Source organism: Microbacterium sp. NPDC076768, from assembly GCF_040687205.1.
In the GTDB taxonomy this organism is placed as follows: Bacteria; Actinomycetota; Actinomycetes; order Actinomycetales; family Microbacteriaceae; genus Microbacterium.
Genome location: NZ_JBFBMU010000002.1, coordinates 1147153 through 1204823 on the forward strand (window position 1 = coordinate 1147153; position 57671 = coordinate 1204823).

Here is a 57671-nt window from a genome sequence, read left to right on the forward strand (position 1 = left end):
CTGGAGAATTGGTCGAAGGAAGCCGCAGCCGGGGCCAGCAGAACCGTACCCTCGTCGCCGACGATCCCCGTCGCAATCTCCACGACACGGTTCATGACGTGTCCAGTCTCACCAGCAACGGCTTCGAAGACGGGCACCGCTGGCGCGTGTCGCTGGAATGCTGCCATTACGGCACGACGATCGACTCCAATAACGACGGCAGCGCGTGCCGTCGCACCGACCTCTGCGACCAGCTCTGAGATGTCGACGCCCTTGAGATCGCCACCGACTACCCACACCGCGCCGGGGAATGCCCGGAGCGAAGATGCCGCCGCATGCGGGTTGGTTGCCTTCGAGTCATCCACCCAGGTGATGCCAGCGTGCTGGGCGATCACCTGAATCCGATGCGCATCCAGATGAAAAGACTGCAGTGCACTGTGGATGGCCTCAGGCTCCACGCCCAAAGACCGCGCAAGCGCGCTGGCAGCCAGAATGTTCTGAACAATGTGCGGGGCGGCCAGACCAGAAGCCTGGAGGTCAGCGATGGTCGTCAGCTCGAGAGCACTGCGTGCACGATCGTCAAGGAACGCTCTGTCTACGAGCAGCCCCTCCACCACGCCGATGTCGCTGGGGCCGGGGACACCAAGGTCGAAGCCAATGGCGCGGGCCCCCTCGACGACCTCTGCGTCTTCGACCATCAGGCGCGTAGCTTCATCGGCCTTGTTGTATACGCACGCGACGCGGGTGTTCCGATAGACCGTGGCCTTCGCGTCGCGGTAGGCCTCTGCACTCCCGTGCCAGACGAGATGGTCGTCTGCGAGGTTCAAGCAGACAGCGGCGTACGGGAACAGTTCGCCCTCTGGCTGTGACTGTCCCAGGTACCAAAGTTGATGACTGGAGAGTTCGACAACCAGCACATCGAACCCCGCGGGGTCGCGAACGGCATCGAGCACTGGCACGCCGATATTGCCGCACGGCGCTGCCCGAAGACCGCCTTCGACGAGCAACGTAGCCGTCAGCTGCGTGGTGGTTGTCTTTCCGTTTGTTCCTGTGATGAGAACCCAGTCCGCCGGGGTTCCATCTGCGCGGACGACCTTGTCACGAACTCGCCACGCGAGTTCGACGTCGCCCCACACGGCGATACCCGAGTCCTGCGCCCAGCGAATAAGCGGGTGCGACGGCGAAAAGCCGGGAGAGGCCACGACAACATCCGGGGCGAAGTCGATCAGTGCACTCGGAACCTCCGTGAGCGCACCAACCTCGAGCCTGGCTCCGATCACGGGGAGCAGCTGTTCGTACTCCTCCGCAGCCGACTCTGTCAGCACGAGAACGTCGGCATCGAGCTCGGTGAGAGTGTCAGCCACCGAGAAGCCGGTCATCGAAAGACCCAGCACGGCGACACGAAGACCGCTCCAGTCGGCGTGCCAACTTGTGAGTGTGGCGAGACGATCAGTGGACACGGGTAAGCCATTCAACGTAGAAGAACCCGACAGCAGTCACTGCAAGCAGACCGGCAATGATCCACATGCGCACGACGATCGTGACCTCAGACCATCCGCGCATCTCGAGGTGATGATGGAACGGACTCATCAGGAACAGACGCTTGCCTCGCGTGACCTTGAAGTAGGCGCGCTGCAGAATAACCGAGCCGGAGGAGAGCACGAAGACACCGGCAATGACGAGAAGCAGCAGCTCAGTGCGGGTCAGGATTGCCATCGCGGTGATGACGCCACCGATAGCCATCGAACCGACGTCGCCCATGAAGACCTTCGCCTTCGGCGCATTCCACCAGAGGAAACCGATAAGGCCTGCAGCGAACGATGCGGAGATGATCGCCAGGTTAAACGGATCTCTGACCTCGTAGCACCCGCCCAAGGCGTCAGGGTCGCCACCGATGCACGGCTGCTTGAACTGCCAGAAAGCGATCAGGCTGTACGCGCCAACGACGAGCACGCCGGCACCTGCGGCGAGTCCATCGAGCCCATCTGTCAGGTTCACGCTGTTCGAGGTCGCGACACCGATAACAGCGATCCAGGCAAGGTAGAGAATCCAGCCGAGGACCACTCCAAAGGCGAACAGATTCAGCCACGTGATGTCACGGAACAGCGAGATCGACGCGCTCGCGGGCGTTTGACCCCACCTGTTGGGGAAGTTGAGGGCAACAACGCCGAAGGGGATGATGACCAAAAGCTGTCCGATGACCTTGCGCCAACCGGAGAGCCCGAGGCTGCGCTGGCTCTTGACCTTCATGTAGTCGTCGATGAATCCGACCGCGCCAAAACCGACCATCAACCAAATCACGAGGAGTGCAGAAAGAGCTGGCACCTCACCGCTCACCAGCACGCCGGTGAAGTACCCGACAATCGAACCGACAATGAAGATGACGCCACCCATTGTGGGTGTGCCACGCTTCGCCTCATGGCTCGGATTGTGCACCGACTCGGGGGTACGGATGACCTGCCCCCAGCCCCACTTGCGGAAAAGCCGCAAGAAGACGGGAGTCAGGAACAGAGTGAAGGCAAGCGAAATCGCCGCCGCCATGATGAGTGACCTCACGAGAACAATTCTCCCAGACGATCGCCGAGATGCCGGAGGCCCACGGAATTGGATGACTTCACAAGCACGCGGTCGCCGTCGCGAAGCTCGGTGCGGAGATACTCAAAGGCGGCGTCCTGGTCTGGTAGATGCACAGCCTCGCTGTCCCAGGACCCCTCCCCAACCGCCGAAAGATAGAGCCGTCGCGCTTCTGGTCCGACAACGACGATGCGTTGAATGTTGAGACGCACGGCGAGCAGACCAATTCGGTCGTGCTCCTCCCCCGCGCTTTCGCCGAGTTCACTCATGGCCCCGAGGACGGCGACAGTGCGCTCCTCTGGCGAGGTGATCTGGGCGAGCGTGCGTAGAGCAGCGGCCATCGAATCGGGACTGGCGTTATAGGCATCGTTGATGATCCGTACGCGGTCGCTGCCCATCGGCTGCATGCGCCAGCGCTCAGCGATCTCTACAGTCTCCAGTCGGGCCACCGCGTCCGTCGTGGTGACTCCGAGCTCTCGTGCGGCGGCGATCGCCGCCAGGGCGTTGGAGACGTGGTGAGCCCCGAGCACGCGCAACCGCAGGGTCAGCTGTTCGCCAGCGACCTCCAGGTGACAGATAGTGCCGGAGGCGTGAACCTCCACGTCAAGTGCGCGCACATCTGCATCTTGGCCCTGGCCGAAACGCATGATTTTCAGCCCACGCGCCGTCGCGATCTCTCCCATCGCGGCGACCCGAGAGTCATCCAGATTGAGAACGGCTGTGCCTGGAACCCTGGCCGCTTCTACAAGTTCCGCCTTGGCCTTGGCCGTGGCCTCGATCCCTCCGAAGCCGCCGGCATGTGCCATTCCCACCATCAGCACGACAGCGATATCCGGCTCTACGAGGCCAGCAAGATGCGCGATACTCCCCGGCGCCGCGGCGCCAAATTCGCTCACAAGGAACCGGGTGTCCTCCGTCACTCGCAGCATGGTCACCGGAGCGCCGACCTCGTTGTTGAACGACTTCACCGGCGCGACGGTTTCGCCCTCAGCTTCGAGGATGCGGGCGAGGAAGTTCTTGGTCGTGGTCTTGCCATTCGAGCCGGTGATACCGACGATGCGCAGGGACCCGTTGGCTCTGACACGCGCCACCACCTCGCGAGCAAGCGCGCCGAGTGCTGCGACGGCATCCGGCACAATAATTTGGCTCACCGGGGCGTCGACAGTGTGCTCCACGATGGCGAGCACAGCGCCAGCGTCAACGGCGGAAGCGACGAAGCGGTGTCCGTCTGTCTCCGCTCCCGGCTTCGCGACGAAAATCGCACCGGGAACCATCTCACGAGAGTCCGTGTCTACGAGTCCATCGACGACGGTCTCTGCCGTGTCTTCTCCGGCAACACGCAGATCTCCGCCGATTGCGGCGGTAATCTCAGCGAGCGTCAGGGCGATCATGTCATCTCCATGCGCGGCTCTCGCCGACTATCCGAACTTGGGAAGCAACTCGTCCATCGGGACAGAGGAAGGCATCACGCGATAAGTCTTCATCACCTGCGTCATCGCTTTTTGGAAGGCGGGTGCGGTGGCCGCGGACGATACAACCTTAGTCGGCTCATCCAGCGTGACGACCACGACGTACTGCGGATCATCCGCTGGAGCGAAGCCAACCATGCTGGTGTAGTACACGCCAGCCTTGTACCCGCCGTTGCCGTCAGAGACCTGTGCGGTACCCGTTTTGCTGGTCACGCGGTAGCCAGGCACTTGGATGCGCTCGGCGTTGCCACCCTGCACTGCGACGTTCTCCAGCATCTCGGTGAGGTCGGCCGCTGTCTGCTCGGTAACGATTTGCTCGCGATCAGGATCAGCCGGAGTTGTGACAGTGCCATCGGCACTCGTGCAGGACTCCACGAGGGACAAATCGATCTTCTCGCCGCCATTGGCGATGGCTTGATACGCACCGGCGAGTTGCGCGGCGGTGACCGTAAAGTACTGCCCGAAGGTCGTCGTATAGAGCGACTGACTGTCCCACTCGCTCACCGGGTGCAGAATGCCGCCAACCTCAGAGGGGAAGCCAAGAGTCGTCTCACCAACCCCGAACCTCTCCAGATAGTCGTACCGGACCTCTGGAGAGACCATCGTTCCGAACTTCGATAGCGCGACGTTGGAAGAGTCGATCAGCCCACCGGCCAACGTGTAGTTGTACGCGGGGTGAGTGAACGCGTCGTTGACAACAGCACCGTTGGGGAAAGTCTCGCGAGACGACGCGGTGACGGTGCTGAGCGGGGTGGCCCCTGCCGCCTCCATCACGGCAGCCGCGGTGACAGCTTTGAAGGTCGAGCCCGGCTCAAAGTCACGATAGAAAATCTGGCTCGCTCTCGTACTCGGAGTCGAAGCCGCGAGATCGTTGGGATCAAAAGCTGGCCACTCGGCAGCGGCCCGGATCTTTCCTGTGCCGACCTCGACAACCGTGACGGTGCCGCCCTTGGCCCCCTGTGCCTGTGCTTCTTCAGCGATCATCTGCTGCAGGTACCAGTTGAGGTCGCTGTTCAGCGTCAGCTGCGTCGAGCCACCATCTACTGCCTGAACCGTGCGCTCGCTACCGGGAATGACAACGCCGTCCTTGCCGACTCGGTAGCTTTCCTCGCCGTCAACCGGAGCAAGACACTCATCTGTCAGCTTCTCTACACCTGCCTGCGCAGTGCCTGAGCTGTCCAAGAATCCCAAGATGTTTCCCGCGACCGCGCCGTTCGGATAGACCCGAGTTTCACGCGATGGCATGCTCAAATACGACCCAATGCCGAGGTCTCGAAGCGCGATGTACTGCTCCGTGTCGAGACCGCGCTTGAGTTCCACGTATTGACTGTCTGGGTTCTCGGCAAGTGCGCCATCCACCAGCGCCCGCACCTCGTCGCCCGTCTGCCCAGTAATCGCCGCGATTTTCTCGGAGGCTTCGGCCCATGGCAACGCCGGATCATCTTCTTCCAGGAGCATGATCACCTGCGGGCTCAACTGCGCGTCATACACGAGCACGCTCGACGCGAGCGGCGTGCCGCTGGAGTCGACGATGGTTCCGCGCTGCCCGGCGATGATGTCGCCTTCGCCGAGCTTGGTGAGCGACTGCGAGACATGCTCGTTAGCGCTAACCACCTGAATATCCACCAGGCGCACCACGAATGCGGCCAGCACAGAAAGGATGACCGCCAATGCCACGAAGGTGCGTCGCCGCGGCCCGCGGGTAGCTCGTGTGGTCATGGGGTTTCTCCGTGGATCGCAGTGATTAGCGTGTGGTCGGGCTGGGGAGTCCGTCGGTGATGGCCGGCGGAAGATCCTGCGTCGGTTCTTCTGTCGTAGCTGAAGCGTCTACTGCAGGAGTGGGCGGTTCGACGATGAGCGCATTCCCTACGGCTCCGACGCCGGTGGGGTCTACCGTCGATGTCCCGCCAGCGCCGGCGCCAGTGCCGAAAACGGCTCCGTCACTGAGCCGCAGATAGGAAGGCGATCCCGCCACGATCATCCCGAGGTCGGCTGCGCCGCTGGCGAGGACCTGCGGCGAGCTCAGCCCGGTGAGCTCTTCCTGCAGCGCGTCTGTCTTCAAGTCCAGTTCTCGCTGTTGCGACGAAAGTCCTGCAAGCGTGAAGGAATCTTGAGTGATCGCAAGCGACAACGCGATCTGTGCTGCTCCGATTGCGAGAGCGCCAGCGAGCGCGACAAGGGCGTAGGCGAATTTTGGCTTGCGGCGCGCGGCCGGTCGAGTAACCGGTTGCAGTTTGCGTTTCGGCGGTTGCTCCGGTGCGAGTGGCAGCGCGGGCTTGCGGACCGCAGCGTTGGCGCTCATGCGCGCTCCCTCAGCTTTTCTGCAGCGCGCAGGCGCACGGGGATCGCACGCGGATTGCGAGCGCGTTCAGCCTCGTCGGCGAGTTCCGCTCCCTTTGTCAGGACGCGGAAGCGTGGAGCGTGCTCCGGCAGCTCGACCGGCAGTCCAGCGGGTGCGGTCGAGGCAGAAGCCGCGGCAAACGCCTGCTTGACAAGGCGATCCTCCAACGACTGATACGACATGACTGCGATCCGGCCGCCGATCTGCAGGGCGTCCATCGCAGCAGGAATTGCATCAGCAAGCACGCTGAGTTCGGTGTTCACTTCGATGCGAAGGGCCTGGAAGACGCGCTTGGCCGGGTGCCCAGCGCGCTGTGCCGCCGCTGGCGTCGCAGCGATCAGGATCTCCACCAGTTCACCGGAGCGAGTGATAGGGCTCTTCTGGCGCGCATCGATGATGAAACGCGCATAGCGCCCTGCAAGCTTCTCTTCGCCGTAGCGTTCAAAGATGCGACGCAGGTTGCCTTCGTTGTAAGTAGCGATCACATCGGCGGCGGTGATGCCGCTCGTCTGATCCATCCGCATGTCCAGCGGCGCGTCTTTCGAGTACGCAAAGCCGCGCTCCGCCTCGTCCAGCTGCAACGACGAAACACCGAGATCAAAGAGGATGCCCGCTGCGCCTTGCGCATGAAGGCCGATCTCGTCATAGACCGAGTGCACGAGAGTTACGCGATCGCGGAAGCGGTTGAGCCGCTCCCCCGCGATGCGAAGCGCGTCGGTGTCTCGGTCGAGGCCGATCAGTCTGATGTTGGGGAATCGCTCCAGCAGGGCCTCGGAGTGGCCCCCCATACCGAGGGTGGCATCGACAAGCACCGCTCCGTCCGCCTGAAGGGCTGGAGCGAGGAGCTCGACACAGCGGTCGAGCAGAACTGGGGTGTGAATGTCTCGGAGGTTCATGATCTTTCTCGGGTTGACCTTCGGCTCTGATCCCCCTCCGCTTCTCGACCCGGCACCGGGGAAGTGTGTCGGGGCGCAAGCGGCGGGGCATCACAGCCGTGGTCAGAAGAGTCCCGGAATCACCTCCTGCTCAAGATCGGAGTAGGTCTCCTCACCTGCGGCGAGGTAGCTGTTCCAGCTCTCGGCATCCCAGATCTCGGCGTGAGCGCCGACACCCGTGACGATGAGCTCCTTTTGTAGACCCGCGTACTGACGAAGGTGAACGGGAATTGTGATGCGGTTCTGGCTGTCTGGCATCTCCGCGCTCGCACCGGAGAGGAACAGTCGCATGAAGTCACGCGCCTGTTTGTTGGCGAGCGGAGCCTGACGGATTCGCTCATGCATGGTCTCGAACTCGGCCGTGCTGAACACGTAAAGGCAACGCTCCTGGCCTCGAGTGACGACGATGCCGCCACCGAGGTCTTCGCGAAACTTCGCAGGAAGGATGACCCGTCCTTTGTCGTCAAGCTTCGGGGAATGCGTACCCAGCAACATCGGCCACCACCCCCTCTGCGTCCGGCCAACTCGAGGTGCGCCCCACTTTACTCCACTTTCCTCCACATACCTACGACCAATCCGTCGATTCTCGGCTGCCGACGTCACGCGCGCATGAAAAAGCCCCGTAATTACGGGGCTAAATTGCGTGGAGCAAAGTGGAGCACGAGTGGAGGATCCTGACTCAAATGCTCCTTAACGCACAGAAGCCCGGATGCTGAGCATCCGGGCTTCTCGTGAAAATCGAGAGAAAGTTAGCGGCCGTCCTGACGGCGGTCCCAACGATCGTTCATCCGATCCATAAAGGATGCGGACTCTTTCTGCTTCGGGGCCGAGCGCTCTCGCGGCTCGACAGGTGTTGTGCGCCGCACCGGCGTGACGGCCACCATGACACCGGCCAGCATTGCCACGAACCCGACGACGCCGACGGCAATCCCCCACGTACCGCCAAGAATGACTCCTGCGACAAGGCCTCCGACACCCACGAGCAACAGAAGTGCTCCGTAGACCAGGTTGCGATAGCTCAACGCACGGTCGCCAGATGGCGCGGTTACTACATCGGCGTCATTGTGAAGGAGATGGCGTTCCATCTCATCGAGCAGACGCTGCTCCTGTTCGGAGAGTGGCATTTCGTCCCCCTCGGGTGTCGTGTTTTCTATCTTACGCGCGCTGAAGCCTCCGGTGCCAGCAGTTCGCCGCGTGCTTGCTTTACGTATGCTGGGAGTCGTGCCGTCATCCTCTCTCGTTCCCGACGCCGTCGTCGCACAGCTCGACCGTTTCTTCGCGCAGATGCGTGCGGAGAATTCGGAGTACGGGCAAGACGCCGAAGCTTTTCTCAATGCGGCCGCCGACACGCTTCATGGCGGCAAGCGGCTCCGCGCCCGGTTCTGTCATGCCGGCTGGCGGGCGGTGGCGCGGTTCAACGACCGCAACGCATCGGAGACCGACGCTCTCTGGGCTGTATGCACCGCACTGGAAATCTTCCAGTCGGCGGCTCTCGTTCACGACGACCTGATCGACAACTCTGACACCCGGCGTGGTCGCCCAGCCGCGCACCGCGCCCTGGAGGCATCACATCGCGCCGCAGGGTGGTCCGGAGACCCGGAGAGCTTCGGACGCGCCTCTGCGATCCTTCTCGGCGACCTCCTGGTGGCATGGAGTGACGATCTCTTGGAATCGGGCTTGGACGGCCAGCCGCATGCCAGAGCGGTGCGCGCGGAGTACGCGAAGATGCGCCGCGGTGTCACCACCGGACAGTTTCTCGATATTGCAGAGGAATCCGCCTGGAGTGTGAACGACGCGCAATCGCACGTCGAGCGTGCGCTCCGCGTCGCTTCGCTGAAGTCAGCGAAATACAGCATTGAGCAGCCGCTAGCTCTCGGTGGAGCTCTCTATGGAGCCGACGCAGATCAGATGTCAGCACTTCGCAGTTTCGGGCATCCGATCGGCATGGCGTTTCAGTTACGCGACGATGTCCTCGGCGTTTTTGGTGATGCCTCCGTCACGGGCAAGCCAGCAGGCGACGACCTCCGCGAAGGCAAGCGGACTGTGCTCATCGCGCTCACCAGGCAGACACTCGACCCGTCAGCCAGAAACCTCATGGACGAGATGCTGGGAGACGCGAGTCTCACACCGCAGCAAGTTTCTTTCCTGCAGGCGACGATTGCTGAATCGGGTGCGCTGGATCAGGTCGAGAAGATGATTGCCAATTACGCTCGCGATGCAGATCGTGCACTCAGCGGCGCCCGTCTGGAGAATGCGGCGGTTGGCGAGCTACGCGATCTCGCCAGAGCAGCAACTGTTCGCTCTTCGTGAGCGCTCTGCCTTAGGCCAGCGTGAGGGCGAGGCGACGAACGGCACTCTTGTGCCCCGCCAGAAGCGCGGCGATCGGCGAGCGTCCGAGCGTTTCGTCCTCTTCGAGCAACCAGTCGATGAGCTCATCATCCGAGAAGCCTGCATCCTGTAGCACGATCACAGTGCCGCGCAAGGAAGTCAGCGGCCGACCATCAACGATAAACACCGCAGGTACGGCGAAAGCGCCGTTGCGACGCGACCCCACCAGGTAGTGGTCGTCGATCATGCGGCGCACGCGACCGAGACCCTCATCGAGGACCTCGACGAGTTCGGGCATCGTCAGCCACTCGGTAGCGGTGGAGGCAGGTGTTCCAGCAACGTTCTCAGACACGTTGCAACTATCTCATTTCCGCACCCTGGGCGCATATCGACGCGCGAGTCACATTAGTCACATCCGTCACTCCTGTTGACTTCTGTTTACATCCGTGTCAGCGTGAAGTGCTCGAAAAGGGGGCCTACTTTGAGTACTGAAACAGCCGCGCATCGCACGCGACCCGTACCGTTCGGGGTGCCCGTCGCGGTGCTCGGCGTGTTTGCTGCCACCCTTTGCGCGCCGCCAGCGACGGCAACCGCATCCACCACAGATATTGCTCCGGTGGAGCGCCAACGCAGCGCTCCCGTGGGAGGTGCCTCAGCGGCAACCACCCCTTCGTCGTATGTTGTCCAGCCCGGCGACACTATCTCCGCTGTTGCGGCGCGGTTCAATCTACGCACAGAGGATGTTCTCGCATGGAACGGACTCTCCTGGCGTTCGGTGATCTATCCTGGGCACACTCTCAAGCTGCAGCCCTCATCCGCTCCAGCCAACCCTTCACCTGCGGTGGCTCCATCCGCACAAACGACTCACACTGTGGTGGCCGGGGACACTGTCTACGCCGTTGCTCAGAAATACTCAAGCTCTGTCGACAGCATCTTCGCGGCGAACGGTCTCACATCGTCGTCGGTGATTTTTCCTGGCCAGCGACTTGCTATCCCTGCCGAAACGGGATCCCAGGTGGTCGCCACCAGCGCTCCATCGGTTGCTGCACCGCAGACAACGACGGCAAGCACGGCGACTTCTCACACCGTGGTTGCCGGTGAAACCGTGTTCGGTATTGCCGAGCAATACGGCAGCACCCCACAGACGCTGTTGGGGCTCAATGGCCTGACCTCTTCGTCAATCATCTATCCAGGACAAAGCCTTGTTGTAAAGGGTTCCGAAGCGGCATCGTCCACCAGTAGCCAGAAGAGCGCATCGCTCACCGCGGAGCAAGCGGAAAACGCGTCACTCATCATTCGGGTGGGCCGCGAAGTCGGGGCCACCGACCGCGCTATCGCTCTCGCGCTCGCCACGGGCATGGTGGAGTCAGAACTGCGAAACCTCAGTTGGGGTGACCGCGACTCCCTCGGCATCTTCCAACAGCGCCCGAGCGCTGGTTGGGGATCCCCTGCCCAGATCATGGACGCCGAGCGCAGCACACAGGTCTTTTATGGTGGGCACCACGATCCAAACGGCCAGAGCACGCGCGGCCTCATGGATATCCCAGGGTGGGAAGATCTGCCGTTCACCGAAGCCGCACAGGCCGTTCAAATCTCCGCGTACCCGGATCGATATGGCCAATGGGAGACGCAAGCCTATAGCTGGCTCGCACTCTACGGCTGACATGATTCGCAAACGCAACGGGGCAGAGTGGCGAGCCGCTCCCCTGTCTCTCAGCCAATTCTCCATAGACTTCTGACGTGACGACCAATCAGCAGGCCGACCCCCTCATCGGGCGGCTTGTCGACGGCAGATACCGTGTGCGCGCCAGGATCGCCCGCGGTGGGATGGCTACCGTCTATGTCGCCACAGACCTGCGTCTTGAGCGACGCATCGCACTCAAGGTGATGCACGCGCATCTCAGCGATGATTCGTCGTTCCAGAGCCGCTTCATTCAGGAAGCTCGCTCCGCGGCACGGTTGGCAGATCCGCACGTGGTCAATGTGTTCGACCAGGGCCAGGACGGCGAGCTTGGTTACCTGGTGATGGAGTACCTGCCCGGCATCACCCTCCGCGAGCTCATCAAGGAACAAAAGCGCCTCACGCTCCCCCAGACCATCACAATCATGGATGCGATCCTGGCTGGGCTCTCCGCCGCGCACCGCGCTGGTATCGTCCATCGCGATGTGAAACCAGAAAATGTCTTGCTCGCCGAAGACGGTCGAATCAAGATTGGCGACTTCGGGCTGGCTCGCGCCACAACAGCGAACACCGCCACGGGCCAGCAGCTGCTCGGCACAATCGCCTATCTAGCCCCCGAGCTTGTCACCCGCGGCACCGCAGACGCCCGTAGTGACATCTACGCGCTCGGCATCATGCTTTACGAAATGCTGGTCGGCGAACAGCCGTATAAAGGCGAGCAACCGATGCAAATTGCTTTCCAGCACGCCACCGAGTCTGTGCCACGCCCCAGCGTGCGAAACCCCTCAGTACCGGAGCAGCTCGACGAACTCGTGTTGTGGGCCACCGAAAAGTCTCCGGACGAGCGGCCAGACGATGCGCAACAGATGCTTGAACGGTTGCGCGAAATCGAGCGGGACCTGGGGATCACCCCGACCGCCGCCAGGGCCACCGCATCGCAAAGCAGCAATGGCGACTCCGGCGACCTCACAAAAGTGATGCCCAGCACGATGGTGATCGCTGACCCGACCGCCCCTGTGCCCACAGCAGTAGACAACGCGACGCTGCTGCGCCGCCGAGCGTCGAAGAGACGAGCGCGCGGTGCCTTCCTCCTTTCGCTGGTGCTCTTACTCGCTGTCCTTGCCGGTGGAGCAGGCTGGTGGTTCGGATCTGGACCGGGCTCCCTTGTTGCCGTGCCCTCCGTCGCAGGAAGCACGTACGACGAAGCCGCTTCCGTCTTGACAGAAGCTGGCTTCACGCCGAGCCAAAAAGACAAGTTCTCTGTCGATATCGATAAGGGAACGGTCATTGAGACAGACCCAGGCGAAGGAACCCGACTGGACAAGGGCGATGCTGTCGCCGTGATCGTCTCCGCTGGACCGGAGAATCACGATATCGAAGCGCTGAACGGGCGAGCGGAGCAAGACGCTCGCGACTATCTCGACCAGCTCAACGTCAACGTGCAGGAAGACACCCTCCTCCTCTTTTCCGACGCAGCCGAAGGCATCGTCATCAACGCATACGTCACTCCCAGGGCAGGCGGAGACGCCTACGCGTGCGGCGATGGCTGCGAAGTTTTTGAAGATGACACCGTAAACCTCTACATTTCCGCCGGCGCGTTCCCCGATGTCGCCGGAATGTCGGTGGACGCGGCGAACACCACCCTCTCCGACAAGGGCCTCGTTCCCGCGAACGAGCCCCAGTACGTGTTCAGCGAAAGCGTGCAGAAGGACACCGTGATTGGCGTGGCTGACCGTGCAGAGAGCGGCAACTGGCGCCCCGGCGACACTGTGCAACTTATTGTCTCCAAAGGCCCAGAGCTCTTCCCGGTTCCCGACGTTTCAGGCAAAACCCTGAGCCAGGCAAAGCAAGCGCTCGCCGACCAGGGTTTTGAGGCCACATACGCCGCCTGGGGCGATCTGCCAGGCTTCTCTGAACTTGCCACCGTTACCGGCCAAGATCCAGGCTCTGACGCCTCTCTGCCGCGTGGTGGCACTGTGAAGCTGTCTATTCAGCTGACCGGCTAATCGCAGCAGAATCACAAAGAAGAAGCCGCCCTCCCGATCTGATCGGGAGGGCGGCTTCTTCTTTGCTCTGAAAGAGGTCAGCGCTTCTCGAGCTCCTCTGCCACCAAGAACGCAAGTTCCAGCGACTGCATGTGGTTCAGGCGAGGATCACACAGGCTCTCGTACCGAGTGGCCAGGGCCGCTTCATCGATGTGCTCTGATCCGCCGAGGCACTCGGTAACGTCGTCACCGGTGAGCTCCACGTGAATTCCGCCAGGGAACGTGCCGACTGCGCGATGCGCTTCGAAGAATCCGCGTACCTCGTCGACCACGTCATCGAAGCGACGCGTCTTGTATCCGGTCGGCGTCGTGATTCCGTTGCCGTGCATGGGGTCAGTGACCCACAGCGGCTGCGCACCTGAATCTTTGACTGCTTCGAGGAGCGGAGGCAACGCGTCGCGAATCTTGCCCGCACCCATGCGCGTGATGAACGTAAGCCGACCAGGCTCGCGCTCCGGATCAAGCTTGTCGATCAGCTCAAGCGCCGTCTCCGGGGTCGTCGTCGGCCCCAGCTTCACTCCGATGGGGTTACGAATCTTGGAGAAGTAGTCCACGTGCGCCCCATCAAGGTCGCGCGTGCGCTCGCCGATCCAGAGGAAGTGCGCCGAGGTGTTGTACGGAGTGTCGGTGCGGGAATCGATGCGCGTCATCGGACGCTCGTAATCCATCAGCAGACCCTCATGGCCCGTGAAGAACTCGACGCGCTTGAGCTCATCGAAGTCCGCGCCTGCGGCCTCCATGAAGTTGATTGCACGATCGATCTCGGCTGCCATGCGCTCGTAACGCTGGTTGGCAGGGTTTTGCGCGAATCCCTTGTTCCATGAGTGCACCTCGCGGAGGTCGGCAAAACCACCCTGGGTGAAGGCACGGATCAGGTTCAGCGTCGAAGCGGCCGTGTGGTATCCCTGCAACAGGCGGCCGGGGTCAGCGGTACGAGAACCTTCGGTGAAGTCGTAACCGTTGACGATATCGCCGCGGTAGGCGGGAAGAGTGACGTCGCCTCTGGTCTCGGAATCACTGGAGCGGGGCTTTGCAAATTGGCCAGCCATCCGCCCCATCTTCACGATAGGCATGGATGCGCCATAGGTGAGCACGACTGCCATCTGCAACACCGTCTTGATGCGGTTGCGGATCTGTTCGGCCGTAGCGCCAGCAAAGGTCTCAGCGCAATCGCCTCCCTGAAGAAGGAAGGCCTGGCCAGAAGCGGCACGAGCAAGACGATCGCGAAGATTATCGACTTCACCGGCAAAGACCAGCGGCGGAAGAGCTGCGATCTGCTGGGAGACGTCGGCGACGCGGTCCGCGTCAGGCCACTGTGGCTGCTGCTTAATGGGAAGCGAGCGCCATGCATCAAGGGCTTCGATGTGGTGCGGGAGCATGCGTTCCAGCCTAGTGGTCGCGGCTGTCTCTCAAATCCGCTCCAGGCTTATGTGACGCGGGGAGGGATCCGGTCTTTGGCGCTCGATGCGTAGATGTCTTCGTACTTCTGCTCGCCGAGCCGCTGCAGCGCAACCATGATCTCGTCTGTAACGGAACGCAGGATGTAGCGGTCGTTTTCCATCCCCGCGTAGCGAGAGAAGTCGAGAGGCTCGCCGATCACGATTCCCACTCGCACGACACGGGGCAACCGTCGACCAATCGGCATGGCCGTGTCCGTATCGACCATGATTACCGGCACCACAGGGACCTTCGCCTCAAGCGCCATCCTGGCGATGCCGGTGCGGCCTCGGTAGAGCTTGCCGTCAGGGCTTCTGGTTCCCTCAGGGTAGATCCCCAGCAGGTCTCCACCGCCGAGTACCTGCAACCCGGTGTTCAGCGAAGCCTCGGAGGCCTTGCCGCCTGATCTGTCGATCGGGATTTGCCCTGTCGCCTTCATGAAGAACTTTGTGGCCCAGCCTTTAAGTCCGCGGCCAGTGAAATAGTCACTCTTCGCGAGAAACGACATCGATCTGTCGATTACCAGGGGAAGAAAGATGGAGTCGGCGAAAGAGAGGTGATTGCTGGCCAAGATCGCCGCGCCGCTTGCGGGCACGTTCTTGCGCCCCACGATCCACGGACGAAAGACCGCTTTGACCACGGGGCCGATCACCACGTACTTCATCAGCCAGTAGAACATCGATGTGAAGTCTAGCCCGAGCTGGACGTTCGTCTCGGTCGACTTCTTGGACTCGGGGCGGTCGCGACTGAGTTTCACTTAGATCGCGACCCGGTTCCATGCCCTAGACTCGAACCAAATCCGTGCCCGACCGGTACCGAAGGAGCTGCCGTGGTCCAGTTTGAAGCCCCCGCGATCGTACCCGCCGATCCCGACGCAAACGTCGCCGACCTTCTGGTGAAGCGCGTAGAAGCGACGCCAGATCGTGCGCTTTTCTCCGTTCCGGAGGGCGACGGTTGGCGTGATATTTCCGCCGCCGACTTCGAAACAGCTGTCATCGCTCTGGCGAAGGGGCTGGCAGCTGCCGGTATCCGGCCAGGCGAGAAGGTGGGCTTCCTCGCCCGCACCACCTATGAGTGGACCCTCGTTGACTTTGCACTCTTCTATGCCGGCGCGGTGATGGTCCCGATCTACGAGACCAGCTCGCCGTCACAGATCCAGTGGATTCTCGAAGATTCCGGCGCGATCGCGCTCATCGTCGAGTCGCCGGAGCATTTCGCTCGCGTGGATGAGGTGCGTGGCGACCTCCCCCTCCTCCGCGAGGTGTGGCAGCTGCACCTGGGAGCGATTGACTCCCTGACCGCTCAGGGTTCCTCCGTGACGGATGCGGAAATTGAGCGTCGTCGCAACCTCGCCGTCGGGTCAGATATCGCGACTCTGATCTACACTTCCGGCTCCACAGGACGCCCCAAGGGATGCGTGCTGACGCACAGCAACTTCGTTGAGCTCTGCCGCAATTCTGCGAAGGCTCTCGATGAAGTGGTGCAGACGCCTGGTGCCTCCACTTTGCTGTTCATCACGACCGCACACGTGTTCGCGCGCTTTATCTCGATCCTGGATATCCACGCAGGCGTTCGTACCGGACATCAGCCGGATACTCGTCAGCTACTTCCTGCACTCGGGTCGTTTAAGCCCACCTTCCTTCTCGCGGTACCCCGCGTTTTCGAGAAGGTCTATAACTCAGCCGAGCAGAAGGCAGAAGCCGGCGGCAAGGGCAAGATCTTCCGCGCTGCAGCTGAGGTGGCGATCGAGCACTCCAAGCTCGTAGAAGCGGGCAAGAAGATTCCCGTCGGGATGAAGCTGAAGTTCGCTCTGTTCAACAAACTCGTCTACGGCAAGCTCCGCGACGCCATGGGTGGCAACGTGGTCTATGCCGTATCGGGTTCCGCCCCGCTCGGATCACGCCTCGGACACTTCTTCCACAGCCTTGGTGTCGTCATCCTTGAGGGATATGGCCTCACCGAGACGACGGCACCTGCCACGGTCAACCTGGCTGACAAGTCGAAGATCGGCACCGTTGGTCCTGCTCTTCCCGGTGTCGACGTTCGCCTCGGCGATGACGGCGAGATCCATGTGCGCGGCGTCAACGTGTTCAAGGAGTACTGGAACAACCCCGAAGCGACTGCCGAGGCTTTCAGCGACGGCGGATGGTTCCACACCGGCGACATCGGCAGCTTCGATGCCGAGGGTTTCCTCACAATCACCGGACGCAAGAAAGAGATCCTCGTCACCGCTGGCGGCAAGAACGTCGCCCCCGCTGCTCTCGAAGATCCGATCCGCGCGAACCCGATCATTGGGCAGGTCGTGGCGGTCGGCGATCAGCGCCCGTTCATTTCAGCTCTCGTGACGCTTGACCCTGAAATGCTGCCGACCTGGCTCACCAACAACGGGCTGGAGCCGACGATGTCACTCGCTGACGCGTCGAAGAACGAAGCCGTGCGCGCCGAGGTGCAGCGCGCGGTGGACACTGCGAACTCGCATGTTTCGCGTGCCGAGTCGATTCGTAAGTTCACAATTCTCGACTCCGAGTGGACGGAGGCCTCCGGCCACCTGACGCCGAAGCTCTCGATCAAGCGAAACGTCATCATGAATGACTTCGCTGACGAGATCGCGGCGATCTACGACGAGCCGGTCGCCACGACAAACGTCTCCATCGGAGGCTAAGTTTCCCCAAAATGAGGAAGGGCCCCGCTTTCGCGGGGCCCTTCCTCATTTTCTATCTATTCACACTCAGCGTTTCTTCGTGCGGATCACCGGGATCGCCTGCGTCTTCCAGTCTTCGTAGGCCGGATCACCCGCCATGAAGCGGTCAACTTCGGCTTTGCTTGCCCGCAGTTTGGGGTCGTTATCAAGGTACTTCTTGGTTTCTCGTGCAACCAAGCCAGACAACATGAGCAAACCGATGAGGTTTGGTAGCGCCATGAGGCCGTTCATGATGTCAGAGAACGCCCACACCAAGCTGAGTTGCACAGTGCATCCGACAAACACCACCAGCGAGAAGATCACCCGGAACGGCATCACCGCACGGCGTCCGAGCAGGCGTTCCACGTTGCGTTCGCCGTAATAAGACCAGCCGAGGATTGTCGAACCGGCGAAGAGCACCAGACCAATCGTGACGATGTAGTGGCCCCAATCACCTGGCAACCCCGTCGAGAACGCCTCTCCTGTCATGAGACCTGCGTTGAGCTGTTCGCCGGTCTCGGGATCGACAGCCTTCCACACTCCGGTAGAGATGATCACAAGTCCTGTGCAGGTCACCACGATGATCGTGTCGATAAAGGTCTGCGTCATTGACACAAGACCCTGACGCACAGGGTGACTCGTCTTCGCTGCGGCTGCCGCGATGGCTGCCGAGCCCATTCCCGACTCGTTCGAGAAAATCCCTCGGGCAACACCGAACTGTACGGCGATGATGATCACAGATCCGGCGAAACCGCCGACCGCACTCGTACCGGTAAAGGCCTGCGAAAAGATCTGCGCAAACGCGTCGGGCAGAGCCCCGACATTAGCGATCAAAATGTACAACGCACCGAGCACATAGAGGATGATCATTACGGGCACGAGACCTGCGGTCACCCGTCCGATCGACTTGATGCCCCCGATGAGAACAATGATCGTGAAAACAGTGAGCACGATTCCGGTCGTCCAGGTGGGAACAGCGAAACTCGCTTCAAGGTTCTGCGCAATGGCGTTGCCCTGGGTCATGTTGCCGATACCAAAGCATGCAATCACCGCGAACACGGCGAAGGAGAGGGCCAGCAGCTTTCCGAGCGGGCCTTTGATACCGCGCTCAAGGTAGTACTGAGGTCCACCAGACTTCTCGCCGGCTTCATCGGTTTTACGGAAGCGCACACCGAGGAATGACTCAGAGTACTTCGAGGCCATACCGAGCAGACCCGTGACCCACATCCAGAACAGCGCACCAGGACCACCGATTCCGATAGCCGTCGCAACACCGACAATGTTTCCTGTTCCTACGGTGGCTGCGAGTGCTGTTGTCAGAGCCTGAAACTGCGAGATATCACCATCAGAGCCCGGGTCTTTACGAGTAAAGAGCCCCAGACGAAGCGCGGCACCTAATCTGACAAACTGCAGACCGCCCAATCGAATGGTGAGGTACAAGCCCGTCCCCAGCAGCAAAGGGATGAGCAAGAACGGTCCCCAGATAAAGCTACTTATTGTGTCGAGCACCCCTTGTAAACCAGAAAGATCCATACTGATCGCTCCACTTCTTCATTGAATGTTTACGGCGTTCCGCCATAGAGCTATCTACGTCACACTTGCTCGTACCCTGGTCGCTCGCACTTCACACTACGCCGGTACAATCACTCCCACCGGTATTCTGCGTCGCAGCAACAGTCGTCGAGGCGAGAGGTCAGAACCAGGAGCTTTCCCGCACTTCGCGCATCGCGGTCTTGCGCGTTTCCGGATCAAGGCGCGTCAAGAAGAGGTTGCCGTCAAGGTGATCCGTTTCGTGCTGCAACGCCTGCGCCAGCAGCCCGCTACCTTCAAGCACCACGGCACGACCATCCAGGTCAATGCCTTCGACGCGAGCCCACGGATGCCTGCGTGCATCATGCCAAAGCCCAGGGACCGAAAGGCACCCCTCCCCTGTCAGTTCCGCTTCTCCGCGCACTTCTGCGAGGACGGGGTTGAGCACGTACCCGATGGAGCCATCGATGTTGTAGCTGAAAGCACGTAGAGCCACACCGATCTGGGGCGCGGCAACGCCAGCGCGCCCGGGGAGCTTTACGGTATCGATCAAGTCGTCAACCAGCGCTCGCACCCCGTCATCGATGTTCTCGATAGGAGCGCAGGTGGTGCGCAGTACGGGGTCGCCAAAGATCCGGATCTCACGAACTGCCATCATGCCGCCTTTGTGCGCAGGCCTTCGACCAGAAGCGCAGCCAACTCACGCGCGGCGACTCTTGTCTCAGGGCGGAGGTTTGCGAACACGATAGTTCCGCCACCTGCAATCTGCGGGTCGTATGGCACACGCACGACGCTGCGTACGCGAGTGGCAAAGTGGTTTTGCAATTCGTTCAAGCGCACGAGGGGGGCGCCTGGCGTGGACTGGTTGAGCACGACAATCGCGTCTCGCGCTTGCTCGGTGTAGCCATTGCTCTCGAGCCAGGTCAGCGTCTCGGATGCCAACCGCGCCTCATCGACGCTCAGCCCAGACACAATGACGATCTGGTCGGCAAGATCAAGCGTCGCTCCCATCACCGAGTGCACAATCCCCGTACCTGTGTCGGTGAGAACAAGCGAGTAGAAGTGCGCAGCGACCTCGGCGACATCGCGATAGTCGTTGCCACTGAAGGCTTCGGCGATGCGAGGATCAGAATCTGAAGAAAGCACATCGAGCCGGGTCGCATCACGCGCCACGATGGCGGAGATGTCGTGGTATCCCTTGACGTCATCGTGAATACGGACGAGATCACGCACCGATTTGCTGTGGTTCGGGCGCACGATGCGTTCGGCAAGCGTTCCCCTATCGGGGTTTGCGTCCACAGCGATCACACGATCTTCCCGTGCGTCAGCAAGAGCCATCCCGAGCAGCGCTGTGATCGTCGTCTTACCGACGCCACCCTTGCGCGAAAGCACAGGCACGAAGCGCGCACCCCCGGCAATTGGCGCGGAGATTCTTGCGGAGAGGGCCTTGCGATCGCGGGCACGCTTTCCGTCGCCGATGTTGATACGGCGACCCGAAATTGTGTAGAGGAAGTGGCTCCAGGCGCCTTCAGGCTCTGGCTTTACCAGTTGGTGCGGGTCGAGCAACCGGTCAGCGGTGAGGAGGTCGGCTGACTCACGTGCCGACTCGCCGATCTCACCGAGCCGCTTGGACGTCAAAGCGACCTCATCACGCGATGTTGCCCGCGTGGGCTTTGAAACAGCGGACCTTTGCTGCGGCGTAGACACAATACTGATCTCCTTCTCGGCGGACGCGCGCAAGGCAGAGGCGGGCGCCGGCTGGTCCGTTTTGATCTCGGCATGAGCTCTCGCAAGGAACTGCGCAGCTGCTTCTTCTTCGGCTTTGGCAGCTTTCGCTGCCGCGGCCGCTTCTTCCGCAGCTGCTTCTTCCGCTTGCGCGGCTGCTGCTGCTTCTTCTGCTTCTCTCGCTGCTGCTTCCCTCGCTGCCTCTGCCTTTGCTTCGGCTTCGGCTTTCGCTTCTGCTTCTGCCTTTGCTTCGGCTTCTGCTTCTGCCTTTGCTGCGGCTGCGGCTGCGGCTGCGGCTGCGCGCTGATCTTCGGCAGGCTCTTCGAGTTCGGCAACCTCGATGACGATGGCGTCGAGCGGTTCATCGTGCGGAATCTCTTCGATCACGCCCGTGATGACAGGAAGGTCGTCAAAGAGTTCCGACTCCGAGACCTCACCGTCCACAACACCGTCATCGGCGAAGTCATCGTCTTCGTCTTTAGGTAGCGTCACACTCACCTGGGCGGTCCTGCCAAGGATGCCGATGCCTGCCGTGTCGAGAGACGCGGCTTCATCGAGCACCCCCAGCGGGTTCTCCTCAGGTTCTGCAGAGTTCTTCGGTGTCACAATGTCGCTCCAAGCTTGCGCGGGCCGCTGGCGCACAGATGCGTGGCCTCGCCCGCATAAGGCTAGTGCGCTGGACGGATCACGACCAAAAGATCGCCGGCGTCCACCTGCTGTGTCGCGGCTATTGCGTGCCGTTCGATGACCCCGTCAACGGGGGCGGTGATGGCTGCCTCCATCTTCATCGCTTCGATCGACGCCACAGGTTCCCCCGCGCGCACGGCCGCGCCGACGTCAGCTTTCAGCGTGACAACCCCGGAGAACGGGGCCGCGACCTGGCCTGGCACAGAGGTGTCGGCCTTCTCGACCTCGAGCGTGTTGACTTCGATCGATCGATCGCGGACGAACACAGGACGCAGCTGCCCGTTGAGGGTGGTCATGACGGTGCGCATGCCCTTGTCGTCAGCGTCGCCGATCGCTTCAAGCCCCACGTACAAGCGCACGCCTCGATCGATCTCGACTTGGTGCTCTTGCCCGACGACAAGTCCGTAAAGGTAGTCGCTCGTGTCAAGAACCGAGAGGTCACCGAATAGCTCGCGCCGCTCAGCGAACTCGGCGGTCGGCCCGGGGAACAACAGGGTGTTGAGCCGAGACCGACGCTCATCACTGGTCCCCGCAAGCGCCTTCTCGTCATCCGCCGTGATGTCTGCAAGCCCCATCTTTACCGAACGCCCTGCGAGTACTTTTGTTCTGAACGGTTCAGGCCATCCGCCGGGCAGATCCCCGAGTTCTCCTGCCATGAACCCCACAACAGAGTCCGGCACGTCGTACTTCTCCGGGTTCGCCTCGAAGTCAGCCGGATCGGCTTTGACCGCGGCAAGGTGAAGGGCGAGATCGCCAACAACCTTGGAGGAGGGCGTCACCTTGGGCACCCGTCCGAGAATGCGGTCAGCGGCCGCATACATGTTCTCGATGAGTTCGAAGTCATCGGCGAGCCCCAGCGCCTTCGCCTGCTGCCGGAGGTTGGAGAGCTGTCCGCCGGGGATCTCGTGATGGTAAACGCGACCCGTCGGCCCTGGTAGCCCTGATTCGAACGGACCGTACTGCCGGCGCACCGCTTCCCAGTAGGGCTCAAGGTCGGAGACGCTGTCCAGCGAGATGCCACTGTCTCGCTCGGTGTGGGCAAGGGCAGCGACCAACGATGAGAGTGAGGGCTGGCTTGTGGTCCCGGAGAGCGGCGCCGACGCCGCGTCTACCGCGTCTACTCCCGCTGCGCTGGCCGCGAGAAGGGTCGCGAGTTGACCGCCAGGCGTGTCGTGCGTGTGCAGATGCACCGGCAGGTCAAAGCGGTCACGAAGAGCCGTCACAAGCTTTGCTGCGGCGGCAGGCCGCAGCAGCCCAGCCATGTCTTTGATGGCGATGATGTGGGCGCCTGCCGCAACGATCTGATCCGCGAGACGTAGGTAGTAGTCAAGGGTGTAAAGATCTTCGGCAGGGTCGAGCAGATCGCCGGTGTAGCAGAGCGCTACCTCAGCGACAGCGGTGCCAGTCCGGCGCACTGCTTCGATCGCCGGTCGCATCTGCTCCACGTCGTTGAGCGCATCGAAAATACGGAAGATATCGACGCCACTCGCCGCGGCTTCAGCGACGAATGCATCAGTGACAGCCGTCGGGTACGGCGTGTATCCGACGGTATTTCGTCCTCTCAGCAGCATCTGGATCGCCACATTCGGCAACGCAGCGCGCAACTTATCGAGTCGCTCCCACGGGTCCTCCCCCAAGAAGCGCAGAGCGACGTCGTATGTCGCGCCGCCCCATGCCTCTACAGAGAGCAGGCCGGGCGTGAGACGCGCGAGGTAGGGGGCGGCAGCCGCGAGGTCTTTCGTCCGCACACGCGTCGCCAGCAGAGACTGGTGCGCGTCGCGGAAGGTCGTGTCAGTGATGGCGAGTGCGCTTTGCTCGCGCAGGTTGCGGGCGAATCCTTCTGGCCCGAGTTCGAGCAGTCGCTGCCGCGAACCAGGCAGAGGCTCAGCCGACATATCGATAGCAGGCAACTTCGTCACCGCGTCAACGACGCCGGGGTGCTCACCGTTGGGCTTGTTAACAGTGACGTCTACCAGCCAGTTCAGGAGCTTCGTGCCGCGGTCTTTCGACGGACGACCGCGAAGAAGCTCCGGTCGCTCATCGATGAAAGAGGTACTGACGTCGCCCGCTGTGAAGGACTCATCGTCGAGGAGCGCCTGAAGGAACGGAATGTTTGTCGAAACGCCGCGAATGCGGAACTCTGCCAGAGCACGACGAGCTCGTCCGACAGCGGCGGGAAAATCACGTCCGCGGCAGGTCAGCTTCGCAAGCATCGAATCGAAGTGCGGGCTGATCTGCGCCCCTTGGTGAACCGTGCCTCCGTCGAGCCGGATACCGGCACCTCCGGGCGAACGGTATGTGGTGATCTTTCCCGTGTCGGGGCGGAAACCTTGAGTCGGGTCCTCCGTCGTGATCCGGCACTGCAACGCGGCCCCACGAAGATGCAGATTCTGCTGTTGCAAGCCCAGCTCTTCCAGAGTCTGTCCGGCCGCGATTCGCATCTGGCTCTGCACCAGGTCCACATCTGTCACCTCTTCGGTCACAGTGTGTTCGACCTGGATGCGCGGGTTCATCTCGATAAAGACAACCTCACCGGTGCGCTCCCCTGCCGTCTCCAGGAGGAACTCGACAGTGCCGGCGTTTTCATAACCGATAGACCGCGCAAACGCGACCGCGTATCCGTGCAGCGCCGTGCGGACGCTGTCGTCGAGGTTGGGTGCGGGCGCGATCTCCACGACCTTCTGGTGGCGGCGCTGCACAGAGCAGTCACGCTCAAACAGATGCACCGTCTCGCCAGACTTGTCGGCGAGGATCTGTACTTCGATGTGTCGAGGACGAACGACAGCCTGCTCCAAAAACATACGAGCATCGCCGAAGGCGCTGGAGGCCTCCCGCATTGCCTCTGCTAACGCCGGGGCAAGATCGCCAGCGGTCTCGACCCGCCGCATTCCCCGACCGCCTCCGCCAGCGACCGCCTTGGCGAACAACGGAAAACCAATCTCTTCCGCCTGCGCCACCAGCGCGTCTACATCGTCGGAGGCTTGCGTGGAACGAAGGACGGGAACACCCGCCTCGATCGCATGGCGTTTTGCCTCGACCTTGTTGCCTGCCATTTCGAGCACATGAGAGGGCGGTCCAATAAAGACGATGCCGTTGTCTGCGGCCTTCTCCGCCAGCTCCGGGTTCTCAGAAAGGAACCCATATCCGGGGTAGATGGCGTCTGCACCAGACTCAAGGGCCACCCGAATGATCTCGTCGACATTCAGGTACGCGCGCACTGGATGACCGCGTTCGCCGATTTCGTAGGCTTCGTCGGCCTTCAGCCGATGGACAGAGCCCCGGTCTTCATGGGGGAAAACTGCGACAGTGCGCGCCCCCACCTCGACAGCAGCTCGAAATGCGCGGATCGCGATCTCGCCACGGTTCGCCACAAGAATCTTCTGAAACATGAACACCTCTGGGAGCTCGATGCGCAACATTTTCGATGCACATGGGGCGGGGCTGAGTGTGTCCCCAGCCTAGGGGAAGGTAACGTGGTGTTTGTGCACGTACTCAGCGTCAGCTCTCTCAAGGGAGGCGTCGGCAAGACGACCGTGACACTCGGGCTGGCCTCTGCGGCTTTTGCCCGAGGGGTCCGGACTCTCGTCGTCGACCTCGACCCCCAGTCCGATGTCTCTACCGGGATGGATATCCAAGTAGCAGGACGACTCAACATCGCCGATGTTCTGGCGAACCCGAAGGAGAAGGTCGTCCGTCAGGCGATCACTTCCAGCGGCTGGGCGAAGGTCCACCCAGGGACAATTGACGTTCTTATCGGTAGCCCGTCTGCGATCAACTTCGATGGTCCACACCCGAGTGTGCGCGATGTCTGGAAGTTGGAAGAGGCGCTCGCATCGGTAGAAGCCGACTACGACCTCGTTCTGGTGGACTGCGCCCCGTCGCTCAACGCCTTGACCCGCACGGCCTGGGCCGCAAGCGACCGCGTGATGGTCGTCACAGAACCAGGTCTCTTCTCCGTCGCCGCGGCTGACCGCGCACTGCGTGCAATCGAAGAGATCCGTCGCGGGCTCTCCCCACGACTGCAGCCGCTCGGCATTGTCGTCAACCGCGTGCGCCCTCAGTCCATTGAGCACCAGTTCCGCATTAAGGAACTCCGTGACATGTTCGGCCCCCTGGTACTTTCGCCCCAGTTGCCTGAGCGCACCTCGCTGCAGCAGGCTCAGGGAGCCGCGAAGCCACTACACATCTGGCCGGGAGACTCCGCACAGGAGCTCGCGGCTGACTTCGACCAGTTGCTCGATCGCATTATTCGTACGGGACGCATTGCCGTTCCCGAAAACGGTCAACAGAACTGATGCGTTAGACCGCAACACAGCAAAACGGCCATCCTCGTTGAGGATGGCCGTTTTGCGTAAAGTCTGCGCCGTTTGCGAGGCGAGTCAGTTCGCGACGCGAAATCAGGCGGAGCGCTTGGTGCGACGCGCAGAAAGCTCGTCAACAGGGTCTGGTGCCGCCGCGTCGAAGGCGATGAGCGTCGATTCGACCTCTCTCAGCACCTTGCCGACAGCGATGCCAAACACACCCTGGCCACGGCTCACGAGATCGATGACCTCGTCATTAGAGGTGCAGAGGTACACAGACGCTCCGTCGCTCATAAGAGTGGTGCCGGCGAGATCACGGATGCCGGCACGACGAAGCTCGTCAACCGCCGTGCGGATCTGCTGCAAGGAGATGCCTGTGTCGAGCAAGCTCTTGACGAGCTTCAGAACGAGAATGTCGCGGAAGCCGTACAGTCGCTGCGAACCGGAGCCGGTCGCGCTCCGCACAGTAGGTTCTACGAGCTCGGTCCGTGCCCAGTAGTCCAGCTGACGGTAGGTGATCCCTGCGGCTCGAGCAGCAACTGCCCCGCGGTACCCGACCTCATCGTCCATGGCCGGAAGGCCGTCCGTGAAGAGGAGTTCTGGCACAAACCGCGGTTCGCCTGTGAGCTCATCCGCATTCATCTGAATTCCTCCCTGGAACGGTTATCTTCCACGGTAGAGCAGTGCCAGGGCACCAGCAATGACATCCGTAGGACGGCGAAGGTGTGTCGCAATCAGTTCGTTACGAAAGCGCTCGTGTGAGTGCTTCCTTGACGAAGAGCGCACGCACTTCATCAATTTTTGAAGCAAGCTCTGGTGCCAGCTCACTCGCTTTTGCGCGCGATGCGGCGTCTGGCCGCCGAAGGAGTGCCGAAAGAGCAGACTCGATGAGCGCTACTTCACGCTCCGCTCCCTGACGCAATGAGCGAAGGTGCCGAGGCTCGATGCCGTGGCGATCCAGCGCAACAAGACCACGCAACAGCGTTACCGTGACCTCTTGATAGCTCTCCTGAGCGATGATGACGCCGGTGCTGATCGCGTCATTCAAAAGCTGAGGCCCCGCTCCCGCTGCCGCGAGGAGTTCATCGCGGCGGTAGCGACGGGGCGTTTGCGTAATGGAGGGCGGCGGCGCAAATGTGGAGGCTTCCCCTCCAGCCTCCGCTTCATCCAATTGCTCACGGATGACGCTCAAGGGCAAGTAGTGGTCTCTCTGCAGCGTGAGCCCGAGTCGCAGGCGCTCGATATCGGCTGCAGAAAACTTTCGGTAGCCCGAGTCCGTTCGAGAGGGGCTCACTATCCCCTGCACCTCAAGAAAACGGAGCTTGCTGGAGGTGAGGTCAGGAAACTCCGGCGTGAGCCGTGCGAGCACCTGACCGATACTCAACAGCCCCGCGGACGCTGAGCGCTCGCGGGCGGGGGACGCCGCCATCAGGCTTTCGCCGCCACCCGGTCACGCGGCGAGGAAAAGAAGTTCAGGCGGAACTTGCCTACGCGGATCTCAGACCCATCGACGAGGGCGCTACGGTCGACGCGCTCACCGTTGACGTATGTTCCGTTGAGGGAACGCTGATCGATGATCTCGAACGTTGGCCCTGTGCGGGTGATCTCCGCGTGCCGACGCGACACCGTCACGTCGTCAAAGAAAATACCTGCTTCAGGGTGGCGCCCCACGGTTGTCACGTCGGTGTCAAGAAGATAACGCGCACCGGCAAGAGCACCGGAACGAACCAGCAAAAGTGCTGATCCCGCTGGCAAAGCAGAAATCGCGCTCTGCTCTACGTCGGTAAGTTCCACTCCGAACGGTACGAAGGAGAGGTCGGAATCGTGCCCGAACGTCTGCGTCGCGTCATGTCTTTGCTCACCGGAACGGTGAATTGCGGCTTCTCCGGCCGGTCGGCTGTCGCTGTCAGTCACTGTGCCCTCCTGGTTGTCAAGACTAACGGATACAGAGCCGCCATCGGGAAGCTGCTTGCACACTCAGCGATCACATACTGGATCTTCATAGGATGAGTATGTGAAGACTCAAGCTCTGCGCCGCCCTGCCGCCCCGATTGCCCTCGCCGCCACGTTACTCGCCGCATTCCTGGTGCTCGTTGCCCCGCTGTCTGCCTCCGCGCACGACGCGCTCGTTTCGTCCTCCCCCGCTGCCGATGAGTCTGTCGATGTCGTGCCAACGGAATTGACTCTGACGTTCAGCGCCAAGCTGATCGACGGAGAGGGTGCTACCGAGGTCGTCGTGACGGATCCGGAGGGCAACTCCGTCACGGACGGCGAGCCGACTGTCGACGGTGCCATCGCTACGCAGCCACTCACCGGCTCTGGCCCCGCTGGCGTCTACAACGTGACCTGGAAGGTTGTCTCCAGCGACGGCCACCCCACCTCTGGCGAGTACGTCTTCACCGTCACGGTCGGCGACGATGGTGCTGCAACGGCCGAGCCCACCGCAGCGCCGACAGCAGCCCCCACCTCCGAGGAGAGCGTCGCGCCTTCTGCTTCGCCCGAGCCAAGCGTCACCGCTGTCCCGATCTCGCAGACGGACACCGATGTTCCGGCATGGGTTTGGGTACTCGCCGTTGTCGGTGTCATCGTGGTCGCCGGTCTCGTCGCTTGGATCGTCGCGAGACGCCGTAAGACACCGACGTCCACCGATTCCGAAGCCCCCTCAGAGCGATAGGCTTAAGGCATGCCACATTACGACGTCGTCATCCTTGGTGCAGGTCCTGGCGGATACGTCGCTGCGGTTCGCAGCGCGCAGCTCGGTCTTTCCACCGCCGTCATCGAAGAGAAGTACTGGGGCGGTGTCTGCCTCAACGTGGGCTGCATCCCCTCGAAGGCTCTTCTGAAGAACGCGGAGCTTGCACACACCCTGAACCACAAGGCCGATTTCTTTGGAATCTCCGGTGAGTTCACGATCGACTTCGGTAAAGCTTTCGATCGCAGCCGCGAGGTAGCGGCCGGCCGCGTCAAGGGCATCCACTTCTTGATGAAGAAGAACAAGGTGACCGAGTACGACGGCCGTGGAACCTTCACCGGCCCCAAGGCAATCTCTGTCGCTAAGGCAGACGGAACGACCGAGGAAGTCACGTTCGACAACGTCATCGTGGCCACCGGGTCGAAGGTACGTCTCCTGCCAGGTGTGACGCTCAGCGAGAACGTCGTCACGTACGAAGAGCAGATCATGAGCCGTGAGCTGCCGGAGTCGATTGTGATCGTCGGCGCCGGTGCCATCGGCATGGAGTTCGCCTATGTTCTGACGAACTATGGCGTCAAGGTCACCATCATCGAGTTCCTCGACCGCGCGCTTCCCAACGAAGACGCCGATGTGTCGAAGGAGATCACCAAGCAGTACAAGAACTACGGCGTCGACATTCTCACCTCCACCAAGGTGGAGACGATCGTCGACAACGGTTCTTCCGTGACGGTCACCTACACAGGCAAGGACGGTAAGCAGAGCTCGATCGACGCGGGCAAGGTGCTCATGTCTGTCGGATTCGCTCCGAACATTGAAGGCTTCGGTCTCGACAAGACCGGCGTAAAGCTCACCGAGCGCGGCGCAATCGAGATTGACGACCACATGCGCACGAACGTCGAAGGCATCTACGCCATCGGCGATGTGACCGCCAAGCTGCAGCTCGCTCACGTTGCCGAGGCACAGGGTGTCGTCGCAGCCGAAACGATCGGTGGCGCAGAGACCCAGACGCTGGGTGACTACCGGATGATGCCGCGCGCTACCTTCTGCTCTCCTCAGGTTGCCTCGTTCGGACTCACCGAGCAGCAGGCAAAAGACGAGGGTCGCGAGATCAAGGTGTCGACCTTCCCGTTCATGGCAAACGGCAAGGCGCACGGCCTCGGCGAGCCTGTCGGGTTCGTCAAGCTGATCGCCGACGCAGAGCACCTCGAGCTCATCGGGGCGCACATGATCGGCCCCGATGTCTCCGAACTTCTGCCTGAGCTGACACTCGCTCAGAAGTGGGATCTCACTGCTTTGGAGCTTGCACGCAACGTGCACACCCACCCGACATTGTCCGAAGCCCTGCAGGAGGGCTTCCACGGACTCGCTGGGCACATGATCAACTTCTAAGCCACAGTGCTCGTGAAGGCCCGGTCTCGCTTCGGCGGACCGGGCCTTCACTTGTTTGCGACGCTCGTCTCGCTCAGCCGATCGGCGCCGGATCGCCGTTCCACCTCAGCTCGAGGCGAGCGGGGATGCTTCCACGAACGCTCCATCCTGGCGGTGCGAACTCTTGCAGCTCGGCAACCGTGTAGGAACGTCTGACGCTCATGAGACCGTCTTCTCGGATGAAAGAGTCGGCGAGAGCGGTGCGAGCGAGGGGCCAGGTCACCCCGGCGTACAGCAGGTAGGCCGCTCTGCTCCTAGCGATGTCTTGATGGGATATCAGGCCACTGGCTGCGACCAGCCGACGGGAATCGCCGATGACTGTGCGCAGTTGCGCCCTGTCGAGGTGGTGCAGAACATGATTCGACAAAACGACATCGTACGTCTCCCCCGCTGCCACGAGTTCAGTGGTCATCGCACAGCGATAGGTGACGCCTGCCCCGCGGTCGTGCGCTTGCGCCCAGCGAATAGCGCGCTCATCCGCATCTAACGCCGTGATCTCAGCATCGAATCCGTCTCGTCGCAGCCGCCAAGCGAGGAAACGACAGAGGTCTGCTCCGCCAGCGCCGATATCGAGGATTCGCAGCCTCTGTGTGTGCGCTGCTCTCGGACGAATATCCCGGCGGTAGAGCCGCCCCGGGTGAGAGAGGAGTGCATTCAGTAGACCAAACCGGCCGTACGTGCGCGCCAGCATGCGCGCATCCGCATGTGGGTCGTCCATCAACTCGATGGCGTCAACATCCCGCTCTCGAAAATCGAATTTCATGACTCTGGCTGGAAGATAATCGTCAACAGCGCGCTCTCTGCCGTCAAACCGGGCCCGAAAGCCATCGCCGAGACCCGGTCTCCGTCGCGACTTGCCTGGTCTTCGAGAATTCGCTTGAGGACGAACAGAACCGTCGCACTCGACATGTTGCCGTTCTCGCGGAGTACTTCTCGCGCCGGGTGTAGCTGCGCGTCGCTGAGGTTCATGCGCTCCTGCACCCGATCCAAGATGCTGCGCCCACCCGGGTGGATCGCCCAGTGCTTGACCTTCTCCCCGACCTGGCCAGCTTCGTATGCTTCGGCCAGTTCACTCTCGTGTGCGTACAGGGGGCGGAGCGCCTCGATGATGGTCTTGCCGATGATCTGTGGCACCGCGGTGGAGAGCACCATCTCAAACCCGGTGTCGCCAATGGTCCAGGCCATGTCTTTCTCGCCCTCTGGGGCGATCGCCGTATGAAAGCGATCTAGCTGCAAACCTGCCACAGCGGAGGGGAGCTCCCGCGCCGTAACGATGCCGGCGGCCGCCCCATCAGCAAACAGCGAAGTAGCGACAATCGTGTCCGGATCCTCTGACGAGCGAAGGTGCAATGTGCACAGCTCCACACTCACCACCAAGACGACGGCATCCTCATCTGCAGCACAAAACTGGCTTGCCGCTCTGAGGGCAGGCATGGATGCGTAGCAGCCCATGAACCCCAGGTGGTAGCGCTGCACCGCTGGGGAGAGTCCCAGAGCGCGCACGATCTCGTAATCCGGCCCCGGTGCGTGAAATCCCGTGCAGGAGACTGTAATGATGTGTGTCACATCCGCAGGCTGCAGATCAGGGTCCACATCGATGGCCCGACGTGCGGCCTCTACGAAGAGTCGGCCCGCTTCTCTGGCATAGATGTCGTTGCGCGCTTGAGTTCCGGGTTCGTGCAGTTTTCTGGAGTGCGCGTCGAGAAAAATCGAATCGGTGACATCGCTCTCCGGTGAGAGCTCATCAATCACTGTGTGTCGTCTATCGATGCCGGAAACGTTGAAAGACGTGGTGACGATGCGCTGAGCCAGCCGTCCGAGACCGGGTTGTTGCGCGAACAGATCGCGCACCTGCTCTTGCAAAAGGACAGTGTCGGGAACGATCGTCTGCAACGATCGCAGCACAGGCTTTCGGGTCATATTCCCACTCCAGCATGCATTGAGGTCACGGGGAATGGGGTTGCGCTTGACCCCACGTTCTGCCTAGAAACCCAGCGCGCGCCCCAGCTTGGAATCGGAAGACGATTCAGTCCCCCCGACGGCCTGCACTGCTTGGGATACAGCGTGGAAAAAAGCCGCGCGCTCGTCTGCCCCCGTCGGCGCGGCAGGGCCGAGTTCCATCTCCCACTCACGCCACTGTCGCTGTACGTTGTGGCGCAGGTCGGTAGCGCGCACATGATCGTCGACGAACTCGGCGATCACGCCAGCCGGACCGGAGAGAAGGTATGCCGTGCGGTTGTTCTCAATACGAGCCAACGGCGTCAGCGGAGCGGTTGTCCATCGGGAGATTGCCTCTTCGACGGCCGCAGGAAGAGCGTTGCCTTCGCTGAGGGGCCAACCAAGTTCGACTCTGCCATCGCCCTGGCGAGGCCCTTTGATGTGCCACCCCTCATCGGGGCCGCCAGTGCGTCGACGCACTGCCACGCCAGCACGCGAGAGGGTTCCCTCTTGCGTATCGAAGTACTGGGCATCGAGGATGCGCACTTCACCCGAAGTGACAGCGTCTACGCCAGGCACCTCGTGCCAGGCAGGTATCGGCGTTTCGATACCGACATCATATTTACGCTCGACCTCGACTGTATTAGTCGGTGCGGTCATCATCGATGGTGGTGAGATCGTCGAGAGACTCCTCGAAGAAGAAGTCGATCTCGGTGGGTCCATCAGACGAGCCAGTGTTCGCCGGCTCGCCGCGACGGTTGTACACCACCTGTGTCTCGCTGTAAGGAACGATCAACTTGTCGTCCGCATCGCCGAGGGGAAGGATCTGCCCGTCCAGCGGGCCGCCGTGAAGTCGTGCAAGTGCCATAGCTTCAGCGTAATACCGTCGTCGGTGGACCGGGGCGAAGCGCACGAATTATCCGAGTACGACCCCCAGCACTGCCCCCGCGATCATCCACGGACCAAATGCAATGCGGGTGGCCCCGTTTGCCTTTCTCAAAAGAATCAACACCAGCGCGTAGAGCGCACCGAGTACGAATGCTGACGCTGCTCCGATCGCGAGTGCAGTCCACCCGTGCCACCCCAGAACAAGGCCGATAACGGCGGCGAGTTTTACATCACCACCCCCCATTCCCGCGCTACTGATCGCCCGCAGCACCGCGTAGAAGCCGCCCAGAATTAGCATGCCAAGAAGAGCTCGAACCAGCGCTTCGCTCTCCCCTGTGACGAGGGCATCGAACGCGGCGAGCGCCGTAAGGCCGACGAGGGTGGGCAGCACAATTCTGTTTGGAAGACGGTGCGTGCGCACATCGATCACGATCAGCCACCCTCCGATACCGAGCAGTACGACATGCACGAGAGAGACGAGCACGAATCGGATGTCCATCTCCGCAGGTTAGGAGATCGGCTGACTCCACGCAGACCGCCTGTGGACAACCTGAGGCGATGTCTGATGTACGAATTAGCATCATCAAAACGACTTGCTTTATTAGTACATATATTCGAGGATGGATTCATGGTGATCGGGCTCGATGCGGTGGCCTCGCTCTCTCCGGCCAACGACTCCCGCGCGGGAGAAGTGCTGCGGTTGCGCCGTGAAATCAGCAAAATGCAGCGGAGGCGCAGCGAGCATGCGTTGCTTCCCCTCGACGCGGCATTTGCTGCGCTTCTTCCGGAGGAGGGACTGCAGACCGGAACTTCTTACACTGTTTCCCCGTCGCCCAGCCTTGTACTTGCACTGATCAGCGCGGCATCACAGAAGGGGCTGTGGTGTGCAGTTGTTGGTATGCCTACTCTTGGCGCCGAAGCGGCGGCAGCGTTCGGCATCAATCTCGACCGCCTTCTGCTCATCCCCGATCCTGGTGACCGCTGGCTCTCTGCGACCTCTGCCCTTGCCGAAGTCGTTCCTTTGATCGTGGTGTCTCCTGGCGCGCAAACACGAGATGCCGATGTTTCTCGTCTGAGTGCGCGGTTACGCGATCGTGGATGCACGCTCCTCGTCACTGAATCGCCCGGTACGGCACGGTGGCCCCAGAGCGAGGGGACGATACGCCTGCATAATCCGCAGTGGCACGGCCTCGGCGCGGGGTGGGGGTTGCTTTCCGAATGCACCGTGACGGTGACGGCGCAGACGCGGCATAGCCCGCGACCGTCCAGCGTGCGCGTGCTGCTGCCAGGAACGCACGGCACCATTGACATCGTCACACCCGAACTCGCTGCATTGCCAACGGTCTCCCCCACGAAGGCTTCGTCAGGAAAGCCCGTTCCCGGAGAGCTTTTGCGCTGGGCGGAAGCAGGATGAGCGGCCCGCTGCGTGTTCTCGTGATGTGGTTTCCCGATTGGCCCATGCGCGCAGCGCTCGGTAGCGCGCCTCCGCATCCGCCCACCGCTCTGGTGCATGCTGGCAAGATTGTGGCCTGCACTGCGTCTGCCAGAGAACACGGTGTGCGCTCTGGCCAACGCCGCCGAGTCGCCCAGGGACACCTCGCAACTCTGCGGGTACTCCCCCACGACCCAGACAAAGACGAGCGTGCCTTTCTGCCGGTGCTACAACTGCTGGAAAAGCATGCACCAGGGGTGACCCTCCTGCGCCCTGGACTCGCGATTCTTCGGGCCAGGGGCATCGCTCGCTATCACGGCGGGGAAGCATCAGCGGCTCAGGCACTCACCGCCATCCTCGCCGAGGCCGGACTACCCGAGGTACGTATCGGCGTCGCCGACGGTCCGTTTACCGCCGAGATCGCCGCACGAGGGCCCGCGCCCTGCACCGTTGTGCCGCAGGGAGGGTCGCAAGAGTTTTTGGCACCGTACCCCGTGCAAGTACTCAGAGACGAGCGGATCACCGATCTACTCGTCAAGCTCGGGGTACGGACCCTGGGTGAGTTCACCGCGCTTACTCCCCTCGATGTGCGCGACCGCTTCGGCGAACACGGTGCACGCCTGCAGGCGCTTGCGGCCGGTGCCGATTCACAGCCGCTGACTCCTCGTCCCCCTGATCCTGAGCTGGTACGGAGCGTCGAATTTGAATCGCCGCTGAGCGGAACAGACCAAGTTGCTTTTGCTGTGCGGCAGACAGCGGATGCAGTCATGCTCACTCTCGGGAATGCCTCCCTCGTCTGCACGGAGGTACGGATCGACCTGACCGACGACAACGGGCTGGTCTTCTCGCGTTCTTGGTTGCACCCCACCTGTTTCGACGCCTCTGAGTTGGTCGACAGGGTGCGTTGGCAATTGGAGTCGTTGGCCGCGCAATCCGCGAAAGCTCCGGTCGATGAGGCGCGCGCCTTTGGTGGCATCGTGGTGGTGCGCATTGCTCCGGTCGCTGTCGACGACGCAGCGCATCACCAGCCTGGACTCTTCGGCGCCGCCACCGATGAGCGTCTGCACCATGCCGTTTCGCGGGTGCAGACCATGTTGGGTCATCAGGGAGTTGTTACCGCGGCCGTCGCTGGTGGTCGCTGGTTAGCGGATCGTCAGGTGCTTACGCCGTGGGGAGAGCGCACAGTGCCCCCACGCGACCCGAAGTCCCCCTGGCCTGGGGCTCTTCCCGACCCGCTTCCCGCTGAAGTTTTTGTTCCTCCACGGCCCATCGGGGTGCTCGCCGCTGATCAGAGCACAATCAGCATCGATGAGCGAGGAGCTCTCTCGCATACGCCGATGTGGATCGATGGCTCTGATGTGCAGGCGTGGGCAGGACCATGGCCGGTGCACGAGCGGCGCTGGTCCCCAGAGGGTGGGAAACGGGGGCACCGGCTTCAGATCATCGATAGTCGCGATCGGGCCTGGCTGGTCTTTCACACCGGCGACCGCTGGTGGGCTGAGGGAAGGTACCGCTGATGGGCTGGCACAACCCTCCGCAGACCTGGCGTGAGTTGGAGCGTACGCTCAGCGGGGAGGACTCGGCACCAAAACCGCAAAGTGCTGAGCCTCGCGGTATGCGGCCAGACCCTGGCCCTGTGAGTCGGCGCCGCAAGCGCACCCCGCCTTCCGTTGTGCGGCCAGAAGACGCCGTGCCGTATGCCGAGCTGCATGCACACTCGTCGTACTCCTTTCTTGACGGCGCGTCTTCCCCGGAAGACCTCGTCGCTGAGGCTGAGCGCCTCGGCTTGACGGCGCTGGCCCTTACCGACCACGACGGTTTCTATGGCGCTGCCCGTTTCGCTGAGGTCGCGGAATTGATGGAGGCAAAGCTGCAGACAGTCTTTGGGGCTGAGCTCTCTCTCGACCTGCCTGCGTCTCCCCGCGGCGGCCCTGATCCGGAGGGAGAACATCTACTGGTTCTCGCTCGCGGCATGGAGGGGTACCACCGGCTTTCTGGAGCTATCACTGCCGCCCAGCTGCGTGGAGGAGAAAAAGGACGTCCTGTATACGACATCGATGATCTTGCCGCTCGTGCGGGTGGTCATTGGACCATACTGACAGGCTGCCGCAAAGGCGCAGTGCGGCGAGGACTCGCCCAGGGGGATGCGGCGACACCGCTACGGCGTCTCGTTGACCTGTTCGGCAAAGACAACGTTGCGGTGGAGCTGTTTGATCACGGCGATCCGCAAGACACACGTCGCAACGACGCTCTCGCAGAGCGCGCTCGGCGGATGCGCCTTCCCGTCGTTGCCACCAACAACGTGCACTATGCGAGCCCAGCGCAGGCACCACTCGCCGAAGCAGTAGCCGCCGTACGCGCAGTGCGCAGTATGGATGAACTCGACGGCTGGCTCCCCTCACACGACGGGGCACATCTGCGCAGTGGAGCGGAAATGTCGGCGCGGTTTCAGCGCTATCCCGGCGCAATTTCGTACGGCCTCGATCTCGCGGCTGCCGCTGCTTTTCCTTTGCGAAACGCACGTCCTGCACTGCCGCGGCAGGACGTACCAGAGGGGCACACGCCAATGAGCTGGCTGCGTCTTTTGGTGTGGGAGGCGGTGCCTGCACGGTATCCGCATCTCGATGACGCGGGGCGTCACCGCATCTCACGCGAGCTGGATGTGATCGAAGAGAAAGACTTCCCCGGGTACTTTCTCATCGTGCACGGCATCGTCAGCGAAGCGATGCGGCGTGGAATCCTCTGTCAGGGACGCGGTTCGGCTGCGGCGAGCGCCGTCTGTTATCTCTTGGGGATCACGGCGGTGGACCCCATCCTTTACCGGCTGCCGTTTGAACGCTTCCTCGCCACAACGCGACAGGAAGAGCCAGACATCGATGTGGATTTCGACTCAGATCGCCGCGAGGAGATCATTCAGTGGGTCTATCAAAAGTACGGCAGGGAACGTGCAGCACAGGTGGCGAATGTCATCCAGTACCGCCCGAAGAACGCCGTGCGCGATATGGCCAGAGCGCTGGGATATTCTCCCGGTCAGCAAGATTCCTGGTCGCGTCAGGTCGATGGCTGGGGTGCCGGTTTAGAACCTGCTGAGGGGCATGACATTCCCGAGAATGTGCTCTCCTATGCCAGCGCCTTGATGAAGGCTCCTCGACATCTCGGTATCCATTCGGGCGGCATGGTGCTCACCGCACGCCCTGTCGGGGAGGTGGTCCCTGTGGAGCACGCGCGGATGGAAGATCGCACTGTCATTCAGTGGGACAAAGAAGACTCAGCGTTCATGGGCTTGGTGAAGTTCGATCTCTTGGGGCTCGGGATGCTTGCCGCCCTCCGACACAGCTTCGACATCATTCAGGAGACCACCGGCGAGGAGTGGAAGCTGGAGACGATTCCCAAAGAAGAGCCGGCGGTGTACGACATGCTCTGTCGTGCTGACTCTATTGGGGTGTTCCAGGTGGAATCCCGCGCGCAGATTGGTCTGCTCCCTCGTTTGCAGCCGCGGTGTTTCTACGACCTCACTATTCAGATTGCGCTTATTCGTCCAGGGCCCATTCAAGGTGGTGCCGTGCACCCGTTCGTCAGGCGCAAGATGGCGAAAGACCGTATCGACGAGCAGAACAGGCGTCGGGCAGCGCGAGGAGAGGAACGGTTGCCGTTTACGATCCCGTATCCGCATCAGGATCTCGAAGACATCCTCGAGCGCACACTGGGGATCCCCATTTTCCAAGAGCAGCTCATTCAGATGGCCACAGCCATCGGTGACTGCACGGCCGATGAGGCCGACCTGCTGCGGAGGGCCATGGGCTCCAAGCGGGGGTTAGAGAAGATTGAGAAGGTCAAAGAAAAGCTCTATGCCGGCATGACCAGGCGCGGACTCGATGCAGATGCGGCTGATCGCATCTACGCACAAATCCAAGCCTTTTCGAATTTCGGATTCGCTGAGTCCCATTCCCTCTCTTTCGCTCTGCTCGTCTATGCAAGCTCCTGGGTGAAGTTGCACTATCCCGGCGCCTTTCTTGCGGGGCTCCTGCGCTCACAGCCCATGGGCTTCTACTCCGCCGCCACCCTTACTTCCGATGCGCGGCGTCATGGGGTGGAGGTGCGTCGTCCTGATCTGCATGCTTCTGGTGCGATGGAGACGTTGGAACCACTCCGTGAGGGGGTGCGAAGAGAGCCGACGGGCCTGGACGAGTGTCTGGCTGACCCGCAACCGCCCACTCTCCGCTTCGCTCGCGAGGCGAAAGATGAATCAGCCGCGCACCGAAGGGACGGAGGGTTTGCCGTACGACTCGGGCTCAGCGGCATCCGCGGTATCGGTGTACCTCTGGCAGAGAAGATCGTGGCAGAGCGAGAGGCGAATGGCCCGTACCGCGATCTGCATGATTTGGTGCGACGCACAGATGCGACAGCGGCACATTTGGAAGCTCTCGCGACAGCCGGCGCCTTCGAATCTCTGGGATTTGCGCGCAGAGAGGCCACCTGGCTCGCGGGCGCTGCTGCAACGGACCGTGCCCATTTCTTGCCAGGCACTGCCGTCGCTGTGCAACCGCCGCTCTTTGCCGATCAAACCAGCTACGAACGACTCTCAGCCGATCTGTGGGCGACGGGCGTATCGACCGATGATCATCCCATGGGACATTTTCGCGCGGCGCTACAAGAGCGTGGCGTACTTACCTCGGAGGATTTGCGGACGCATGAAGAGGGCAGGCGTGTGGAAGTCGCCGGTCTTGTAACCCACAGGCAGCGTCCGGCGACAGCCGCTGGCGTCACCTTTGTGAATCTGGAGGACGAGAAGGGTTTGGTGAACGTCGTATGCTCGGCCGGCGTGTGGAACCGTTATCGTCGCGTTGCCAGGGACTCACCGGCGCTGATCATCCGTGGCATCCTGGAACGCTCACCGGAGGGCGTGATCAACGTGATCGCCGACGGCTTTGACGATCTGCGCACCGGTCTTACCCACCACTCACGAGACTTTCGGTGATGCGGAGCCCTCACTTCACCAAAAGCGCGGGGCTTCTTCCCTCGGCGGACGGTCGGAGCCACCCCATCGATCAGCCTCTGCCTTCGCCGCCTCAGCGGCGGCATCCGCATCACGCAGGGCAACGCGTGCCTCGGTGACAGCAGGGCCAATCGGGTCGACGAGCAGTGCGGTGCGCGGGCTTGGCCCATCGATCGTCACGGTACATTCCAGTACTCGCCCAATCCACCGAGACGCGCCACCTCCCGGCAGCTCTCCCCGGCGGTACCGGATCCCGGTGTCGAGATCGAGCAGGCTGACGACAACAGGTTCGGTAGTAAGCGGATCGACGCTCTCTGTCACCTCCACGCGATGGCCAACAGCGATGGCGACCTGAGCGGAAAACACGAGCAATCTGTCCATGCCCCCACCCTAAACACCCTGCCAGGAAGACAACAGGGAGTTCGCGTCTAGCTCCGCAACGGGACCTTGACGTCTCCACCCGCTTCTTCGGTAATTCGCTCGCCCATCTGCACGAAGGTCGGCTCAGAAATGAACCCGCCTGCAAACAGCGCTTGTCCCTGTGTGAAATCCGATGAACGCCGGATGGCTTCTTCAGGGGCGAATCCGAAGACATCGGCAAGCTCCGCCAGGTCGCGCGGAGAATTGACGCGCATCAGCGCAAGATTGTCGCACTGCGAAAGAACGTTGGGGTGGATCTTGGTCGGGCGCTGCGTGGAAAGCAACAGCCAAAGGCCAAACTTGCGTCCCTCGGCCGCGATCTGCACCAGCTGCTCGGTGAGAGCCCGCTCGACGGCTGTTTCCGGATGCGGTGAGCACAAATTGTGTGCTTCGTCGATGACGATCAGTATGGGCTTGCGCTCTTCGCGCCGTGCCCAGAGGTGCTCCAGTACCGCGAGCGCTGCCACCTTCGGCTCTGCGCGATGCTTGAATCCGCCGAGGTCGAGCACGGAGGCTCTTGGACGCTCATCGATGACGTCGACAACGGCAGCGCTGCCACGAGACCACACATCCCAATCGAGCACCTGCAGGTTCTCGATCCGCTTGGCCAGCTTGACCTTGGCTGGTTCCCCTGTCGCAAGCAGACCGCTCACCATTCCAGTGGTGTCCAGTTTTTCGCTGTCGTTTTCCAGGTGAATCAGGGCGTTGTACTCATCTGCGTCGGCAATGGGATCCATCTGCAACACGGCTGCCTTTGAGGCAGGGGAAAGATCAACGAAGCGCACATGCAGATTCTCTTCGTCACTCGCGCTCACTCCACCCGCGGCACGAAAGACCTTCAGATCTGCCTCGGCGAGCCGGGCAGCGTCTTTCTCGCTTGCGGTAAGCCGCGTCTCACGAACCCGCGTGAAATCTCCATTGGGGTCGAGCACGAGCATCGGCAGCTCCGTCTCCAACAGCAACTGCTCAAGGATGACGCCGAGAGCGTAGGTCTTGCCGCTACCGCTCTGGCCTACCCAGAAAGTGTGCCGATTAAAGCGTCGCGCATCGAGTTCTACCGTGGACTGTGGATCGCCGAGAACTGTCCCGATCGTCAGGTGCGTCATGTTTTATTGAGGCCTTTCGTGCGCGTTCTTACTCCCATCCAACCGGATAGTATGCGTCTTCGTGTAACGAGCCACAAGACAGCTCCCGCTCCTAGCAGACTGATCCCACCAGCTACTAGCCACGCTGACGATGTGCCTCCCGTAATTCCCAAGAACGATCCATCATTGAAAGAGCCCGTCTGCGATGTTCGACAGGTCACGCCTGCAAGGACCGTGATGCGTTTGGTCTCCCCCTCGCGCAACACAAACGTTGCATCTTCTGGGGCGAGTGGATAGTCCACTGCGCTCGTGCCCTCGTCATTTTCAAGCGGATACGTGCACACAGTTTCAAAGGAAGATGAGCCCGACCCAGTGGTCGAGACAACCACCTGCTCGGTTTCAAAGGTGTTCGTAACAGTGATGGAAAGCTGACCAGTCATCCCGCCTGCGCTCGCTGTTACTGCTGCGCCAGACTCAAAGGTGGCGGCATCGACTGCGGAGGCTGCGGCGCCCTGCATAACAAGCTCTTCTGCAAAGCAGCGCGCTCCCAACGGCAACAGAAGCGCTTCCTTTACTCCGTCCTCCCCCGCGGCGACCACCGAGGCGACTACAGGCGTGTTTGGCTGAAGATCGATCAGTCCGGAGTACAGCTCGACGCGTGTCCCTTCCCGATCGATCTGACAGGTGAGTTGCGTGCGGAAGGACATAGCTTCAACGAAGCTATCGTTCGCCGCAGCCCCGTCGAGCGCCTTGGATAGCCAGACATTCGCCGCCGAGAACTCGTTCAGAAATCCCGCGGTTTGAGTTGTCGTGTCATCCCCGTCGATCACCAAATTCACCGCAGCTGGTGTGGCATCTGCTCCGCCATTCTCCGTTTCGACAATCACGCAGATCGCACCAACGGGGATCCCCTCCACAGCATCTGATGTGTAGGACCCAGCGCCATCAACTTCGAGCCGAACCTGATCGACAAAAGCAGCCTCCACTCCGCTGAACGAGCACGTCACCGAAAATTCAAAGGTGCTACCCGAGAATTCTGCCCCGGCGCCTGCGACCTCCTTGCGGATGCTGAGTGCTCCCAGATCGAACGTATTCGTCACCGTGATCGAGTCATCGATGTCTGGATCGCTGCTGACCGTGACGGCACTCGCTGGATTCACCGCAACGCTCGTTGCCGACCCCGTTTGCGTCTCAGACGCAGAGCAGGAGGCTCCATCGGGTGCTGTCAGGATTCTGTCACCTGCGGCGGCGAAAGAGACCTCCTGCGGGTAGCCAGGCACAGCCTCACCACCGATCAGGCATGTCACTTCAACGATGAAGGGTCCCGTCGCGAAATCAGAACCGTCGCCATCGATCACCTTGGCAAGGGTGAATTCTGCGGGACCCACTAACGCCATATCCAGTGTGAGGTTCGTGAAGTCGTCGCCGGTCAATGGTGCTACGCGCACGCCCCCCACGTTTTCCCCGACCGGCTCCAGACCCGAAATAGGCTCAGCGTCGACCTCCGCATCGAGACTTAGTAGGTTCGAAGTGCGTACGCCGCCGTCTGCAGTAGCGACGGTGTGGTGATCAACGTCCTCATTGAGGTCGGTGTTCGGATCTGTCTCAGCGCCGGGTGCGGCAAAGGCACCTTCCAGCAGTCCGCCCGTCTCAAACTCACTCGCTGGGATCACCGCGTAGTAGCGACCTCGGGGAATGTCGTTCAGGACCCAACGTCCGTTCGCGTCCGTCTCGACTTCTCCCATCTTGACGTCGTCTTCGTCATAGACCTCAACGTGCACCCCCTCTGGTACCGGCGTGTCGACGTCTTGGGTGAAGGTCCCGTCGCGGTCCGCGTCAAACCAGATGAGGTCACCCACACTGAACCCGAGGACCCGAACGGAAACCTGATTGGAGGCAAGGAGCTGGAGGCGTCCGGCGTTGATGAGGCTTTCGCTGAACGCGGAGAAACGGTTGGCATAGAGATCCCCGGCAACGTTTCCGACCTGTTCCGTCTCCACGATGATCTTCAGCGCAGCCGCAGAGCCCGACCCGACGGTTGCAAGCGGGTTGTCCGCCACGAACTTGAAAGCTGTCGCCTGTGCGGTAAACGTCGTAGACCAAATGCTCGGATCCGTGTCATCTGAAGCGTGCTGAGGCACATTCGCCGCTTCGACTGTCGTGTAGAAAAACGTCCCTGGCGCCGTCGTCTCGCCGTCGAGCTCAAAAGCGGTCGGGGCTCCCGACAGCGTATTTGCGCCTGAATACTCCGATCCAGGCGTACGGTTGATGCCGGATTCGTCCGTCTGATCTCCGTTGTACGACAAAACATCGATGACCGTGAAGGGCTGAATTGCGAGTGACTCACTAAAGTTCTGCACCTGAAGAGTGAAGATCTGGCGACCATCCTCCAGATCGAGCGCACGATCAACAGACTTCTTCAACTGCACTTCCCCGGTCTGTTGCGAGACAACGGTGTGGCTGTCGCTGTGTGACGCGGCCTCAGGGACGAAATCCCCGCGGATGTTCCCCACCGCGAGGAAAGACATCTGAGGTGGCGAGCGGATCCGTATAGGTCGCAATCCGCAAAACAGGAAGGCCCTGATTAGGAGTCCTGGTTCCAAAACTCCAAACGAGTGTTGTCGAGCCGTCGGCATTCGCAATTACCGAAGAAGGCGTTGTTCCGCCAACGACATCCGCCGTTGCCGCGGCATCATATGCAACTCCCTCGGGGAGTGTGTAGGTAACAGCCACGTTCTCCACCGGAGCCGGTGTTCCAGACGCTGCGGTCAATGTGGGAACGATCTCCCAGACGACAGGTGCGCCCGCTATCGCTGATCCGGTCACACCGAAGTCGGAGGCACCACTCGCTGCTATTCCTCCGACATCAGCATCCACCGTGCGCGTCGCAAGTCGTAGCGCAGCGCGCACGACCGTCCACCTATCCCCCTGGATACTGCCGTTCTCCGTGTTCGCGATCGCGCCACCTGCGGTGCCGGCGCCTGGAACGTAAGCGGCCTCCCCCCATCCGCTCCCCAGGTCAGCCTGAGCAAAATTAGCCGCCACAGTTCCCGCGGGGATAGGTTCACCGTCACGGCTACCTCCGTTGAACTCGTTGCGTTGCTCAAAGGTAAGGAACCAGTACACCGCGCCCCCAGGGGCGACCACATAGTCGCCGACGACCTGTGTCCAGACGACATTTACTGCGTCTATCCCGCCCGGTACGTCGTTCGGGTTATCGAACCACTCCACGTCGGGCGAGCCGCACACCGTGCTCTCTGCATCTGTCGCTGCACGCTGATTGGTCCAGTCTCCCTCGAAACGGTCAGTCGCCGCATCGAACACTCCCGTGTTGACATCGTCGCCCGAGAGGTCGATAGAGGCATACTTCGTCTGCCAATTCGCCTGATACGCCGCCCGAGCCGCCGCACCCGTCACCGCCTCCGGAATGATGACGGAATACATCGTGTCGGGGTAGCCAGCTGAGTTCGCACTCAACGGCGCTATGGACAGAGTGGTGTTATCAAACACATCGCACATGCGCGCAGCAATCGGCGCTCCTTTTGTGGCGATCGTTACCCTGGAGCTGAACGCTTGTCCGGGTTGCACCTGTCCCGCCCCATCGTGAGCCTGGCTGGCTTCAGGAAGTGGATTTATGTCACTCTCGACATATGCGCCAGGAGCGCGGTCGAAGAGGTATTTTCCCCAAGCTCCGGGTGAGATTGCTACGGGAAGAGGACCCGCCACGTTATTACTTCGTCCCCCATCAGCCATATTTATACATAGTGACGACTGATCAGAAGAGCTGCCCATCTCGCAGTACCCCGGCTCGTTCTCATCGCCGTAGTTACTGGCGCCAGAAAGCCCTTCGGGATCAAATCCGCCGATGCGATTGAAGACGCTCAGTCGCCCCGTCCCGTCATCCGGCTCCCCCTCCATCCGGTCAAGCTCGGTGTAAGGGATGAAGATACGCACCCGGTACGAAGCGACATAGAAGGGACCAGCCTCGAGCGAAACCTCGCCGTTGGCGCTCGTCGTCGGATAGGTAGCACCAGATGTGTCAATCCCGCTGAACTCAAAGGAATAGTTCCCCGTATCAGCAGTTGCACGCGAGTAGGTGCACGAACCGGAGTCGCGCACACTGTTTGTTTCGTTGGCTATCGAGCTCTCCTCGATCTTCCCGAACACCGTGTTGTCATAGTCCTGCCCGAGAGCAAGCCCGGCTGGACTCGCCCTGCACTGGTCGATGTACCACTTCAAGTCGGAGATGTGAGAGCCCACCGCTTCCCCGTTGGGCCCTTCGACAGTGCGAACTCCCCAGTAGCTGTCCTCAACCCGGATGGGTTGACTGAGGCCTTCTACTCCGACGACACGATCAGTTGATATTTGGATCGTGTAATACGAATACAGTCCGGCTACGTCAACGCCATCGATAGTGTGAGTGCCGTTGTAGTTATCCCGGCCGCTGAACTTCTCGATGTCGTAGCTAGGTGCTGCGGTGATCTCGATCGGACCGTTGCTTACAGTCGCCGATGGTTGCGCGATGGCAACGCCCTGCGTATTTGTCGCGTACGCACGCGCAGTAACCTCGAAGGTTGACCCGTTGGTCGAATTGGACGAGACCTGCACTGAAGTAGGCAACAGACGCACCGCCGTTGCGTCTCCCATCGCGCCGATGTTGCAGGTGAGCACGACCTGCGTCGTGCCGCTCGGCGGATCACCCTTGGGCAAGATGGACACCCCAGACGGATACGCCACGATCGTCCCGCCGGCGCATGCCGCGGGGACTGAGGCGAAGTTCGCTCGGGCGTCCGAACCGAGGCTAATCGTCTGCTCAAAAAATACATCAGAGAGCGTCCCACCCACAGACGCGCTCGCTGCGGCGGTCAATGACCAGTTGTAGCGCACGATATCTGCAGTACGCACTGTTCCGTCTGCCGCCGTGGAGTCGTTGCCAGGCTGCGAGCTGTCAGCGTCCCACGGAGCTGCGCCGGTGTATACCGAGAGCCCTTCGTAGCCCGCCGGATCTGCCGCTAAAGCAAGATCGAGCGACCACGCAGGGAAAACCAAGCCATCCAGCACGATATTGCCGCCACCAGCGAACGGCTCGGAGGATGCCGTGCTCAAGTTTCCTCCGCGCACGAATGAATTATCGTCTGACGCTGTAGGAAAGGTTGCGTAGACACCACCGTTCACCGCAGACACATCGAGTTCGACGATGTACGGGCCAGCAACCACGGTGTAGTCCTCCTCGGCGAAGGACCACGCCCCGTTGGAGTCTGTCGTCGTCGTAAGGCGTGGGGATGCGGGATCGGAACCTGTCAAAGCGACAGCGACGCCCGCCAACGGCAGGTCGTTCTCCCCGTCAACGCCAGTGCCGACAGCTCCGTCTCCATTTGCGTCTACGCGAAGCACCCCAGAGACGGTGTCTCCTGGTGCGGCATTCGCAACAGCAACCGGTATAAAGATGGACGCGAACAACGCCGTGACCACAGCAAACGCTTGCCATGAGATCTTCCGTGGCAGCGACGGGTCTCGATGGTGGACAATCGGCACGATGCGGACCTCCTCGGCCGCAACGCGGAACGCTACGGGCTGGCGCCCCCGCGGGGAATGCTGGTGCCGGTTCGGCGACAGCTCGGGTGCACCCTACGCCTCACAATAGGTGTCTGGGCACGGCAGAGTCCACTACATAGTGGATATGTTTAACCGAGCGCTGGGAGGCGAAGCACCACAGCGGCACGACTGGTGACTCGCAGAACTCGAAAGATTTCTTCCAGGTGCTTCTTCACTGTCGACTCCGATATTCCGAACTCCTGCGCGAGCTCGCTGTTCGCGCCGTCCGTCCGAGCGCGTGCGATCACGACCTCTGCTTGGCGATGCGTCAGCCCCTCCGCCATGAGCACGTCCGTATCTGCGTGCACATCTTGCTGTCGGTGTAAAAGCAGCACTGGGGAACCCAGTCGCACCGAATGCACGATGCAGTGCCAGAGATACGCCCCGATCGTCACCCGATGTCGCGACTCTGTTTCCGCCGATCAGCCGTCAAAACAGCAAGGAAGACGTTGGCGATCTCAACGATGGAGAGATCGTCACGATCAGCGGTATCGACAACGTCAAAGCTCACGAAGACAGCGCGATCAACTATGTCGCGCTCAACGACGAGTGCTTCACTCTGCGCGATCCCCTCGGCGCCGCTGGTGTGGGCAGCCCCTCCGCGAAAGGCGAGGTCACCAGCCCAACTGAGTTGGGTCCGCACACTGCAGAAGGAAGTCGCGACATCGTCGAAGTGCGCTTCGTCGGGTTGCTCGACGACGGCACCACGATAGACGCAGACATCGTCTGCGAGCTTCAGAACGCTTTCTAGCGCGGGCGCATCGAGGAATCTTGCCTCGATGCGTACACAGTGTGTAGCGATATACCGGAGAATCGACGAGTGAGTGAACATTTCACGTCTCCGCCTCAGCCGGACAGCTCAGCGCCTGCCGCCCCGCGCGTCGCGAGACTCCGCGCCCTTCGGTGGCCTTTGACGGTATCCGCTGGAGTGTTGGTGGTCATCCTCATCGCGGCCGCGGCGCTCTACTTCGTCAGCCGCAGCGTCGATTCAGACGGTGATGGGCTATCTGACTACGTTGAAGCGACCGGCTGGCGCACGACAGCCGGAGATATCTACATCACTGATCCTGGTGTGGCAGACACAGACGGCGATGGTCTCGACGATGGCTACGAGGCTGGCGATCCCGTGGAGGGGTCTGGTTCGGATCCGCTGTATCTGGGTGTTACCGACCCGACCGAAGGTGATTCAGACGACGACGGCCTTGGCGACGAAGTGGAAGTCGCAGCCTGGCGCAGTGACCAAGGTGCGGTGTATCGCACCGATCCATGGAATCCCGATACAGACGGTGATGGGCTAGGTGATGACGATGAAGCTGGCGCGCCTTCCTCCGACGCCAACGGAGATATTGAGTTTGAGGTGTTTTCCGATCCGACGGTGGGCGACACCGATCGCGATGGTTTGTCCGATGCTGTCGAGGCTGATCTCTCCCTCGACGCGTTCGCCCCTGACACCGACGGGGATCGCCTCGGAGATGCGGAAGAAGTCCTCGAAGTTGGCACGGCACCCGACCTTTCCGACACCGACGGAGATGGGTTCGACGACGGGTATGAAGTCGAGAATCAAGCCTCCCAAGGACTTGACCCCCTGTGGCCGGACGTCAAAGTGGATACCGCTGTCTATGCACGCGACTTCGCGGAGGGTGCCGTTCTCGGCGAGTTCGCGCCGGGTGACTCCCTCGCCTGGTTCGCCGGCAACCTCGCTTCTGGCAGCGCCAGTTTCATTCCCGGCATCGGATGGGTGATCGGCGGGGCTGCTGATCTACGAGACGCACTCGCGTCGACGATCCAAGCAGATTGGGTCGGAGCGGGCCTCAGCGTCGCTGGCCTCGTACCGATAGCTGGCGACATAGCGGCGGTTCCCGCCAAGACAGCCAAGTTCGTCGCACGCCACCCCGAGTTTGCTGCCACCGTGGGAACGACGATCGTGAGCCTCAAATGGGTGCCCGATTCCGTCAAAGTTTCTGCCCTTCGATCTGCATCGCCGGAGGATTGGGATTTTCTCGTGCATTCCGGTGTGAGCTCTTCCACATTGGCTCAACTGCAGAAAGGCAATGTCAGTGCCTCCACCCTGGCGGCGGCTGTGAGACGCGATGGTCATCGCAGCGGAGATACGACTGCTTTCTTCCGAACCCCGGACATGGGCGAGGAGTTCTTGGCTGAGCTTTATGGCGCAGATAACCCGGCAGTAGTGACACAGCTCGCCCTCCCGACTCGCGGTTGCATTGCGGTCTGCAATGCCACCACCCGACGAGTGGATGTCTTTGCCGACGGCGTCGCCCATGAGTCAAAAGTTGGTCGCGTGTACCTCACGGAGTCGATTCAGAAGCAGATACTCTCAGACGCGTATCTTGCCGAGACGGGCGCGATTGATAGCGCTCATTGGCACTTCTTTGCGAGCTCAGTGACGAACACACTGGGGCCGAGCGTTCCCGTGATGGACCTCCTCGACAGTCATGGCATTGCGTACACCATTCATCTCCCGAAGTAGCATTCAGCGCTGACACCTAGTTGGTTGAGCGCACCGACTCCGATTTCCCTGAACGCACAGACCGGCGAGCAGCATCGACGATAGCGAGCGTACGCACGCCCACACCGCCGTCAGTAACGGGCCTCTGACGGGTCTGGATCGCCTCGAGGAACTCATCGATCAATAGCTGATCAAGATCCGCGCCGAATGCGTTCCACACGGCGCCGTCTGCGTCGTATCCAGAAATATGCGCGGCGAAAGGGTCGATGCGCATCGACCCCTCGGTGCCGTGCACTTCAAGGGTGAGTCCACCCCACGTCGATGCGGAATCAGGTTGGCTCCAGGAACAATCGATCGTTGCGATGACGCCAGATGGGTAGCCGATAGACACGACTCCCCCTGTCTCTACCTGCACGCCCCGATCAGCGTGCAGGATGTGGTTGACCGTCGCGTATACATCGTGCGCGCTCTCGCCGAGCAGTTCATCGATAAGGTCGGCGCAGTGCACGACATGGTCGATGAGCGCACCACCGCCCGCTGCCTGCGCATTGGTAAACCAGCTGCGGTCTCCCAGCGGAATCTTCCCGTTGTTTGTCCCTGAGATCGCAACAATGTCGCCGAGTTGGCCCGCACGCACGCATGTCACCAACTCACCAAACGATGGTGCGAATCGCACAGGGTACGCAGTCATCAGCAAAACTCCCGCTTCCTCCGCCGCCGCGACCATCGCGCGCGCATCGTCGATCTCTGTCGCGAGGGGTTTCTCGCAGAGGACATCAGCGCCTACTGCTATTGCCTGCATAGTGAGTTCGTAATGACGCGCATTCTCAGCGGCGATGACGACAGCGTGTGGAGCGTATTCGAGCACCTCGTCAACGCTTTCTACGTAGTCGATGCCGAGCTTCTGCGCGAGGTTCGCACCCCGCACACTCCCCGAATCGTACGGGGGAAGATCTGTGCCGATCACCTGCACTCCTCGCTCGACGAGCGAACGCGCGTATGCCTCGACATGGGGGTGCGCAAACGAAAGGATGCCGACGCGAAACGGCGCAGTCACGCGGGTCATACTCGCTCCCCAATGAAGCTCTTATTGGTGATTTCTACGGCCGAACCACTCGAGATCGACTCGAGTGCTGCCTCGGCGACCAGGACAGCACGAACGCCATCTGCACCGCCGACTCTCGCGGGCTCCCCCGAGTGAATGGCGTGCACGAAGTCTGCGATTTCGGCGGCGTAAGGGCTTGAGACACCACTTGCCTCCGGTACATAACCACCATGCCCACGCGCGGGAAGCGCAACACGCACGCTGTCGTCGCGGGTCGAGTCGAACCGCAACACCCCCGCATCTCCCGCGAGATCGAAAGAGTAGGAAAACGGCAAAGCCGGGTTGCCCCATGTTCCTTGCACATGACTGATCAATCCCGACTCGTGGTCGAGGATGACGTGGGCAGCTACGACCTCCGAGTTCGCGGTGCCACCGCGGCGTAGCCGGGCAAATACGCGCCGCACAGGTCCACCAAGCCACTCAGCTTGATCAAGGTCGTGGATCATCTGATCCATCACGATTCCGCCAGAAACTGTCTCATCGAAGAACCACGCCTCTGTGGGCGCGGCGCTCTGCCGCCGGAACCGAAACACCGCAGGGCGCCCGATCCGATTCCGCTCGATGGCCCGCTGCGCCTCGAAGAACTCAGGAAAATACCGCACAACGTGTGCAGGAAAGAGGCGCACTCCCGCGTGTGCTGCAGCATCGACAACAGACCTCGCCTCGTCTGCCGTGCGGGCAAGTGGCTTCTCACACACCACGTGTACCCCCTTCTCGATGGCAGCCAGCGCCAGGCCTGCATGAGTCGACGTCGGCGTCACGATATCGACGATGTCAACTGCCGACCAGAGTTCATCGAGGGAAGCAGCCACCTCAAGCCCGTACTGCGATGCGAGTGCTTCCGCACCGACGTGGGAGTACACAGTGATGCGTGCACCAAGTGCGAGCCAGCCAGGAACATGCGCGTGCGAAATTGCACCGGCCCCGATGAGGCCGACACGAAGGGGCGGATCAGGTCGTTTCATAAGGTGGCTCATTTCAGTCCGGAGAACGCGATGCCGTCGATCACACGACGTTGCATGATGAGGAACAGAATGAGCACTGGTGCCATCGCCATCATCGACGCTGCGAGAAGCATCGGGTAGTCGGTAATAGTGCGGCCACTCGTGAGAGTCGCGATGCCCGCTGACAGCGGCATACTTTCGGCGCTCGTTGCAACGATCAGCGGCCAAAGAAGGTCGTTCCACGACCAGAGCACTGTGATGATGGCGAGCGCGGACAGGCCCGGCTTCGCGAGCGGCAACATGATCTTCCAAAAGATCTGGAACTGGTTCGCACCATCGAGCCGGGCAGCCTCTTCTAGTTCAACAGGCAAACTCATGAAGAACTGTCGCATCATGAATGTGCCGAAGGCGCTGAAGATACCGGGGGCAGCGATGCCGATAATGGTGTTCAGCCAGCCGAGGCCCTGGATGATTTGGTACTGCGGCAACAGGTAGACCTGCGGCGGCACCATCAAGATCGCGAGGATGAGCCCCAGCACCACGCCTTTGAACGGGAAGTACATGCGCGCAAACGCATATCCAGCCATCGAGCAGAGCAACAGCTGTCCGACTGTGCGGAGAACCGTAATGCCAACCGAGACTCCGAACTGGCTCAGGAACGGAACGCGATCAAACACATTGGCATAGTTCTCTGGTTTGAACTCGGATGGCCAGAACGACGGCGGAATCGAAATCACGTCGGCGTTCGTACCGAGAGACATGATGAGTTGCCAGACGAACGGGAACACCATCACAAGTGCGCCCACCGTCAGTACGACATACGCACCGGCATTGGAGTCGTGCACCACAGCGCGACGCTTAGACATAGGTGACCCATTTCTTCTGAAGCTGGAACTGCAGCACGGTGAAGATGCCTACGAGCAGCAAAATCACGACACCGATCGCCGCGGCGTAGCCGTTGTCACCCGTCTTGATGTTTGTGAAGAAGTAGTAGACGACCGACTGCGTCTTATCGATCGCAGGGTTTGTGGTGCCCATGAGCGCGTACAGAAGATCGAAAACTTGGAAACCAGTGATCACCGTCATCACCGAGACAAAGAAGATCGATGGTGTCAATAGCGGCACCGTGATGGTCGTGAATTGCGTCCATCGCTTAGCACCGTCGAGCGACGCCGCCTCGTAAAGCTCCGGTGGGATGCCCTTCATGCCTGCCGAAAGGATGATCAGGTTGAATCCGATCGAGATCCACACGCCCACAAGCGCGACGGCAACAAGCGCGACGCCCTCCGTAGACAACCAGCTCGGACCATCGATTCCGATGAGCGAGAGTGCGTAGTTCAAGATCCCAAAATCGCCGTTGTAGATGATGCGCCACACCATGGAGATGGCGGCGGGCATAGCCACATACGGCAGAAAGAATGCTGTACGAAACACATTGGCGAAGCGGAGGCCTGGCCGGTTCAGCAGGCTCGCAAAGTAGAGCGCGATGGGTATGCCGCAGAGCAGAATCGCGGTGTATCCGAGGGTGTTCAGGATCGCGCGCCCCATCGTGGCGTCAGTGATGAGCTCGGCGTAGTTTGCGAACCCCACCCACTCCGATCCGCCAAATGGTCCCCACTCCGTAAAGCTGAACCAGAAGTTACGAATGATCGGCCACAGGTAAAAGAGCGCGACTCCTGAAAACAGTGGCAAGACGAAGACGAGTGCCCAGCCGAGGTCGTTTCGCTCGCGGCTGGCCGGCGGGGCCGGCGTTGCAGTGTTACCTGCAACGCCGACCTCGCTGTTGGCTGTCGATGTCATTATTTTTCTTCAGCGAGAGATGCGTTCATCTTCTCCGCGAGTTCCTTAGCCACATCGGCGACAGGACGCTCACCCGAGAATGCGGCAGGAAGCAATTCGTTCTCCAGCTGATTCCACGCGGCAGTGTTCTTCGATACGGGGTACGGGAACGAGTAGTTCTCCGCCTCGTCTAAGAACACCTGCAGGTTGTACGGTGCCGACGCAATGAAGGCGTCCTGCGTGCCTTCGTAGGCAGGAAGCGCAGCGCCAGCCTCTGCTTGGATGACGGCTGCCCGGTCGGAGCCGAGGAAAGCTTGGAAGGCCAACGCGGCTGCCTTGTTCTCTGAAGACTTCGCGACGACGTTGGCGAGGCCGTGGATGACCGTGGCCTCCTGCTTACCCTTGGGGAGCGGAGCGACCTCGATATCGTCAACGATCGCCGACTCACGGAGCTCCGCGTTAGACCAGGTGCCCGACCAGAACATGGCCGACTTTCCGTTCACAAACCACACGTTCTGCGGAGTGTCCGACAGCTGCTGCAGAGTCGGAGCGGAGCCGTCAGCGATGAGGTCGGCGACAAGTTGCAAACCAGCAATGGACTCTGGACTGTCGTAGCCAGACGTCTTCCCATCGGCCGAGATGACCTCTCCGCCAGCCTGAAGGATGGTGTTGTAGTACACCTCCTGGCCGCCCGTGAGTCCATTCACTGTTCCGTACACGCCGTCAGCCTTGAGCGCATCGGAAATGGCATTGGCCTTTTCTTGGAACTCCTCCCACGTCCACCCCTCGGTGGGATACGCGACTCCGGCTTGGTCAAAGAGAGCCTTGTTGTAGTACACGGCGACCGTGTCGAAGTCTTTGGGCACGCCATACTGGGTGCCATCGAAGGAGTAGAGGTCGTTCAGCGCCTGCGGATAGTTCTCCGGGTCGATCGCGTCAGGTATCGGTTCGAATTTATCGTTCGAGGCATAGAGCTGGAAGTTCGGCCCATTCATCCAAAACACGTCGGGCAAGGTGTCAGATGAAGCCTGGGTTTGCAGCTTTCCGAAGTACTCGGAATAGGGAGTCACGTCTGACTTCACCGTGATGTTTGGATATTCCTTGTTGAACTCTTCGATGATTTTCTTCATCGCGGCCTCTTGAGTGGCATCCCAGTAGGCGTAGTTAATCTCTGCCTTCGTATCGGCGTTTGCGGTCGACGTCGACGAAGTGTCAGCAGTAGATGAACAGGCAGCAAGCAGGAGTGCTGAGGCGGCGATTCCAGCCAAGAGCGCTGTGCGGCGCATGGTATTCTCCTTCGGTTGAAACGGGCGACATTGCCCAAATTGCGGATATTTGTGGCGACTCGTGTCACCACCCGTCCATCGAGGTGTGCGCCTCGGTGGACGGGCTCCCGGCTCCGTCAAAATATGCGATCGTCTCTTCAGCGAGCGACGGTATTTCACGGGGTACCGATGAGTTTCTGAGCGAATCTGTCGCGGCGACGGCGGTCGCGACAGCGTTTCGGCCGGCGATAGGCGAAGTCTCCGTTGGCGTGTCATCGATGACGAAGCGGAGGAACTCGGTCACCGTGCGCAGGTCGGCATCATCATGGCCAAACTCGTCTCCGTTGATCGGAAACTCCAGATCCCCCTCTGGACGATAGATACGACGCTCGTTCCACACTCGTACTACTCCGCCGTCGGTATCACCAAAGTTCTCGAGTCGTCCCTTGGTGCCGATAACCGTGTAATTGCGCCAATAGTCCGGCGTGTAGTGGCACTGTTCGTATGAGGCGTAGACCCCGTTGTCGAGCCGCATCAACACCATCGACAGATCCTCAACGTCGATCACGGGGTTGAGTTCTCGCTGTTCCGTCGGAGGCCAGTTATCGAGGCTGAACCAGTCCGACATCGTGCGGTCTGAGTTATCGCGACGATCAGTGAGCGCGCCGTATAGCGTGTCTCCGCCCATCCCGACAACGCGCTTTGTGTATCCACCGGCGAGCCAGTGGATGATGTCGATGTCGTGCGCTCCCTTCTGAAGAAGGAGACCGTTTGAGCTCGCGCGCTCGGCGTGCCAGTCCTTGAAGTAGTAGTCGCCGCCGTTGCCCACGAAGTGCCGGCACCACACTGCTTTTACTTCGCCGATCTCGCCGCGCGCGATAATGTCGCGCATCGTCCGGACGACCGCCATATGCCGCATGTTGTGACCGACATAGAGCTTCGCTTCCGCCGTAATTGCGGCCTGAAGCACGGCGTCAGCATCGCTGGTGGTCGTAGCGAGAGGTTTCTCGAGGAAGACTGCGAGGCCAGCGGCCAGCAGCTCGATAGCGATCTCGGCGTGCGTGTGATCAGGGGTGAGCACAAAAGCAGCGTCGATCAGAATGTCGTCAGCGAGCATTTCCGCCGCGGAGGCAAAAGCAGGTAGTTCCTCCCCGAAACGCGCGCGGCCGCGCTGAATCGCTACCGGGTCAGGGTCGATGAGCGCAACGATCTCACCGAGGCCAGAAGCGGCGGCCTGCCGGGCAAGGTCAGACCGCGCTCCGCAACCGATAACGGCGAGTCGCACCAACGCATTGGACTCAGCGGAGTTCACCATTCGAAGTTCTCGCCATCAGCGTCGACCGCGTCGCCGCCGTCGAGTCGGCGAAGAAGCGGCATCGGTACGTCGTCTACGCCGTAGACACTTTCGGCGCAGAGGTCGAAAGCTCGCGACAGGGCTCCAAACGCGATTGAGTCGACGCCGAGCCTGGAAGCACGAACCATCGGCGCGAACGGCAGGGACGCGAGGTGAGCAACAGCCTCATTGAGAGGGTCGATGAGCTGGTCGCCAGCGCGAGACAACGGGCCGCCAATAACAATGAGATCAGGATCGATTGCCTGAGAGAGAACAATCACCGTATCGGCGACCCCCTCGACGAAGGTCTGTACTTCAGCCGTAGCATCTGCATCACCGTCAGCGGCACGTGCGAAAGCTTCACGCGCACTCGACGCCGAATGCCAAAGGATGTGTCCGCGTTCGTCCAACGGAACGCGGATGCTCGACTGCCCGAGTTCGCCAGCCGCATTGTGACTGCCACGACGCAGCTTGCCGTCGAGCACGAGCCCTGCGGAGATCTGGCTGCCGATGAGGAAGAAGATCATGTCGTCGACCAACCGGGCAGCCCCCAACCGCTGTTCAGCAAGCGCGGCCAGTTTCACGTCGTTGTCGAGGGTGACCGGGCATCCGAGAAGTGCGGCGAGCTTGCCGCCCACATCGACGCCTTCCCAGTCGGCGAATGTGTGTGAGACCCAGAGTCGACCGTCATCACGGACGAGACCGGATACCCCGATGTGTGCAAACAGCAGGCGACGCGGTGGAACATCGGCGAGACGAAGCGCTTCAGAAATGGCTGCGCGCACGGCCTCGATTCGTGCGCTCGCGTCTGCGGGCAGTTCTCCGCGTTGCTCGATCCTGGCAGAGACGGTTCCTGCGAGGTCCGCGAGGATCACGCGAATGCCGCCCAACCCGACATCGACGCCAGCGACATAGCCCGCGCTGCCCACAAAGCGAGCGACCCGCGCCGGGCGTCCTGCGCCACGGTGTCCATTGGACTCATTCGTTGCGACGAGGCCGTTGGCGGCGAGATCGGAGAGCGCAGCCTCTACCGTCGGCCGTGACAGGCCCGTCGCTTGCACGAGCTCTGCGACGGAGGCAGCCCCATGATCTCGGAGGCGCAGGGCGCAGCGTGCGGTGTTCGCCTTACGGAGCGCACTGACTCGGTGCTCGTGTGTGCCGGACTCCATGCTGCTCCTTCGGGGGCGACCAACACCGAGGGAATGCCGCGGTGCATTTGTATTTCGCAAGTAGGTTGCGTAATAGCTTGGGATTGATCTAAGCACAGCAGCGCGCGAGCGGTCAAGCATCAGAATTTCGGCGGACAGCACCGATCCGCAAGACCACGGGGGAATCGCAGTATGGTTACAAAATCGACGAGGAGAATGCTCACCTTCGCCAAGTCGCGCTAGTGGTCGTGGTCGAAGTCTGAAGCACGTATGTGCGCGCGTTGGCCTTGCCGGCCGACGAGGCTGAGGTATTCGGCCGGTCCGGCGCTGGTCGCTCCAAACCAGTGGGGTGTGCGGGTGTCGAACTCGACAGCCTCCCCTGCCTGCAGGAGCAGATCTTGGTCGCCGAGCACTACGCGAAGGGTTCCGTTAAGCACGTAGGCCCAGTCGAAGCCTTCGTGGGAGCGCAGGTCGGGGGTCGCATCGTCGTCGCCGGCAGGGAGCACGAACTTGTAAGCCTGAATGCCTCCGGGACGGCGAGTCAGCGGGATGATGATCGATCCGTCAGCGCATGACATGGGCCGGAGATCGATGCGAGGGTTTGCCGTGCGGGGGGCATCGACCAACGAGTCGAGGGTGACGCCGTAATAGCGAGCCAAGGGAAGCAGCTGTTCCAGCGTCGGCCGCCGCAACCCTGCCTCCAGCCGGGAGAGGGTACTCGTGGAGATCCCGGTTTCTTCCGCCAGCGTCGTGAGGGTGATGTCACGACGCAGTCGGAGATGTTTCAGGCGCGGCCCCACGGTGTCGAGGGTCTGATCGGCATGCTCACTCATGCTCCGATTTTGCCATTTGGCAAGAATGATTGCCACATGCGCCTGCGTGGGTGATCCTGAGACACACACCACGATGCAAGGAGAAGACAGAGCCATGGGCAGAGCGCTGCGGAGAGCCGATGACTGAGTTCGACAAGGGGTACTGGGAAAACCATTGGTTCACCCTCGAGGCTTCGATGCGAGGGCACCACCTCCCCGTCAACCCCTATCTGACAACCGAGACCGCAAATCTGCCTGCGGGAACTGCGCTCGACGCGGGTTGCGGGACGGGAACCGAAGCGCTCTGGCTCGCCGAACAGGGGTGGAGCGTAACGGCGGCCGACATCTCCGCGACCGCCCTAGCAACCGCGCAGACCCGTGCTGCCGCCACTGGTGTCGGCGACCGCATCAACTGGGTACAGACCGACATCTCCCAATGGGCACCGAAGCAGACGTGGGATCTTGTGGTCACCAACTACGCACACGCGCAGGGCGGGCAGCTCGCGTTCTACCGGCGCATCTCCTCCTGGGTGGCCCAGGGCGGGACCGTTCTCATCGTGGGACATCTGCACGGCAATCACGACGACGATCATGCAGGGCACGACCATCCAGCGCACGACCACCCAGAGGAA

49 protein-coding genes (2 of these 49 only partly in view) are annotated in these 57671 nt (G+C 61.2%); 12 read left to right on the plus strand and 37 right to left on the minus strand.

Translation table 11 applies throughout. From position 1 onward, the window contains the following. From murD to AB0O87_RS11970, 8 genes are all read right to left on the minus strand, one after another. Positions 1 to 1439 carry the 5' portion of a UDP-N-acetylmuramoyl-L-alanine--D-glutamate ligase gene (gene murD / locus AB0O87_RS11935; RefSeq protein ID WP_363515968.1) on the minus strand. 97 nt of this gene lie to the left of the window's left edge, so 1439 of the gene's 1536 nt are visible here — the first part of the coding sequence; its start codon is at positions 1437 to 1439; its stop codon lies beyond the left edge, outside the window. Further along, entirely contained in the window at positions 1429 to 2535 is a 1107-nt protein-coding gene (mraY, locus tag AB0O87_RS11940) for a phospho-N-acetylmuramoyl-pentapeptide-transferase (RefSeq protein WP_363515971.1), read from the minus strand. Before mraY ends, murD begins: the two co-directional genes overlap by 11 nt. Next, the gene (gene murF / locus AB0O87_RS11945) at positions 2532 to 3944 is read right to left on the minus strand and encodes a UDP-N-acetylmuramoyl-tripeptide--D-alanyl-D-alanine ligase (protein WP_363515974.1); all 1413 of its coding nucleotides are present in this window, start codon (positions 3942 to 3944) and stop codon (positions 2532 to 2534) included. Before murF ends, mraY begins: the two co-directional genes overlap by 4 nt. Before the next feature lie 27 nt (positions 3945 to 3971). Next, positions 3972 to 5741: a penicillin-binding protein 2 gene (locus AB0O87_RS11950; RefSeq protein ID WP_363515977.1), complete on the minus strand. Its 1770-nt coding sequence runs from the start codon at positions 5739 to 5741 to the stop codon at positions 3972 to 3974. 25 nt (positions 5742 to 5766) lie between these two features. After that, positions 5767 to 6324 carry a hypothetical protein gene (locus AB0O87_RS11955; protein WP_363515980.1) on the minus strand — a complete coding sequence of 186 codons (558 nt, stop codon included), beginning with the start codon at positions 6322 to 6324 and terminating at the stop codon, positions 5767 to 5769. Beyond that, positions 6321 to 7259, minus strand: a complete 939-nt coding sequence (rsmH, locus tag AB0O87_RS11960; RefSeq protein ID WP_363515983.1) for a 16S rRNA (cytosine(1402)-N(4))-methyltransferase RsmH — start codon at positions 7257 to 7259, stop codon at positions 6321 to 6323. The genes AB0O87_RS11955 and rsmH overlap by 4 nt, the downstream gene beginning before the upstream one ends. Positions 7260 to 7361: 102 nt before the next feature. Next, entirely contained in the window at positions 7362 to 7793 is a 432-nt protein-coding gene (gene mraZ, locus AB0O87_RS11965) for a division/cell wall cluster transcriptional repressor MraZ (protein ID WP_363515986.1), read from the minus strand. A 254-nt stretch (positions 7794 to 8047) separates the two neighbouring features. Next, on the minus strand, positions 8048 to 8422 hold the full coding sequence (locus AB0O87_RS11970; protein WP_363515989.1) for a DUF3040 domain-containing protein: 375 nt from the start codon (positions 8420 to 8422) through the stop codon (positions 8048 to 8050). A gap of 97 nt (positions 8423 to 8519) precedes the next feature. Between AB0O87_RS11970 and AB0O87_RS11975 the strand changes: the two genes are divergently transcribed. Next, positions 8520 to 9608: a polyprenyl synthetase family protein gene (locus tag AB0O87_RS11975; protein ID WP_363515992.1), complete on the plus strand. Its 1089-nt coding sequence runs from the start codon at positions 8520 to 8522 to the stop codon at positions 9606 to 9608. Positions 9609 to 9618: 10 nt separating this feature from the next. On the opposite strand, the gene AB0O87_RS11980 is transcribed toward AB0O87_RS11975, so the two are convergent. Continuing rightward, the gene (locus tag AB0O87_RS11980; RefSeq protein WP_363515995.1) at positions 9619 to 9978 is read right to left on the minus strand and encodes an Rv2175c family DNA-binding protein; all 360 of its coding nucleotides are present in this window, start codon (positions 9976 to 9978) and stop codon (positions 9619 to 9621) included. A 129-nt stretch (positions 9979 to 10107) separates the two neighbouring features. On the opposite strand from AB0O87_RS11980, the gene AB0O87_RS11985 reads away from it, so the two are divergent. Together AB0O87_RS11985 and pknB are read left to right on the plus strand one after the other, a co-directional pair. Then, positions 10108 to 11289 (plus strand): LysM peptidoglycan-binding domain-containing protein, encoded by a 1182-nt coding sequence (locus AB0O87_RS11985; RefSeq protein WP_363515998.1) that lies wholly within the window; start codon positions 10108 to 10110, stop codon positions 11287 to 11289. Positions 11290 to 11366: 77 nt separating this feature from the next. Continuing rightward, on the plus strand, positions 11367 to 13313 hold the full coding sequence (gene pknB, locus AB0O87_RS11990) for a Stk1 family PASTA domain-containing Ser/Thr kinase (protein ID WP_363516001.1): 1947 nt from the start codon (positions 11367 to 11369) through the stop codon (positions 13311 to 13313). Between the two features lie 77 nt (positions 13314 to 13390). Here the strand turns inward: pknB and AB0O87_RS11995 are convergent, their stop codons facing one another. Both AB0O87_RS11995 and AB0O87_RS12000 read right to left on the minus strand, forming a co-directional pair. Next, positions 13391 to 14731 (minus strand): class II 3-deoxy-7-phosphoheptulonate synthase, encoded by a 1341-nt coding sequence (locus tag AB0O87_RS11995; RefSeq protein WP_363516003.1) that lies wholly within the window; start codon positions 14729 to 14731, stop codon positions 13391 to 13393. 47 nt (positions 14732 to 14778) lie between these two features. Beyond that, the gene (locus AB0O87_RS12000; RefSeq protein ID WP_363516249.1) at positions 14779 to 15468 is read right to left on the minus strand and encodes a lysophospholipid acyltransferase family protein; all 690 of its coding nucleotides are present in this window, start codon (positions 15466 to 15468) and stop codon (positions 14779 to 14781) included. A 150-nt stretch (positions 15469 to 15618) separates the two neighbouring features. Here AB0O87_RS12000 and AB0O87_RS12005 point away from each other — a divergent pair, with 150 nt between their 5' ends. Beyond that, the gene (locus AB0O87_RS12005) at positions 15619 to 17451 is read left to right on the plus strand and encodes a long-chain fatty acid--CoA ligase (protein WP_363516006.1); all 1833 of its coding nucleotides are present in this window, start codon (positions 15619 to 15621) and stop codon (positions 17449 to 17451) included. A 66-nt stretch (positions 17452 to 17517) separates the two neighbouring features. Here the strand turns inward: AB0O87_RS12005 and AB0O87_RS12010 are convergent, their stop codons facing one another. The 4 genes from AB0O87_RS12010 to AB0O87_RS12025 form a co-directional block, all read right to left on the minus strand. Beyond that, complete coding sequence (locus AB0O87_RS12010) at positions 17518 to 19002, minus strand: sodium:alanine symporter family protein (protein ID WP_363516009.1); 1485 nt, start codon at positions 19000 to 19002, stop codon at positions 17518 to 17520. Positions 19003 to 19162: 160 nt separating this feature from the next. Beyond that, the gene (gene def, locus AB0O87_RS12015) at positions 19163 to 19654 is read right to left on the minus strand and encodes a peptide deformylase (RefSeq protein WP_363516252.1); all 492 of its coding nucleotides are present in this window, start codon (positions 19652 to 19654) and stop codon (positions 19163 to 19165) included. Beyond that, complete coding sequence (locus AB0O87_RS12020) at positions 19654 to 21330, minus strand: MinD/ParA family protein (RefSeq protein ID WP_363516012.1); 1677 nt, start codon at positions 21328 to 21330, stop codon at positions 19654 to 19656. Before AB0O87_RS12020 ends, def begins: the two co-directional genes overlap by 1 nt. A 62-nt stretch (positions 21331 to 21392) precedes the next feature. Then, complete coding sequence (locus AB0O87_RS12025; RefSeq protein ID WP_363516015.1) at positions 21393 to 24800, minus strand: pyruvate carboxylase; 3408 nt, start codon at positions 24798 to 24800, stop codon at positions 21393 to 21395. Positions 24801 to 24893: 93 nt separating this feature from the next. On the opposite strand from AB0O87_RS12025, the gene AB0O87_RS12030 reads away from it, so the two are divergent. After that, the gene (locus AB0O87_RS12030; RefSeq protein WP_363516255.1) at positions 24894 to 25706 is read left to right on the plus strand and encodes a ParA family protein; all 813 of its coding nucleotides are present in this window, start codon (positions 24894 to 24896) and stop codon (positions 25704 to 25706) included. Between the two features lie 102 nt (positions 25707 to 25808). Here AB0O87_RS12030 and AB0O87_RS12035 read toward each other — a convergent pair whose 3' ends face one another. The 3 genes from AB0O87_RS12035 to AB0O87_RS12045 all read right to left on the minus strand — a co-directional run bounded on the left by AB0O87_RS12035 (position 25809) and on the right by AB0O87_RS12045 (position 27626). Then, positions 25809 to 26354 (minus strand): MerR family transcriptional regulator, encoded by a 546-nt coding sequence (locus AB0O87_RS12035; RefSeq protein WP_363516018.1) that lies wholly within the window; start codon positions 26352 to 26354, stop codon positions 25809 to 25811. Between the two features lie 100 nt (positions 26355 to 26454). Next, entirely contained in the window at positions 26455 to 27141 is a 687-nt protein-coding gene (locus tag AB0O87_RS12040) for a MerR family transcriptional regulator (protein ID WP_363516021.1), read from the minus strand. Then, positions 27141 to 27626: an FHA domain-containing protein gene (locus AB0O87_RS12045; protein WP_363516024.1), complete on the minus strand. Its 486-nt coding sequence runs from the start codon at positions 27624 to 27626 to the stop codon at positions 27141 to 27143. Before AB0O87_RS12045 ends, AB0O87_RS12040 begins: the two co-directional genes overlap by 1 nt. A gap of 100 nt (positions 27627 to 27726) precedes the next feature. Between AB0O87_RS12045 and AB0O87_RS12050 the strand changes: the two genes are divergently transcribed. Continuing rightward, positions 27727 to 28386 carry a copper resistance CopC family protein gene (locus tag AB0O87_RS12050; RefSeq protein WP_363516027.1) on the plus strand — a complete coding sequence of 220 codons (660 nt, stop codon included), beginning with the start codon at positions 27727 to 27729 and terminating at the stop codon, positions 28384 to 28386. Positions 28387 to 28395: 9 nt separating this feature from the next. Beyond that, positions 28396 to 29793 (plus strand): dihydrolipoyl dehydrogenase, encoded by a 1398-nt coding sequence (lpdA, locus tag AB0O87_RS12055; RefSeq protein ID WP_363516030.1) that lies wholly within the window; start codon positions 28396 to 28398, stop codon positions 29791 to 29793. A 73-nt stretch (positions 29794 to 29866) separates the two neighbouring features. Here the strand turns inward: lpdA and AB0O87_RS12060 are convergent, their stop codons facing one another. The 5 genes from AB0O87_RS12060 to AB0O87_RS12080 all read right to left on the minus strand — a co-directional run bounded on the left by AB0O87_RS12060 (position 29867) and on the right by AB0O87_RS12080 (position 33157). Further along, entirely contained in the window at positions 29867 to 30595 is a 729-nt protein-coding gene (locus tag AB0O87_RS12060; RefSeq protein WP_363516032.1) for a methyltransferase domain-containing protein, read from the minus strand. Further along, positions 30592 to 31752: a type III polyketide synthase gene (locus tag AB0O87_RS12065; RefSeq protein WP_363516035.1), complete on the minus strand. Its 1161-nt coding sequence runs from the start codon at positions 31750 to 31752 to the stop codon at positions 30592 to 30594. The genes AB0O87_RS12060 and AB0O87_RS12065 overlap by 4 nt, the downstream gene beginning before the upstream one ends. A gap of 63 nt (positions 31753 to 31815) precedes the next feature. Next, a complete protein-coding gene (locus AB0O87_RS12070) occupies positions 31816 to 32430 on the minus strand; it encodes a CYTH domain-containing protein (protein WP_363516038.1) in 615 nt (204 codons plus the stop codon). Continuing rightward, positions 32414 to 32638 (minus strand): response regulator, encoded by a 225-nt coding sequence (locus AB0O87_RS12075; RefSeq protein WP_363516041.1) that lies wholly within the window; start codon positions 32636 to 32638, stop codon positions 32414 to 32416. Before AB0O87_RS12075 ends, AB0O87_RS12070 begins: the two co-directional genes overlap by 17 nt. Positions 32639 to 32686: 48 nt before the next feature. Then, a complete protein-coding gene (locus AB0O87_RS12080) occupies positions 32687 to 33157 on the minus strand; it encodes an A24 family peptidase (RefSeq protein WP_363516044.1) in 471 nt (156 codons plus the stop codon). 129 nt (positions 33158 to 33286) lie between these two features. On the opposite strand from AB0O87_RS12080, the gene AB0O87_RS12085 reads away from it, so the two are divergent. Genes AB0O87_RS12085 through AB0O87_RS12095 form a run of 3 tightly spaced genes read left to right on the plus strand, consistent with a single transcriptional unit; the run spans position 33287 to position 39068 of the window. After that, a complete protein-coding gene (locus tag AB0O87_RS12085) occupies positions 33287 to 34072 on the plus strand; it encodes a hypothetical protein (protein ID WP_363516047.1) in 786 nt (261 codons plus the stop codon). After that, positions 34069 to 35607, plus strand: coding sequence for a DNA polymerase Y family protein (locus AB0O87_RS12090; RefSeq protein ID WP_363516050.1), 1539 nt, complete (start codon positions 34069 to 34071; stop codon positions 35605 to 35607). Before AB0O87_RS12085 ends, AB0O87_RS12090 begins: the two co-directional genes overlap by 4 nt. Then, positions 35607 to 39068: an error-prone DNA polymerase gene (locus AB0O87_RS12095; protein ID WP_363516053.1), complete on the plus strand. Its 3462-nt coding sequence runs from the start codon at positions 35607 to 35609 to the stop codon at positions 39066 to 39068. Before AB0O87_RS12090 ends, AB0O87_RS12095 begins: the two co-directional genes overlap by 1 nt. Before the next feature lie 15 nt (positions 39069 to 39083). On the opposite strand, the gene AB0O87_RS12100 is transcribed toward AB0O87_RS12095, so the two are convergent. The 6 genes from AB0O87_RS12100 to AB0O87_RS12125 form a co-directional block, all read right to left on the minus strand. Further along, entirely contained in the window at positions 39084 to 39467 is a 384-nt protein-coding gene (locus AB0O87_RS12100) for a hypothetical protein (protein ID WP_363516056.1), read from the minus strand. 47 nt (positions 39468 to 39514) lie between these two features. After that, positions 39515 to 40612, minus strand: a complete 1098-nt coding sequence (locus AB0O87_RS12105; protein ID WP_363516059.1) for an ATP-binding protein — start codon at positions 40610 to 40612, stop codon at positions 39515 to 39517. Next, positions 40609 to 43119 (minus strand): DUF5979 domain-containing protein, encoded by a 2511-nt coding sequence (locus tag AB0O87_RS12110; RefSeq protein ID WP_363516062.1) that lies wholly within the window; start codon positions 43117 to 43119, stop codon positions 40609 to 40611. Before AB0O87_RS12110 ends, AB0O87_RS12105 begins: the two co-directional genes overlap by 4 nt. Next, positions 43073 to 46126: a hypothetical protein gene (locus tag AB0O87_RS12115; protein ID WP_363516065.1), complete on the minus strand. Its 3054-nt coding sequence runs from the start codon at positions 46124 to 46126 to the stop codon at positions 43073 to 43075. Before AB0O87_RS12115 ends, AB0O87_RS12110 begins: the two co-directional genes overlap by 47 nt. 149 nt (positions 46127 to 46275) lie before the next feature. Next, entirely contained in the window at positions 46276 to 46581 is a 306-nt protein-coding gene (locus tag AB0O87_RS12120; protein WP_363516068.1) for a LuxR C-terminal-related transcriptional regulator, read from the minus strand. After that, positions 46578 to 47018: a hypothetical protein gene (locus tag AB0O87_RS12125; RefSeq protein WP_363516071.1), complete on the minus strand. Its 441-nt coding sequence runs from the start codon at positions 47016 to 47018 to the stop codon at positions 46578 to 46580. The genes AB0O87_RS12120 and AB0O87_RS12125 overlap by 4 nt, the downstream gene beginning before the upstream one ends. Between AB0O87_RS12125 and AB0O87_RS12130 the strand changes: the two genes are divergently transcribed. Further along, a complete protein-coding gene (locus AB0O87_RS12130) occupies positions 47007 to 48674 on the plus strand; it encodes a hypothetical protein (RefSeq protein ID WP_363516074.1) in 1668 nt (555 codons plus the stop codon). The two genes, AB0O87_RS12125 and AB0O87_RS12130, sit on opposite strands and share 12 nt — an antisense overlap. A gap of 16 nt (positions 48675 to 48690) precedes the next feature. On the opposite strand, the gene AB0O87_RS12135 is transcribed toward AB0O87_RS12130, so the two are convergent. From AB0O87_RS12135 to AB0O87_RS12170, 8 genes are all read right to left on the minus strand, one after another. Next, a complete protein-coding gene (locus AB0O87_RS12135) occupies positions 48691 to 49719 on the minus strand; it encodes a Gfo/Idh/MocA family oxidoreductase (RefSeq protein ID WP_363516077.1) in 1029 nt (342 codons plus the stop codon). After that, positions 49716 to 50723 (minus strand): Gfo/Idh/MocA family oxidoreductase, encoded by a 1008-nt coding sequence (locus AB0O87_RS12140; RefSeq protein ID WP_363516080.1) that lies wholly within the window; start codon positions 50721 to 50723, stop codon positions 49716 to 49718. The genes AB0O87_RS12135 and AB0O87_RS12140 overlap by 4 nt, the downstream gene beginning before the upstream one ends. 8 nt (positions 50724 to 50731) lie before the next feature. Next, the gene (locus tag AB0O87_RS12145) at positions 50732 to 51568 is read right to left on the minus strand and encodes a carbohydrate ABC transporter permease (RefSeq protein WP_363516084.1); all 837 of its coding nucleotides are present in this window, start codon (positions 51566 to 51568) and stop codon (positions 50732 to 50734) included. Further along, positions 51561 to 52502 carry a sugar ABC transporter permease gene (locus tag AB0O87_RS12150; protein ID WP_363516087.1) on the minus strand — a complete coding sequence of 314 codons (942 nt, stop codon included), beginning with the start codon at positions 52500 to 52502 and terminating at the stop codon, positions 51561 to 51563. The genes AB0O87_RS12145 and AB0O87_RS12150 overlap by 8 nt, the downstream gene beginning before the upstream one ends. Continuing rightward, positions 52502 to 53767: a sugar ABC transporter substrate-binding protein gene (locus AB0O87_RS12155; protein ID WP_363516090.1), complete on the minus strand. Its 1266-nt coding sequence runs from the start codon at positions 53765 to 53767 to the stop codon at positions 52502 to 52504. Before AB0O87_RS12155 ends, AB0O87_RS12150 begins: the two co-directional genes overlap by 1 nt. A 64-nt stretch (positions 53768 to 53831) precedes the next feature. Next, the gene (locus AB0O87_RS12160) at positions 53832 to 55061 is read right to left on the minus strand and encodes a Gfo/Idh/MocA family oxidoreductase (protein WP_363516093.1); all 1230 of its coding nucleotides are present in this window, start codon (positions 55059 to 55061) and stop codon (positions 53832 to 53834) included. Then, the gene (locus AB0O87_RS12165) at positions 55055 to 56248 is read right to left on the minus strand and encodes an ROK family transcriptional regulator (RefSeq protein ID WP_363516096.1); all 1194 of its coding nucleotides are present in this window, start codon (positions 56246 to 56248) and stop codon (positions 55055 to 55057) included. The genes AB0O87_RS12160 and AB0O87_RS12165 overlap by 7 nt, the downstream gene beginning before the upstream one ends. 218 nt (positions 56249 to 56466) lie before the next feature. Continuing rightward, positions 56467 to 57060, minus strand: coding sequence for an XRE family transcriptional regulator (locus AB0O87_RS12170; protein WP_363516099.1), 594 nt, complete (start codon positions 57058 to 57060; stop codon positions 56467 to 56469). Positions 57061 to 57179: 119 nt separating this feature from the next. Between AB0O87_RS12170 and AB0O87_RS12175 the strand changes: the two genes are divergently transcribed. Then, positions 57180 to 57671, plus strand: partial view of a class I SAM-dependent methyltransferase gene (locus AB0O87_RS12175; RefSeq protein WP_363516102.1) — the 5' portion only. 165 nt of this gene lie beyond the right edge of the window; 492 of the gene's 657 nt are visible here — the first part of the coding sequence; the start codon lies at positions 57180 to 57182; its stop codon lies beyond the right edge, outside the window.

Coding starts and splice junctions, on each gene's coding strand:
- murF (WP_363515974.1), bottom strand. CDS start 3,944: ATGATCGCCCTGACGCTCGCTGAGATTACCGCCGCAATCGGCGGAGAT.
- AB0O87_RS11950 (WP_363515977.1), bottom strand. CDS start 5,741: ATGACCACACGAGCTACCCGCGGGCCGCGGCGACGCACCTTCGTGGCA.
- AB0O87_RS11955 (WP_363515980.1), bottom strand. CDS start 6,324: ATGAGCGCCAACGCTGCGGTCCGCAAGCCCGCGCTGCCACTCGCACCG.
- rsmH (WP_363515983.1), bottom strand. CDS start 7,259: ATGAACCTCCGAGACATTCACACCCCAGTTCTGCTCGACCGCTGTGTC.
- mraZ (WP_363515986.1), bottom strand. CDS start 7,793: ATGTTGCTGGGTACGCATTCCCCGAAGCTTGACGACAAAGGACGGGTC.
- AB0O87_RS11970 (WP_363515989.1), bottom strand. CDS start 8,422: ATGCCACTCTCCGAACAGGAGCAGCGTCTGCTCGATGAGATGGAACGC.
- AB0O87_RS11995 (WP_363516003.1), bottom strand. CDS start 14,731: ATGCTCCCGCACCACATCGAAGCCCTTGATGCATGGCGCTCGCTTCCC.
- AB0O87_RS12000 (WP_363516249.1), bottom strand. CDS start 15,468: ATGTTCTACTGGCTGATGAAGTACGTGGTGATCGGCCCCGTGGTCAAA.
- AB0O87_RS12010 (WP_363516009.1), bottom strand. CDS start 19,002: ATGGATCTTTCTGGTTTACAAGGGGTGCTCGACACAATAAGTAGCTTT.
- def (WP_363516252.1), bottom strand. CDS start 19,654: ATGGCAGTTCGTGAGATCCGGATCTTTGGCGACCCCGTACTGCGCACC.
- AB0O87_RS12025 (WP_363516015.1), bottom strand. CDS start 24,800: ATGTTTCAGAAGATTCTTGTGGCGAACCGTGGCGAGATCGCGATCCGC.
- AB0O87_RS12035 (WP_363516018.1), bottom strand. CDS start 26,354: ATGAATGCGGATGAGCTCACAGGCGAACCGCGGTTTGTGCCAGAACTC.
- AB0O87_RS12040 (WP_363516021.1), bottom strand. CDS start 27,141: ATGGCGGCGTCCCCCGCCCGCGAGCGCTCAGCGTCCGCGGGGCTGTTG.
- lpdA (WP_363516030.1), top strand. CDS start 28,396: ATGCCACATTACGACGTCGTCATCCTTGGTGCAGGTCCTGGCGGATAC.
- AB0O87_RS12060 (WP_363516032.1), bottom strand. CDS start 30,595: ATGAAATTCGATTTTCGAGAGCGGGATGTTGACGCCATCGAGTTGATG.
- AB0O87_RS12065 (WP_363516035.1), bottom strand. CDS start 31,752: ATGACCCGAAAGCCTGTGCTGCGATCGTTGCAGACGATCGTTCCCGAC.
- AB0O87_RS12070 (WP_363516038.1), bottom strand. CDS start 32,430: ATGACCGCACCGACTAATACAGTCGAGGTCGAGCGTAAATATGATGTC.
- AB0O87_RS12075 (WP_363516041.1), bottom strand. CDS start 32,638: ATGGCACTTGCACGACTTCACGGCGGCCCGCTGGACGGGCAGATCCTT.
- AB0O87_RS12080 (WP_363516044.1), bottom strand. CDS start 33,157: ATGGACATCCGATTCGTGCTCGTCTCTCTCGTGCATGTCGTACTGCTC.
- AB0O87_RS12085 (WP_363516047.1), top strand. CDS start 33,287: ATGGTGATCGGGCTCGATGCGGTGGCCTCGCTCTCTCCGGCCAACGAC.
- AB0O87_RS12090 (WP_363516050.1), top strand. CDS start 34,069: ATGAGCGGCCCGCTGCGTGTTCTCGTGATGTGGTTTCCCGATTGGCCC.
- AB0O87_RS12095 (WP_363516053.1), top strand. CDS start 35,607: ATGGGCTGGCACAACCCTCCGCAGACCTGGCGTGAGTTGGAGCGTACG.
- AB0O87_RS12100 (WP_363516056.1), bottom strand. CDS start 39,467: ATGGACAGATTGCTCGTGTTTTCCGCTCAGGTCGCCATCGCTGTTGGC.
- AB0O87_RS12105 (WP_363516059.1), bottom strand. CDS start 40,612: ATGACGCACCTGACGATCGGGACAGTTCTCGGCGATCCACAGTCCACG.
- AB0O87_RS12110 (WP_363516062.1), bottom strand. CDS start 43,119: ATGTCTTTCCTCGCGGTGGGGAACATCCGCGGGGATTTCGTCCCTGAG.
- AB0O87_RS12125 (WP_363516071.1), bottom strand. CDS start 47,018: ATGTTCACTCACTCGTCGATTCTCCGGTATATCGCTACACACTGTGTA.
- AB0O87_RS12135 (WP_363516077.1), bottom strand. CDS start 49,719: ATGACCCGCGTGACTGCGCCGTTTCGCGTCGGCATCCTTTCGTTTGCG.
- AB0O87_RS12140 (WP_363516080.1), bottom strand. CDS start 50,723: ATGAAACGACCTGATCCGCCCCTTCGTGTCGGCCTCATCGGGGCCGGT.
- AB0O87_RS12145 (WP_363516084.1), bottom strand. CDS start 51,568: ATGTCTAAGCGTCGCGCTGTGGTGCACGACTCCAATGCCGGTGCGTAT.
- AB0O87_RS12150 (WP_363516087.1), bottom strand. CDS start 52,502: ATGACATCGACAGCCAACAGCGAGGTCGGCGTTGCAGGTAACACTGCA.
- AB0O87_RS12155 (WP_363516090.1), bottom strand. CDS start 53,767: ATGCGCCGCACAGCGCTCTTGGCTGGAATCGCCGCCTCAGCACTCCTG.
- AB0O87_RS12160 (WP_363516093.1), bottom strand. CDS start 55,061: ATGGTGAACTCCGCTGAGTCCAATGCGTTGGTGCGACTCGCCGTTATC.
- AB0O87_RS12165 (WP_363516096.1), bottom strand. CDS start 56,248: ATGGAGTCCGGCACACACGAGCACCGAGTCAGTGCGCTCCGTAAGGCG.
- AB0O87_RS12170 (WP_363516099.1), bottom strand. CDS start 57,060: ATGAGTGAGCATGCCGATCAGACCCTCGACACCGTGGGGCCGCGCCTG.